Here is a 57,671-nt window from a genome sequence, read left to right on the forward strand (position 1 = left end):
AAACTGTATTAGTTCCTGAAAAAATCTGTCCTCCAAACTTCCCATCGATTAAAAAATTCAATGAAAATCCTTTATAATTAAACGTATTAGTAAAACCAAAAGTCCATGGCGGAATTCCTTCTCCTAGAATTTCACGCTCCCCAATCCTAGCCAAAGGCACTCCTTCATCCGATATATCATAAACTATAGCTCCAGAATCATCTCTTACATAAGAAACTCCATATATTACACCAAATGGCTGATCTACTATTTGCTTAATTTCAACATTTCGTGTTCTCGGTTCCCCTAGGCTGATATCTCCATTAACATCATTAGTAGCAACTACTTTACTTTCATTAAAGGCTCCATTAATTGTTGTTTTCCAACTAAAGTTCTCTGTTCTTATTGGCGTCCCCGATAGCAAAAATTCTACTCCTTTATTTTGTAAAACTCCTATATTTTCTACAGCAGTTTTATAGCCAGAAAAAACAGAAGCTGTCACAGGAACTATATCATTAGTTGTCTCATTGCTATAATATGCTAAATCAAGAGAAAGACGATTATTAAAGAATCTTGAATCCAATCCTATTTCCAACTCACTTTTACTAAAAGCAACTAATCCAGCATTTGGAACTTGATCTCCATTAACTCTTCCTAATGGCTGACCTAAGTGGCCTTGACCAAAAATCTCATACGTTAAAGCCAATTGATATGGATCTTGAGCACCTCCAGCTACCTCAGAATATCCTCCTCTTAGCTTTAAAAAATTAACCGCACCCCCCATGTTAAATGCATCAGATAGAATCACACTTGCATTTACGGAAGGATAAAAATCATCGTTTGGAGTTGTCTTCCCTGGAAACGATAATGTTGAAAACCAATCATTACGTCCTGTAAACGTAACATAGATAAAGTTTCTATATGATAATTCTAATGATCCATATAGCGACCCTATTTTTCGCTCTTCATAAGTTCTATCGTTTGACTGATTAGCGGTGTTTCCAACATCTTCCAAATCTTGAACAATAAAATTCTCTCCACGTTGTCTTAAAAATTCTTCTTTAATACTATTACTATTAGCTCCAAATAAAGCTGAAACCGCAAAATCTTCAGAAATATCACCTTCTAATCCTAAAATAATATCTGCATCAACCTGTGTATATCTTGTTTCATCCTCATTTATAGCTCCTAAAGGGCGATAGGCTGTCCCATAAGGTTCCACTTGTGTTTTTCTGATAGTGTAGTGATCTGTACCTACTCTACCCATTAAATAAATCCAATCCTTAATATCATATTTTAATGAAGTCGAAGCTATAATTCTATTCCTTGTATCTTCATTTCTAAAATTATACGCCGCAAAATATGGATTCTGAGAAAAAACATTATTAGAGAATACCCGTTCTGTACCATCTGGATTAGTTCCAGGATCCATATCTGTCACATCCCAATTGGGAGGCAAATTTGCCACTGTAAAATTTGCATTTCCTGGTGCATCAGATAATCTTGGTCTATTATTAGCCTTCTCTATGCTGTACTTTGCATTAACTTGAGTAGATAGTTTATCTGCCAATACTGCTCCTGCATTTAACGAAAATGATTTTCTATTAATGCTAGAATTTGGCATTATATCTTGAGTATCGAAGTCAGAAGCAGATAAACGATAATTCATGTTTTCATTAGAACTTGATAATGAAACAGTATTAACAATAGTAGTTCCAGTTCTATAAAACTTAGATTTATTATCACCCACATAAGAATAAGGTCTTGCTACTCCATCCCATTGAATTACATTAGACCCATCTAATTTTGCTCCCCATGAGGACAAACCTATGTCTTGTGCTTCCTCTAGATTAGAAGGTGCTTCTCCAAATCTACCTTGTCCATATTCCGTTTGAAAGTCTTGAATTGAGCTATTTACATCAAAAAAGTTAATTGAACTGCTAAACTCTACTCCAAAGCCTTTTTGTTTCTTTCCTGACTTTGTAGTGATTAAAATAACACCACCAGCCGCTCTAGAACCATATAAAGCAGAAGCTGCTCCACCTTTTAAAACACTAATAGACTCTACATCATCTGGATTAATACTTGAAATTCCGTCTCCACCATCTGTACCACCAAATAAACCTGCTTCTCCATTATTCTGATTACTAATAGGTATACCATCTACTACATATAAAGGTTGATTATATCCAGTAAGTGTACTTGGTCCACGAATAACAACTCTACTAGATCCACCAGCACCTGTTGCATTCTGAGTAATATTAACACCAGCAATCTTTCCCTGTAAAGAATTAATAGCGTTAGTTTGCTTCACAGTAGACATTTCATCCCCATCTACCTCTGTTAAAGAATACCCTAAAGCTTTGGTTTCTTTTTTAATCCCCAAAGCAGTAACTACCACCTCATCCAATTGTTGGGCATCTTCTACCATACTCACATTTACCTCTGATCTACCAGAAATATTAACCTCTATAGGCTTAAAACCTATATAAGTAAAAATCAAAACCCCATTTTCAGGAATTCCGCTCATAGTGAAATTTCCATCAAAATCGGTAGAAACTCCATTACTGGTTCCTTTTAAAACCACACTCACACCCGGAAGTGGCGCCCCGTTTGATTCATCAGTTACGACACCCGAAACTGTTTTTTCTTGTGCAGAAACTACACTCGAAATAAGCAGCAGCACAAACACAATTTTTGAGATTAATTTTTTAAACATACTTTTCAACGTTTTTAATTAGTTTTTGTTGATTAAAATCTATATCATATATTTTCGTCAAAACAAAACTAGATTCCTTACATAAAGAACTCGTGATATTGAAAAAAACATAATTAAACGCAATATATCAAAGAATATAATATTACAAAAACGTTTTAGTTATAAAAAAATTAAATTAAAATTCTAAAATATAATAATTGCGCAATAGAACAAATACGAAATTAGAATGCTCATAAACTATATTGTAAGTACAAAAATCTATTTAACAACACTACAAATAGAATAAAATCAACACGTTGCATTTGTAAAAAAAAGAAAAGACAAAGAGTAAGGATAGTACCCTACAACCTAACTTGACAAACAAAAAAAGTCTCTTGAAAAGTTCTCAAGAGACTTAATTATTGAAATAATATTTTAATACAACCTACTTAGAAGCTTTTATAGCTTCAAGCTGCTCATCTGTTAAAGCATTTCCATCAAAAAAGGAAATTCCTTTTGCTCCATTATCTTTGGCTAGCTTAATTGCTTTAGTTACATCATCAGCAGACATTGGTGGAACAAAAATCCCTGTATGTAATTCTGTATTCTTCCCTTGAAGATCCTTCACTCCTTCTCCTGTAGCGAAACCAATCCAATCTATTTCTTCGTTATAAAAATTGTTATAAATCATAGGTAAAACCATATCTATATTCCATTTATCCCAACGTTGGCGAACCATATGATCTGCCATTTCTGGATAAGGAAAAACTGCAGCGGTTAATTTTTTATCGTATTTATGAGCTATCTCATATGCATCATCTACTACCGCTTTTACTTTATTTAAGCGGAATTGCTTCCATTCCATATCAATCGCTGGATTTTCAAAGTTCCTTGGATTTTTATGATGTATTTTTTCAAATTCTGCTACGCAAACATCGCAATAACAGAAATCAAATTCTGGTAACTCTTCTTCTTGTTTCAAGTCATATTTAGGTAAAAGTCCGATTGGTAAAAAGATATCGGAATATCTTATATAATCCAAATGTACACTTGCTACTCCCTCAACTTTTGCCAAACCTTCTACCAAATCTAAAACATGGCCACGAGAAGCCTCTCTTGTTGGACATAACCACTGATAATAACCAACGTATGGGCGTGTATCAAAACATGACTTCCCTTCACGACTCACCGCATACCAATCTGGATGCTGCAAAGCCACAGAATCTCCTGGTCTATTCATTGCCATTATCCACGCATGAACTTCTAAACCTTCTTTTTTTGCTATTGGTGTTAATCGCTCTAAAAGCTTAGGATCGGTATTTGTATTTATTAAAACAGCATCAATTCCACTAGCTTTATATTTAGCAAATTCCCTTTGATAAGAAGTATCAGCTCGTTGTTCACTTGCTGTTGTCCACGTCCAATATTTAAAGTCGCTTTGTTCTTTTACAACTGCTACTTCTTCTGGTTTAGCCTCATCATTAGCGGCTTTCTTCTCACTGCAGGATGCTAACACGAATAGCATTGCCAACATAGATAGTTTTAATAATCGCATAGTATATTAAGTTTAGTTTATTGCTCTTTTATTATAAAATCTCCATCCTCTTTTAATATTAATTGCTTTCCAGTAAAAGGACTCACTACAGAAAGATTCCATCCAAAATTATGGACCTCCAAAGTTGGTTTTATTTTTTCTCCATCAATTTTTATAGAATTTGAAATCAATTGATCAATCTCCTTTATCCAACTTCCATGCTCACGATGATATGATTTTTGCTTCCTATACAGGCTATAAAGTTCCCATTTAATCTTTTCATCAGCTGGAATTACAAACTCACTCTTTTTAGAGGTAGCCCTTCTTTCAGTTGAAAAATATACATATCCCCACCATTCTGGCTCGTGCATATTTATAACCCATTGTGGCGACCATACCCAATTATATTCAGGTAGAAAATTTCCACTTTCATCTTTTTTTCGCTGATATGTATCCCCTACCAATTCATAATCCCAATTAACCCTAGAAAAGTTAATTCGCCAATAGTCATCCGCCGGAACTTTATTATTACCAGCTTCTTTTAACGCATTCCAAGGCATTGCAATCTCAACACTCCAACCTTTGTCTTCATCGGAAGCATCGTTTATAGTTCCTTTTATCGCTACCGCTGTTTTAATCCCTTTTATATCCCAACTATCTACTACTTTTCCATGTTCTCTATATGGTTTTGTTAGATATAAATCCCATACAGTATTAAGCGCATTCATCTCAAACTCCATATAGTTATGAGTATCCCCGTCAGGATCAATAAAGATTTCAAAATCATTATTATAAAAAATAATTGTATCCCGCTGCTTTAATGTCGCCCATACATGAGGCTCTTCCATTTCTGCATAAAAATATAAATAGTCATCATCCCACAGCATTTTTACTTTAGTCTTGTATTTTGGGGTTTTCTCTCCTTGAATATCTATAAAGTCTGCTGTCCATTTTGTCTTTTTCCAAGACGACTCCTTCGCTTTACCATCAATTTTTATAGTTTCTGATATTTTTGGAGCTACATAAGCATTTGGGGGTATTATTTTATCTTGAGCTGTAAGATTAGCCGACATAAGAAAAACACTTATACCAAACAATAAACCTTGGATTCCTATCTTCATATTTTAAATTCTTTGAAACTAAAAAGGACACTTACGTGCCCTTTCTTATTATTCTAAATTTTCAACTTTAATATCACAATATAAAAACATTTAGACAAACAACATCAATTTATTGCCATACGCCTATAATCAAACGATATTAAGCAGCTCCTAATTTGTCTTTGTAGTATCTTTTTTCTTCCCAAACAAACCATTAATAATACTATTCGCAGTATTTTTAATTTTATCTGTAGTAACAGAGTCCTTAGTTGATGTTGTGTTTGTAGCTGTAGAATCTTTAGTTTTACTACCTCCTAAAAAGCTATTCAGAGCATCTTTTACCTTATCGCTCCCTTGATTAATAAGCTTATCTTTTTGCATAGTCACCAACTTCTTGGTAAGCTCAGTCGCTGTAGAGCTTAAGTTTGTCGAAATGGAAGGACTACTGTAAGTTCCGCCAATGGTAGCAGATACAGGCACTGTTATATTTTCAGCCTCAGGATCATTTAGCTTAGCTAATAAACTTGTAACATCTTTCCCTAAATATTTAGCAGGAACCTCAAAACTTGCATTATAATCAATCGATTTATCAAAACCATGACTTCCAGCCACCTGAATATCTATGTCTTTATATTTTAAGTTGAATGGTTTTACATTTACTCGACCATCTTCAAATGTCAAACTTGTTTTAATATCTTTTGTTTCCCCTTCTTCAAGTTTCAAGAAATTTAATTGACTACTAAGAGCGCTTAAAACTTTTCCTTTTTCAGGATCAAAACCGTTTATAATAGCTTCCGCCAAGGCATTACCAGAAAGAGAATTTAAATTCGGAGTAAAATCATTATTAAGATTTCCTTTTAAAGACAAATTAGAATTAAGATTTCCTTGCAAAGCATTTGCAATTGGAGTTATTGCTTGCAACATATCTAATCCCTGAAAAGACTCTGTGATATCAAAACTCTTAATTCCTAAGTCCATGTCAAAAGTTGGTGTTGCATTTTTAGTAGACACCGATCCATTTAAAGCTATCTTTCCGCCAAAAATTGAAGAATTAAGATCTTTTAATGTTACCGTTTCATCCCTAACTATTAATGTTCCTGAAACATCTTTAAGCGTCAAATTATCATAAATTACAGTATTCGCTTTAGCAGCAATTGTAGCATCTAAAAATGATGGTATTTTTATCTGTTCCTCTCCTGTTGCTACTGTATTTTCAGGCTTTGTTGTTTCCGATTTTTCTTCTGACGTAGCTTCACCTTGAGGTTTCTCAGAAGATGTATCCTCTGTTTCTTCTACCATAAAATCATTTACAGCAAATGTGTTTGAGTTTAATGTAAAATTACCTTTTAACGTCTCCTTATTAAACATATATCCCAATAAGTTTTCTATGGAACCCTTTGCTGAAAGATCTGTTTTTCCTGTTTTAGCTTCAAATGCGTTTAAAGAGACATTTGATGTGTTGAAAGTAATTGCTGCATTTGAAATTTGTAATGGATTTTTCATTTCCTCTGAAACAAATTCAAAATCTTTCAATCCTAAAGAACCACTGTTTTTGGTATTCTCATATCTTTCATTTTCGATAGATTGCATGTCAAAAGCTGTTGAAAGATCTGCATCTAAAATTCCTTTTAAATCTAAATCAGAAGGAAAAGGATATGCATTAGAAAGATTAGAAAGATTAATTCTCCCTTTAAGATTAGCATTTACTTGAGGGTTTGCTGTAAGGTTTTTTATGTGCGCTTGTGCACTAAATACATCTTGTGCTATCTTAAAACTTAATTTATTTATATCTATCAAAGTATTCTCCACCAATCCCGTTTTATTAGTAATCTTTGTATCGATACTAATATTATTTACTGATTGTGGTAAGTCTGGATATTTAAAAGAAGCATTATTTGAAGATATTGCTATATCGAAAGTTGGGATATGAGTTTCATCCACAATTCCAGCCAACATACCTTCTACAACAAAATCTCCAGTAGTTTCTACGTTTTCAATATCTTTAGAGTACTCACTTGGAATTAAAGCTAAGAAGTTTTTAAAATCTGATGATGGTGTTTTAAAAGTGATATCCATTTCTTGATTATCATCATTTAATTTTACAAAACCATCAAACACCAATTCTAACTGATTGATAATTGCTTTATTTTCTAAAAATGTATATTTATTCTCTTCTAAATCCACTCCTAACTTGGCATCCCATTTTATAGAGTTTCTACTGAAGTAATTAACGCTATCCATTTCAAAAGATATAAGTGCGCTAGTTTCTGTATCTAATTCTGATTTTACTGCTGAAAGGTCTCCTTTCCCTGAGTGATTTAATTCTTCTAACTCAAAATACATTTTCCCTTTCTCATCATAATATTTTACTCTAGAATTAGTTATTTCATAACTCTGAATAGACAACGAAACATTACTGCTTGATGATGAAGATGCTGTTTCTGTAGATGCTTCAGGAGCAGCAGGAGCGCTATTTGATGTTTCGTTCTTCTTCGCTATATCATAATTCACATTTCCATCCTTATCAATAAAAACATTTACCACAGCTCCGTCAATACTGAATGAGTTTACCGAATATGGTTCTCCTTCTTTATTAAATATTTGCATAAAAGGAACACTTATATTAGCCTTTTTAGCAAATACCAAGGTATCTCCAGCAAAAGGAGCCTTATTTATAATACTCATGTCTTCCACTGTTACGGATGCATCTGGGAAGTTTTTTATAAGGCTTATGTCCGCATCTGCAAAATTAAATTCTGCATTGATATTTTTATTGACTGTATTTTTTACAATTTTTAGTATTTTTCCTTCAAATATAAAAGGAGCGGCAATAAGAAACACAACCAACAACCCTACTATTATACCTACTATCTTGAGAACTTTCTTCATTTTAATCTTATTTTCTACTAGCTAATTTTATTATTCAATATTATAACAAAAATGTAGTAAACTTTACACACTTTCGCTTATTTTAATAAAAATTTAATGTTTGTATATGTATATACGAAGAATCTACACTGAAAAGATTATCATAAAAGAGATTATAAAACAGGTTTAAATTCCCATATCTATTTCTTCTCCCACCTTTAATTTAAATCGTTTTCTAAAAAAGAATACAAATAAATAGAGCAATGGTGTGTCTAGAACCGCAACAAACACTTTAAAAAGGAAACCGCTTATTACCAATCCATAAAACAAATCCCATGGTAAAACTTTAAAAACACACAATAAAAAAACTACTGTAAAAGTGTCTATAAACTGAGACGTAAAAGTTGAAAAATTGTTTCGTAACCAAAGGTACTTTCCATTAGTTAGTTTTTTCCAAAAGTGGTAAATAGTAATATCGATATACTGTGCAAAAAGATATGCTATCATCGAGGCAAAAACAGCCACTGGCGACAATGCAAAAACATGTGTAAAGGTATCATCTTGTATTGGAGAAGTTGGTAATGCAGGAACGCGTTCGGCAATTAAAATAATAGCCATCGAAAAGAAAGAGGCAAATATCCCAGCAGTAACCACTTGATTTGCCTTTTTCTGACCATATATTTCTGAAATCAGATCGGTTATTAAAAATGTAATAGGATACGGTAAAATTCCAACCGAAATCTCGAATAATGAAGCTCCAAAAACTTTAGTTTCTCCAAAAGGATACCAATAAAAGAATTTCTGAAAAATAAGATTCGACACTACCAGCGAAGTTATAAACAACGCTCCTAAATACAGATATATTTTAAATGCTAACTTCCTATCTTTATCAGTCATTCACTATTTTATATTCATTTCAAAAGGCATTCTAGCTTGAACTCCTTTCTGATTTGTTAGGGATTTCATTTGTTGCATGATGTTATAAATCTCCTCCCCTAGTTCTTCTTTTAAAAGCTCTTCTTTGCTTTTCACAAAACCAAGACCAGAGAACCCTTGTAATAATTCTTCAATACTTGTTTCGTAAACAGGAAGGTTTTTAATCGTGTAATCTTCAACTCCATTAGAAGATGCTGCATAAGCAATTGCTTCTTCTAAACCTCCAATCTCATCTACCAAACCACGCTCTTTGGCTTGAGTTCCAGTCCAAACTCTACCCTGAGCAACGCTATCTACATCCGCAATACTCATATCTCTTCCATCCGCAACACGTTGTAAGAAAGTTTTATAAAAATCTTCAATTCCTTCTTTAGCATACTTTTTAAAACTCTCATTATCAGATTCAAAAACACTATAAGTAGTAGAATTCTTATTGGTATTTACCTGCTCTGCATTAATTCCCCATTTATCTGCTAACTCACTAACATTTGGGATTGTAGCAAAAACACCTATAGATCCTGTAATCGTAGAAGGTTCTGCGAAAATTTTATCTCCAGCAACTGCCATATAATACCCTCCAGAAGCAGCTAAATTCCCCATAGACACAATTACAGGCTTCACTTTTTTAGTGATTTCCATTTCTCTCCAGATAATATCTGAAGTTAAAGCCATCCCTCCAGGAGAATTAATACGCATCACGATAGCCTTTACATTATCATCTTCTCTTGCATCTTTTAGAGATTTAAACATCGTTTCTTGACCGATATAATTATCGTTCCCTTTACCATAACCGATCTCCCCTTGCGCATAGATAACTGCAATCTTATTTTTACCAACTGTTTTTACCTTTTTTGAAGTATATTCAGCATAATCAAGAATATTAATTGCGTTGATCTTATCATCTTCTGTTAAGTCCATTTTACTTTTTAGCAAACCATTATATTCATCAATATAACTTAACCCATCTACGAATTTATTTTCCAGTGCTAATTTTGGTGTACGGGTAGCCAATTCATCTGCGAAGGTATTTAACTGAAGCGTGTCTATATTTCTACTTTCAGAAATATCTTGTAAATAAGTACTCCAAACAGACTCCAAAAGTTCTGTGATTTGTTCTCTATTGGCCTCACTCATCTTGTTATTAAGATAAGGCTCTACAGCGCTCTTATACTTTCCATGACGAATAACTTCCATTTTTATTCCTGAATTCTCTTGAAGATCTTTTAAATATAATACTTCTGAAGAAAGTCCTCTAAAATCTAAATTCCCAGTAGGATTCAAAAAAACAGAGTCTGCTACAGAAGCCAAATAGTAATCTTTTTGAAGGTAAATATCACCATAAGCATATACAAACTTCCCAGATTCTTTAAACTTCTCAATCGCCTCTCTTATGGTTCTTGTGTTTGCAGAACCTGTAGTGATAAAAGAATTGTGAATACTAATTCCTTTAATCTTATCATCTGTAGCTGCTTTATTTATGGCAAGCAGCACATTATTAAGTCCGTTATATTCTTCAAACTTATACTCGATATCTGTAAATTCATATTTCCCTCCATAATCTTTTAGAGGCTCCTTGAAATTAATTTCTAAAACAGAGTTGTTTTTTACTGTTACTTGTTCTTCACTCCCTCCAGCAACTGCAGCGATAACAATAAAAAACATAAAAATTATTCCGATAGCAATAAGCGTCCCTAAAATGGCCGCCATTAAATTTCTCAAAAATTTCATATAAATAAACTTAGGTATAAGTCTTCCAAAGATACTTGCAACTCAACAAAAAACAAATTAATAAGGCGAAAATGAATGTTTTTTAAAAACAAGCTACAACTATATATCTAATCAAATTAAAAATCCATTCTTAAAAGGAGTTTACATTCTAACACAAGAGATTAAATCTAAAACCTCCTACATAAGAAAACACGCTCTTATAATTATAAAACGATTAAATAGAATTCAACATTTTTTTAGCACCATCATAGCATTTCTTTTTGTTATTTTGCGGTTTCTTATGATTCACTACAAACGCACATACCTCTCCATTGGAAGTAACTTAGGAGATAAATATAAAAATCTCAATAAAACCGTCGAACTCATTAAAGAGAGTATTGGCAATTTAATTTCTTGCTCTCCAATCTACCAAACACCAGCTTGGGGTTTTGAGAGTGATGATTTTTATAATATTTGCATTGGAATAGATACGGAGTTACAACCTCTAGAATTACTCGATTGTATCTTACAAATTGAAGAAAAAATGGGAAGAGTTCGTTCTCAAACTGAAGGTTATGCTGCTCGGACCATAGACATCGACATTATATTTTATGAGGATGCTATGATAAGTGAGCCAGAACTTATAATTCCGCATCCTAACTTACATCTTCGGAAATTTGTACTCCAACCGCTTGCTGATATCGCTCCTGGTAAAATACATCCAAAATTGAACAAAAGTATTACAGAACTACTAGAGGCATGTGAAGATAATAGTGAGCTAGAAAAAATTAGCTTAGAGATTTCTTTAGAAAAAAAAGACTTCACGAAATTTAATTTTATTGCTATTGAAGGAAATATTGGCGCAGGAAAAACAACCCTAGCTAATAAAATAGCAGAAGATTTTAATGGAAAATTAATCTTGGAAAGGTTTGCCGACAATCCTTTTCTTCCTAAATTTTATGAGGATAAAAATAGATATGCATTTCCTTTAGAAATGTCATTTTTAGCTGATCGTTATCAACAATTTACAGACGACACTTCACGCCCTGATTTGTTCAAGAACTTTATGGTAAGCGATTATGATATTTTTAAATCGCTAATTTTTGCTAAAGTCACATTACAGGAAGATGAATTTAAACTTTACAGAAAAATTTTCAACTCCATGTATAAAGAGGTTGTAAAGCCTGATATATACATCTATCTACATCAGAATACAAAAAGACTGCTGCAGAACATTAAAAAACGTGGTCGAAGTTACGAACAGAGTATTCCTACTGAATACTTGGAGGAAATTAATAACGGATATTTGGATTTCATAAAAACACATCCAGAAATAAACCCTTTGATTATTGATATTTCTGAATTAGATTTCCTACAAAACAAAAATGATTACCAGTTTATCATCGATAAAATACACGATTTTTAAGACGAGAAGCTTTGTTCCTTAAAAAAATGTTAAGCTTATTTTTGTTTTTCTCGTTAAAGTTTACTTAATTCGTAGAGAATTTAAAAAAAGAAACTAGCTAACTTTACTTAAATATATTTACCAGGGATTCGTTACTTCGAATCCCTTTTTTATAGTTTTAATTTAGCGAACAGATCCCAAACCACAACTCCAGCACTTACTGAAATATTTAAAGAATGTTTTGTTCCAAATTGAGGGATTTCTACCACATTCGAAACCATAGAAACTACTTTTTGCTGAACACCTTTAACTTCATTTCCAAAGATAACAGCATATCGTTTCTCTTTTTCAATATTAAAATCGTTTAACATAGTAGCATTCTCAGCTTGTTCAATTGCTACAGTCACAACACCCTCCTCGTGTAATTTAGCAATTAGCTCTTCTGTATTTTCTACATACTCCCAAGCAACACTATCTGTAGCCCCTAAAGCTGTTTTATTAATATCTTTATGCGGTGGCTTTGCAGTAATTCCACACAAATATATTTTTTCAATCAAAAAAGCATCTGCTGTTCTAAAAACAGATCCGATATTATTTAAACTACGGATATTATCTAAAATAATTATAAGGGGTGTTTTTGTAGCTTCTTTAAATTCTTCTACATTTAAACGCTCCAATTCATTATTTTTTAACTTTCTCATCTGAATACTTTTTTGCAAAAGTAGGGAATCTTATTAGACAAAAAAACGAAACCTCCTAGCCCCGATAGAGCTGATACCGTGTATAGGCGAAAGCGGGCAACAGCTTTTACTAAAAACAACTAATAAAGTGCTCCATAATATTATCTATCAACAAAAGTTGTTTATAATAGATACCTTTAAAAATGGTTTAAAAAAATAAAAAATAATACTTTCGCTATGAAACCTAATTTATAAGATTTGGCAGCAACAAAGAAAAAAAAGACTACCCCTTTAATGACGCAGTATAATACCATTAAAGGCAAATACCCGGATGCACTTTTGCTATTTAGGGTGGGAGATTTTTATGAAACTTTTGGAGAAGATGCTGTGGAAACTGCTAAAATATTAGGCATTGTTTTAACTCACCGAAATAATGGTGGCGATAGAACAGAATTAGCTGGGTTTCCACATCACTCGCTAAACACTTACCTTCCAAAATTGGTGAAATCGGGTTTACGGGTTGCAATATGCGATCAATTGGAAGATCCAAAACAGACAAAAAGCATTGTAAAAAGAGGAGTTACAGAGTTAATTACTCCTGGCGTTGCCTTAAATGATGATATTCTTACAGCAAAATCTAATAATTTCTTAGGAGCAATCCATTTTGGAAAGAAAACACTGGGTATCTCTTTTCTTGATGTTTCGACAGGCGAATTTTTAACCGCTGAAGGTAATGAAGAGTATATTGCTAAACTTTTTCAAAACTTTTCTCCTAGTGAAATATTAATTTCAAAAAAACACAAAGCAGATTTCTTAACTAGTTTCGGAAAAGGATTCCATACTTTTTTCATGGAAGATTGGATCTTTCAAGAAGATTACACACAAGAAACGCTTAATAATCACTTCCAGACAAAATCTTTAAAAGGTTTTGGAGTTGCTCATTTACAACATGGAATTGTAGCAGCTGGAGCTGCTTTACACTATCTTTCGGAAACCCAACACAAAAAACTACAACACATAACTTCTATAGCGCGAATTGCTGAAGAAGAATATGTATGGATGGATCGCTTTACCATTCGCAATTTAGAATTATACCAAGCTCCATCAGCAAGTGCTGTAACCCTTCTTGATATTATCGATAAAACGATTTCTCCAATGGGTGGACGTTTGCTTAAGAGATGGCTTGCCTTGCCGCTTAAGAATATCGATAAGATCAACCAACGCCATGAGATTGTACAGTTTCTTTCTGATAATGACAATACAACGGCTAGTTTTAGAGATCAGATAAAACAAATTAGCGACCTAGAGCGACTTATTTCTAAGGTTGCTACAGGAAAGATTAATCCGAGAGAAGTTGTTTTACTAAAAAATTCTTTGGAGGCAATTATTCCTATCAAAGAAATAGCTACAAAAAGTGACAATGACGCCTTAAAAAGCATTGGAGATCGTTTAAACTTATGTGATGTTCTTAGGGATAAAATAACGCAAACAATTCATGAAGAAGCTCCTGTAAACATAAATAAAGGGCAAACTATAGCCACTGGATTCTCTTCGGAATTAGATGAGCTTCGGGATCTTGCATTTTCTGGTAAAGATTATCTAAATAACATGCTAGAGCGAGAAATGAAAGCCACAGGAATCTCGTCATTGAAAATTGCTAGTAATAACGTATTTGGATATTATATAGAAGTTAGAAACACGCATAAAGATAAGGTGCCAGAAAATTGGATTCGTAAGCAAACTTTGGTTAATGCAGAGCGTTATATTACTGAGGAATTAAAAGAATACGAATCTAAAATATTAGGAGCAGAAGAGAAAATTGCAATTTTAGAGCAACAGCTTTTTTCACAATTAATATCTTGGATGCATTCTTATATCCAATCTGTACAAACTAATGCGGCTCTAATTGCACAATTAGACTGTCTCTGTAGTTTTGTTCAATTAGCAAAAGACAATAATTACAACAGACCAGAAATAAACGATTCTTACGATCTTGAAATAGAAAATGGAAGACACCCCGTTATAGAAAAACAACTTCCTTTGGGAGAAGCTTATATTGCCAACAATGTGATTCTTAATAGAGATGAGCAGCAAATTATAATGATTACAGGACCAAATATGAGTGGTAAATCGGCTATTTTGAGACAAACAGCTCTTATAGTTTTACTAGCACAAATGGGAAGTTTTGTTCCAGCAGAAAAAGCTCGTATTGGTATTGTCGATAAAATTTTTACCCGTGTAGGTGCCAGTGATAATATCTCTTTAGGCGAATCTACATTTATGGTTGAAATGAATGAAACCGCTTCTATTCTTAATAATGTTTCTGAAAGAAGTTTAATTTTACTTGATGAAATTGGTAGAGGTACAAGTACATATGATGGTATTTCTATTGCATGGGCTATTGCAGAGTATATCCACGAACATCCAGGGAAAGCAAAGACACTGTTTGCCACTCATTACCATGAGCTGAATGAAATGACAGAAACTTTCTCTAGAATAAAAAACTTTAATGTTTCTGTAAAAGAATTAAAAGACAATGTCCTTTTCTTAAGAAAACTTGTTTCTGGAGGAAGTGAACATAGCTTTGGAATACACGTAGCAAAAATGGCTGGAATGCCACAGCAAGTAATCCATAGAGCAAACAAAATATTAAAGAAGCTTGAGAAATCTCACAGCAGTGAAGAACTTACAGACAACCTAAAAGCATCTCAAAATGAAATGCAGCTAAGCATTTTTAATTTAGATGACCCACTTTTAGAAAATATAAAAGAAGAGATTCTACATACTGATATAGATACATTGACTCCTGTAGAGGCTTTAATGAAATTAAATGAGATAAAAAGAATGCTTGTTAAGAAGTAGATAATCTGATAGTTATAAATAATTTTAAAATTTATTCAATTCTTTTTCAAAAAAAGCTTTGGTTTTTGAAGAATTGTTTTAAATTTGCATCCGCAATCAGAGATATACTGAGCGCCACAAAGACCAAGTGTTCTTTTATTTATTTAAAACCAATGCGAAAATAGCTCAGTTGGTAGAGCGCAACCTTGCCAAGGTTGAGGTCGCGGGTTCGAATCCCGTTTTTCGCTCAATAAAATGAGCGAACAACAAAAGAAGTTATCAGAACAAATTCTGATTTTCAGAATCGCTTTCGTTCTTTAAAAATATTTCGCTCGAGTGGTGGAATTGGTAGACACGCTGGACTTAAAATCCAGTGGGCAGTAATGTCCGTGCGGGTTCAAGTCCCGCCTCGAGTACTTAAACCCTAGTAAATCTCACGATTTTCTAGGGTTTTTTGCTTTTATAAACATTGGTTTACTGCCCCACCGCAAACCAAAAAGCAACATCAAGAATCTCAGGCGTAAGCCATAAGACAGATATCATAAGCTATTTTAGAAACTACACCTAAAAATAGCTCTCACAGGCAAGGAACTCGCAATAAGTTATAGCCATTAACTCGCATTACCATATTCCTTCTGTACGCTATCCTGTAGATTAACATACAGCAAAGGACTTTTAAACTCTGATCGTTGTAATATTTCAGATTGCTTTTCAACACTCAATCGTGTTTGACTCAATGCCTCCATATCAAAATGCAAAGCATACTTTCTGCGTGCATCATAAATAAGCCATTTTTTATTCAGATATCTACGCTTAAAATAATTCCCTATAAGCGGAATCATATTAAAATTAGAATTTAAAACCGCGACATCCATATCATCATCAGTTGTCTTAAACTCCAAATAAGTTTGAATATGATGCATTTCTCTAGTAACCATACGAGCCACCTGAGACACACGAAGCGCACTTACATTTGAAAGATCTGTATAATTAAAAGACTCCGTTGCATACACATGCATGATATATTGCAACAACACATCTTCCGTACCTTTAATTTCGCTCAGAAAAGCCTTATACATCTCCTTAGCTCCATGTTTTGTTATCTTCACCTCCAAAGAACTCCAAACACGCCTAGCGTGCTCCTCATTAGCCTCTATTCGCTTTCCTTCCGCAAACATATCTGGAACATAATGTTTAGGCTTCACTATAGAAACATTTTTAAGTCCTTTATCAAAAACATGATATACTGCAGATAGAAATCCTGAAAAACTCTCATCGTAAATTAAAATAGTGTTCATAGTAGTCTTGTTTTTATTGAAAAGCCTTTCAACCATTATTTTCTTAATTTTAGGAAATATTCCAATATTTAATAGTCCTAGCTTCATATTTTAATTAAATTAGCAACTGTTATCATTAATAACAATCCAAATATATGGAAAATTTCCAATAAAAAGGAATTATTCCAAAATATTTTATATATTTACATTGCTAAAAAGCACAATATGAAGTCGGAACTCCCTATAGAAGTAATTAGATTTAAAGAGGTAAGAGAAAAGCTAAACCATACACAGCAAAGCTTTGCAGAGGTTTTGAATGTAAAAAAGTCTACTGCAGATATAGAGCGAGGAAAATCTAAAATTACAGGGAGCGTCGTTGTTGCACTTATGGAAAATTTCCAAATCAATCCACTTTGGCTCTATGGAAAAAGTAATCAGAGAACTTTAGACACCTCCATCAACACTTCTCCTAAAGTCATTACTATTACACCAGAAAACAACGAAGGCATTGTATTAGTCAATGTAAAAGCGGCAGCTGGGTACCCTAACAACATTCAAGATCTAGATTGGTACGAAGAGCTTCCTGCGTTCACCATTCCACTTCCAGAATACAGAAATACGACCTATCGTGGCTTTCAAGTAGAGGGAGACAGTATGCTACCAAGCCTACACCCAAAAGAGTGGGTTTTAGGAAAGGCCGTGGAAAGTATTTCTATGCTTAAAAATCACTCTATTTGCGTAGTCGTTATGCAAGATAGCGTACTTGTAAAAAAGGTGCAAAAGCATGAAAATAACAACGAATCCCTATCGCTTATATCCTTAAATCCGGATTACCCACCCATTACTATTAACACCTTTCAGATACAAGAATTATGGGAGGTAAGTAGCAAAATCAGCTCTGAAATTGACGATAATTCTGGTTCACTTGCATTAACGCAAATTCAACAATCTTTAATAGACTTAAAGAATGAAATTAACTCATTAAAGAAATAGCAAACTTCATGGACTAATAGCAACAACTATAATATTTCTGCTAATAATATTTCATAGAAGCAAGTAAGCTTATCACTTCAATAAATCGCTGTTGCCCGCTATCGCCCATACACGGTATTTGGCTCTATCGGGGCTAGTTATATTCTTTCTGGGTTATAAGCTATCAGCAGTAAAAAAATAAATTATTGTTCTATACTTTCAGCAGAAAAAGAAGTAAGCTCATTGTCCTCAAAAGTAACATGCAACTCAATAGGATTACAGCATACCTCACAGTCTTCTACATAAGTCTGACTCACAGAAGGGTCTAATAGCATCGATATTTCTTCCCAACAATATGGGCATTGAAAATAGTGTTCAAACATATTATTTAGTTCGAAAATCAACCAAAAACTTACAGTTTAAAACTCAAAATTTAAAATCTGACCACTTACCTGCAACACTTCAAGCTCTGCAAGCTTAGCAGTATATTTCGCTCTATTTTTTGCTAAAACAGCATTCAATAAATTTATCTGTGCTTGTCGAAATTCTAAAGATGTGGCCGTTCCGAATTTATAACGTTCCTCAGTTCGATTAAAATTATTTAAACTCGTTGCTACATTCTTTTTCTGAGTTTCCAGAATAAATAATGAATTCTGATACGTTTCCCAGGCATTTCTAATATCTCTCTCTACCGTTAAATCAACTTGCTTACGCTGTAACTCCTGATTCTCATATTGGATTTTAGCATTTCTAAGTTGCGTAATACTTTGTCCGCCATCAAACAAGTCCCAACTTAAATTCACTCCTCCAGAAAGTCCCGTAGTTGTACTCGTAATAGTAAAAGCCAACGGATTATCATTAGAGCTTTCGTTCCAACCATAAGAACCTGTTAAACCAATTGTAGGCAAGAAATTACCCTTGGCCATCTTTACAGAATAATCATTTATTAGCAGTCCTTTCTCGGTTTGTAGCAAAACCACATTGTTTTGCTTCGCTTGGTTAAGAATATCTTCCATTACTAAATTCGGGATAAATTCTACCAAAGTATCAACAACAAAATGATTTGAAAGATCTCTATTCATTATCAAATTAAGATCGCGCTTTGTGTTCTTTAATACCTGCTCTTGTTGTAATAAATTTATACTATCGGTATTTACATCCACTTCAGCATTTAAAACATCTAAACCAGTATTCTGACCATATTCAAATTGATATTTAGCACGCTGCAATCGATCTTTAGAAATAGCCAATGCTTGTTTTAAATTAGAAGTGTTCTCTGTTAAACGAGCAACTTCATAATACACACTAAAAAGCTGAAGAATAGTTGTCTCTATAGTCTCTCTTGCCTGAAGCTCTGTTAAACCAGATTGCTCTTTTAAAGCTTTATAATTATACAACCTTCCAAGGCCATCAAACAAAGTATAATTAACATTAATAGAAGCGTTATACCTTCTTGTCTCCACATCTTCTGCCGAACGAACTTCTCCATTTGCAAGCTCTCCTTCAGTATCCTCTTTATTAATGCTTGCTCCACCATTTCCTGTAAGAGTAGGTAAATAACCAGAGTTTAAAATTCCAGCGTTATTAGCGGCAATCTCACTCTCATTATTCGCCATTTTTATCCCTAAATTATTATTCAGCGTATAAGAAATAGCATCCTCTTTAGTTAGCATATCTTGTGCAAACAAATTATTTCCAAGAAGAAAAAATCCTATAATTATTATAAGTTTCATACTATTCATGATCTTCTGCATTTTGTTCTTTTACTGCTCTTTCTACTTCTCTAGGTTTTACTTTTTTTCCACTCTTTAACCAAACAGTAGCCACTTTTGTCCTATTACTCATCGATAATAAAATAGGAAGCATTAACAACGTTAAAAGTGTTGCAATAGCAATTCCAAAAGATATCGCTATTGCCATTGGCTTTAGAAACTGAGCTTGTCTACTTTTTTCAAATAATAAAGGAGCTAAACCAGCAATTGTAGTGATGGACGTTAAGAAAATAGCTCGAAATCTAGACTTACCCGCCATTAATACAGACTGAGAGTAACTTTTACCTTCTTTAAGAAAACTATTAAACTTCCCTATTAACACCAATCCATCGTTTACCATAATCCCTATCAAGGCAATAATTCCTAACATAGAAAGTACATTTATTGGGAAACCAAGTAAGTAATGTCCCCAAGCAACTCCTATTAAACTAAAAGGAATCATAAGTAATAATAATAATGGCTGACTGTAACTTCTGAAGGTAAATGCTATAACGGCATATATTAGGAAGATAATTACAGGAAATACTTTCCAAGCGGAATTCGATAACTTCTCCGCCTCTCTATTTTGCCCTTCGTAAGAAGCAGTAACCGTAGAATAATGAGATTGTAATTCAGGCATAATATTGTCCTGAATGTCTGCTAAAATATCAGTAGCACTTTCATCTGGATCGCTTAAATCTGCTTCCACCCGAATTTCTCTAATCCCATTTAAATGCGCAATGGATTCATCTCCCCTTGCGATGTTATAATTTGCAATCTCTCTAAACGGAACTCGCTCACCGGAAGGAGTAATAATTCTCATTTCATCCAAATCATTGATAGAAGCTCTATTTGTTCTATCATAACGAACCCAAACTCGAATTTCATCTTGGCCACGCTGAAAACGTTGTGCTTGAAACCCAAAGAAACCACTTCTTACCTGCGTCATTACAGTACGAAGATCTAAGCCCAAAGCATAGGCACTTTCTTTCAGTTTAATTCTAATTTCTTTAATTCCTTCAGGATCTGTATCAATAACATCTTTTAGCAAAGGATGGGCCTTTAGCCGTTCTTTTAAAAATGTCTTAGCTTCTTTTAATTCCTCTCTATTATTACCTAAGAGCGAAACAGAAACTGGTTTACCTCCAAAGTTACCTCCAGAACCAAAAGTTAAACGCTCCACTCCATACACTTCTCCAACGGTATCTCGTAAACTATTAGTGATTAGAAAAGACTCAAAATCACGTTCTTCTCCAGCCAGTAAATTAATACTAAGAGAAGCTTTATTGGTTCCAGGACCTACTCTTTTAATTACATTCTGAACTACTTGCTTATCTCCTTCTTGAATTTCTGAGTATTTCTCATTTACTTTCCATACATTTTCTTCTACTAAACTTATAATAGAATCTGTAACACGTGCATTTGTTCCTTCTGGCATTAATAAATCTACAGAAACACGATCACTGGCTATACTAGGAAATAAAGTTGTACCTATAATACCTCCTCCAATAGCTCCTATTGTTACTATAAAAAACATAGCAAAAATTCCGAAAGCTAATATTTGATATCTCAAACAAAACTTTAGTGCTGGCCCATATACATTATCACGCAAATAGTCCATCATCCTATCTCCATACTTATTAATCTCTCTCATTTTTGAGAAAAATTGTTTTATGGCAGATTTATCTTTTCTAGCCTCTTCCGCTTTATCTACTTTTATCAATGCCTTTGAATGCGCAATATGGGCAGGTAAAATAATAAGAGCTTCAAAAAGAGAAACTATCAATGTTATAATAACCACTGTAGATACTTCTCCAAAAAATTCTCCAATACGGCTATCTAAGAACAAAAATGTAGAGAATGCTAAAACGGTAGTTAAAATAGCAGATATAATAGGCGGCAACACTTCCATCGTTCCATCAACAGCTGCCTTTATTGGCGAAGCTCCTCTCTCGTAATGTTGATAGATATTTTCTGCTATTACAATCCCATCATCTACAAGAATTCCGATTACAATAATCATCCCAAAAAGAGATAATACATTTATAGTAACATCGAACATTCCTCCAAAAATAAATAACCCAAGGAAGGAAATCGGAAGACCGAAAGCTACCCAAAATGCCAATCTAGAGTTTAAGAAAATAGACAAGAAAACAAGAACCAATAATATTCCTTGCCATGCATTTGTAGCCAACAACTCTGTACGTTGTTTTAACCTTATTGAAGAATCGGAAACAACATCTAATTTTACATTATTATATTTATCATTAAACTCTTCAATATAATCATTCACCTTATCTGCAGCAGAAATCAAATCTTCACTATTGGTATTACTAATCGTAATATTTACTGCTAAGTTCCCATTAAAATAGGAAGCATTTGGCGTTTCTTCAAAACGGTCTCTTATTTCTGCTACATCTCTTAATCTTACCGTTGTTCCCCCAGGTAAAGCCTTTACTACAATATTATTAAGTTCATCTCCATAATAAGAACGGTTATTTGCTCTTATTAAATACTCCTCATTATCTGTCTTTATATTCCCTCCTGTTACTAATAAATTAGTTTGTGAAATTGCAGAAGCCACTTCAGAAAAAGTAAGGTTATAAGCTAAAAGATCTAACTCTCTAACTGCTATTTCTATTTCTTCTTCTGGAAATCCATTTATTTCAATTTGAGAAACTCCATCAAAGCGACGCATATCATTCTCTACATCACGAGAAATTTTCTTTAATGTAGGTAAAGAGACATTATCTCCACTAACAGTAAAACTTATTGTTTCTCTAACGCTTCTCTGCTTACCTACAATTAAGGGCTCCATTCCTGCAGGAAATGTAGGAACTTGATCTACCGCATTCTTAACTTCTAGCAGCATAAAATCAATATCGTAGCCTTTAAGAATTTCAACTGTTATAGATCCTCCATTTTCTCGAGAAGTAGAGGTCACTCTATCTATTCCTTCAATCCCTTTTAGATTGTCTTCAATTTTTATTACAATTCCTTCTTCTATTTCCTGTGGTGCTGCTCCTGGATAAGCAACACTAATATTTATGATTTTAGAATCTATGAGAGGAAAAAAAGAAGACTTTAAGGTAAGTGCTCCGAATATTCCGAAAATTACAAATGCTAGAATAAAAACATTTACTGCAACATCGTATTTTATAAAATAGGCTAGTAATTTTCTCATTCTGCTGCTTCTTGTTTTGTGGTACCATTAATATTAGAAGCATCAGAAATTTTAACTACCATCCCAGGGTATGCACCTGGAATAGATCTAGTAATTATTTTTTCTCCATCAGGCACATCTTTCAAAACAACTTCTCTATCAGAATAAAAAATTGGATTCACCTTTAAAAGACTTAAAACTGTATCTTTAACCGCATAGATATGTGATTCATCTACCATAAGAGATCTATCTATTTTTATAGCACTTGGCTCATCCATTGCTACTAAACTAGCCTCCATATACATTCCTTCTTTTAATGTAGCTCCTTCTGCCTCTATAAATACTTTAACTGTTTGCGTAGCCTGATCTATTTTTCCATTAATTCTACTAACCTTTCCTTTCCAAGACTCTGTATGCTCTAAATTGGAAAGCGTCACCTCTTCTCCTACTCTTAAAAACTGACTATAAGATTTATTAACCGCAACTTCCATTTCATAAACATTAGGATCAATAAATTCACCTAATTTCTGCCCGTTTCTAATCAAAGTTCCTTCGTTTACTAAAGCTTCTGTAAGAACCCCTGTAAATGGCGCTACAATTGTATACTTCTGTAGGCGTTGTTCTAAATTCCTAATATTATAATATGATGAATTAATTCCTCTTCCGATAATAAAATTAGTCTCCTGAACAGACGAAGACTCTGGGAGTGTCGGAATAGGTTTGTCCATATTAAAACTAGAAAGATATTCCTGCCATTTAGGATAAGCATCTGGATAATCTAATCTTAAATCTGGCATTATAGAAGTAATCAGATTTATAAAACTACTTTTTTGAGACTGCACAGAAGCATAAAATTCCCCGTCATTAATTCTTAATAACACGCTTCCTTTCCTGTACTCTTGACCTTCCTTAAACAGCTTGCTACTTCTCTCAAAAACTCCTTGTACTTCAGAATATATCTCTATTCTATGTTTTGCTAAAAGGTTTCCGTTATTTGTTACAACGATTGGTATCTCCTTATTCTTAACTGTTTCTACGAATACAGTTTTTACTACTCTTTTTACATTTCCTTCAGATTTTTCTTTTGAATCGATAAGGTAATTCGCAATAAAAATTGCAAAAACGATTAAGAGTACCCCAAGGATACCTAATATAATTTTTCTCATTGTAATGGATTAGTTCAGTAACTCACAAAACTATTTATAAGAAAGCGAGCATAAGGTTAAATGTTTCTTAAAAAACTAAAAAAAATCTTAAACCCAAAAAAAAGAGTGTTGGTACGATACCAACACTCTGTAAATCAATCAAACTAACTAAAATATGGAATCATTGCTTACGTTCCATTATCATATACGCAAATTCAATGTTGTTGATTAATGCGTTACGAATATATTAAAGTTAGTATAATATTCTTTTAAATGCATATATTTTCGATGAAATGCATAATTATTTAATATTTTGCAACTCTTCAGTAAGAGAATACCACTCTTCTGTTTGCCTTTCCAACTCCTCTTTTTTCTTATTATAGTTCTTAAAAAAGTCTGGTTTTGCGATCAACTCATCGTGGTTAGTTGCTAACTCTTTATCTATAATTGCTATTTCTTGTTCTAAACTAGCAACGGTACTTTCCGCCTTACTAATTCGGTTTTTTAAAGATTTAAGCTTTTTTTGGTCTTCAAAAGATAGCTTTTTAACAGGTTCTGATTTCTGCTTAGTCTTAACGACTTCCGTTTTCTTTTCTACAGCTCTAAAGTCCTCTGCTTTTCTTTCCTCAAGATAAAAATTAATATCTCCCAAGAATTGTTTTATCTTTTGATCTCTAAACTCATAAACACTATCTGTAAGTCCTTGTAGAAAATCTCGATCATGAGAAACTAATAACAAAGTCCCTTCAAAGTTCTTTAAAGCCTCTTTTAAAACATTCTTAGATTTTATATCCAAGTGGTTGGTAGGCTCATCCATTACTAAAACATTAAAAGGATGCAATAGCATTTTACACAATGCCAATCTATTTCTTTCTCCTCCAGAAAGAACCTTTACCTTTTTATCAACTTCATCTCCTCTAAACAAGAAAGAACCCAACATATCTCTAACCTTAGATCTATTACTATCTCTAGCATCATCCAGCATGGTATCTAAAACTGTCTTTTCTCCATCTAAATATTCCGCTTGGTTCTGAGCAAAGTATCCAATCTGCACATTGTGTCCTAGTTTTAGCTCTCCACTGTTTTCTATCTCTCCAACAATAATTTTAGCAAGCGTAGTTTTTCCTTGTCCATTTTGACCAACAAAAGCAGTTTTTACGTTACGCTCAATAAGCATATCGACATCGTTAAGTACAACTTTATCTCCATACTGCTTACCTACTTTATTAGCCTCTACAACAACCCTTCCTGGCTGAACAGAAACAGGGAAACGAATATTCATTACCGCATTATCCTCTTCATCTACCTCTATACGATCTACTTTATCTAATTTCTTAATCAACGATTGCGCCATAGAAGCTTTAGAAGCCTTAGCTCTAAATTTCTCAATTAATTTCTCAGTCTGCTGAATTTGTTTCTCTTGATTTTTCTGAGCATTTAATTGCAACTCTCTCATTTCTGATCTCAATTCTAAATATTCAGAATATGGTTTGTTATAATCGTATGCTCTCCCTAGTGATATTTCGATGGTTCTATTTGTAACATTATCTAAAAACATTTTATCATGCGATACAATTACAACAACTCCAGCATATGTTTTTAAAAACTGCTCTAACCAAATTATAGATTCAATATCTAAGTGGTTGGTAGGCTCATCCAGTAATAGCACATCGTTATCTTGAAGCAATAATTTTGCTAATTCGATACGCATACGCCAACCTCCAGAAAAAGTATCTGTAAGCTTATTAAAATCTTCTCTTTTAAAACCTAAACCTAATAGAACACGTTCTGTTTTTCCTTGATAATTATATCCACCAATAATCTCATAATGATGCGTAAGATCACTAAGATCTATCATTAATTGGTTATAACCTTCACTTTCATAATCAGTTCTCTCCGCTAGTTGAGTGTTAATCTCATCTAACTGTAGTTCCATGGCTTTAATTTCTTCAAAAGCTTGGTACGCTTCTTCAAGAACCGTATTCCCTAAAACAAAATCGATATCCTGTTTTAAAAAACCTATGCGTACTTCTTTATCCGTAGAGATTACACCACTATCTGGCTCCATCTCTTTAGAAAGTAACTTTAACATAGTAGATTTACCGGCTCCATTTTTTCCAATAAGACCTATACGGTCTCCTGGGCTTAATCGAAAAGCGATTTCTTCAAATAAATATTCTCCTCCAAAAGAGACAGACAAATTATGGACGTTCAGCATTTTATTGTTTTTGTTACATTCTACTATAATAGATATAGTATATTTGCATAAATTTTTTGCAAATGTTAAAAAAAGGAAGCAAACTATACAGCATTTTAACAGGAAGTTGTCCTAAATGTCACGAAGAAAGCATGTACGCTAGTAAAAACATGTACGATCCTCGTGAAACGATACATATGAACGAGCATTGTTCTAGCTGTGGATCAAAATATAAAATCGAACCTTCTTTCTTTTACGGAGCTATGTATGTTAGTTACGCAGTAGGAACTGCCTTTGCTGTAGCTGCTTTTATTATTTCTTATCTTTTCATCGGATCAGATCTTAAAACTTCATTTATTGCAATTATTGGAACTCTAATTCTTTTCATGCCTGTAATCATGAGATTATCGAGAAATATTTGGATTAATTTCTTCTTCAAATACGATTCGAAAGCTGTAGAGAACCATCAGAAATCAAAAGACATCAACATTTAAGCATCCGTTTTGCCTACATATTTTGTTGGGTATTTCTTTTTATAACGAACGATATCTATTTCTTTTTCCAAAGGAATATTATTTTCTATAGCTTCAAAAAGTCGTTCTGATACATACGGTGCAATCATAACACCTCGACTTCCCAATCCGTTTAAAATATATAACGGAGTATGTTTTGGATGGTTACCAATTAAAGGTCTACGATCTACCACTGTTGGCCTAACGCCTGCTATATGATCCACTACCTTATAATCACACTTTAAAAAGTTTTGTAGCTTCTCTTCCAATTCATTCCTAGAAGCTTCTGTAGGCGTATTAGTTTTATCTTTCCATTTATTAGTTGCTCCTATCTTAAATCTTTTTCCTCCTAATGGAATAATAAAAACACCCGATTTTAAAATAAAGTCCAATTCTAACTCATCACACTCTATTTCTAATAGCTCTCCTTTAGTTCCTACAAGTGGCAAATAATTAAAATAAGGATTGCGATTAAGTCCAAAACCTTCACAAAAAACGATATGCTTAGCTTCAATCCCTTTATAATTCACACTGGCTTCATTAATTTCAAGCGCATCATAATCAAAATGCTCTTTTTTTAAGCGCCCTTTATCATCTAAATATTTGGTATAACTTACTTGCAATAAATCGGTATGCACCCTTCCTGTATGTAAAACCTCTCCAAAACCCAATGGAGCATCAACAGATGGATTATCATTTTTTATAAGTTTTGTAGATAAAAAAGGTCGCAGTCCCGGCTTATCGGAAGCCTCAAACCACATATTTTGCTCTTCAATAGAAACAAATCTTCTATATACCGGAATCTTATGATCTACTTTTACAGAAAGCTTATTTTCTAAAGCCTTATAAAATGGCGTTAGCATCTTTAATTGCTCTTCAGAACGCCAAACACTTGTAAAACGCTTTAAAGTAACAGGATTATACATTCCACCAGCTACATTTGATGATTGCTGTGAATCATCGTCAAAAACAATAAAATCCTTATTGTTTTTTTCTAACTGCTCACAAAATGCAATTCCTCCAAGTCCAATTCCTACAACTATATAATCTATCATATCGCAAAAGTACTATTTATGAACGAAACTATGTAAAAAGAAAAACCACGCTTTCGCGTGGTTTCTGTGTTATTATGTATAGAATTGGAATTAATACACTCTTAATAACTCCACATATCTTGTTCTTTATCTCTGATCTTCTCTTCCAAACGTTGAGATTCTAAGAGCTGGAACATTGCATTATCTGGAATATAATCGTTTATAGATCTATCTCCCTGAACATTCTCTTCTTTATAAATAACAGCATTAAAACGTCTGCTATTTAACAACTGATCAAAAGAAATGGGTCTTGAAGAGTTCTGATTATTAAATGCTTTCGCATCATGAAGAATTTCTCTTGCGCTTGGAAACCAAACCCAAAACAATTCTACCAAATCTGAACTTTCACTATCAATAAAGTTTACATCTGGAGCAACAGGCGCCAAACCAAGTAAACGATATTTAAGCTCTCCTTGGCGTTTATCAAAATACCAAAGCCCTTTTATACGCCATTCTTGAATATCTGCTGCAGTAAGCTCTCTTCTATTTACATATTCTAAAGAAACTTGCTCTCCTGCATTTAACTGCTCATACCCAAGATCTGTAGTATCTACTTTTTGCAAAGTAGCTTCTAAATCTCCGAACTTACGTTTCTCCGTAAAATACGAATCAACATAAATATCTTTTAGATTTCCACTTTTGATGTTTTTAATAATAACATCATATAAAGATCTACGGTCACTTCCTATATCGATTGTATCGATAGGATAGTAAAATGGGAAGTTTATACGCTCGTCTAAGTCGATACGTTCCCAAACAGTTTTAGACCAAAGGATATCCCTATCATCGACATAACCATATGGCAATGGCTCATCGTTATCGGCCTCTATCTGATCCGCTGTTTTTTCACCAACTTCCTCTGGAGTCTTCGCATTAAGCAAATTTGCCTGTGCAAAGGTTGTTCCAGATACAAGAACAGCTGCTATAGTTAATACAATACCTTTCCAATTCATAACAATAATGATTTATTAATTCGTAAGCTCAACTACAACAGGAGAAACTTTTTTAAGCTTATAAGACCTGTTATTAGTTATGTAAGCTTCAATATCAAAAATTTGAACTGCCTCTCCTCTTCCTGCTCTTTTTAATGCAGATTTAGCACGGCTATCCAATTTATTCCCTCTTACAGATACTGTTGGTTGTCCAGGAACTTTAAATTTAAATCCGCTAATTGCTAAATTTAAATCAAAGTCAAAATCTTCTAACATCGCTCCAACAGTAGCTATTTCAAGATTATTTCTTGGCATTTTAACTTCACCATATTCACCTCTAATTGTTCCTGAAGGACGTGGAATATCTTTAATTCTGAATTCTGATGTTGAAGAAACTCCTTGTCCGTCTGGCAGTGTACCACTAGCCTTAATAGACACTGTTCTTCCTGTACCAGGAACCATAGCATATTTACTTCCTGAAACTTTTTTAAGTCCAGAAGCAGATGCGCTAACTTTATTATCTGGAATACCAGGAATAGAAATCGTAATCGGATTTGAAACTCCACGGTAAACAACATTCATTTTATCTGCTGAAATTACAGCTGCATTAGGCTTTGTAATTGTAGCAAACTTTTGAGATACAGGAACTTCAATTGGCTCTCCATCTTGCTTAAAGATTAAATTACCTTTTAACTCATGATCTCCAGCACTTCCTGCGCTTACTTTAAGCTTAACACGACCGTTCTCAATAACAAAATCGTCACCTTCTTTAAGATCTCTACCATCCAGTTTAAGGTTAACTTCGTTTGGTTTTGTAGAACCATCTTTTCTACCTAAAACAATAGCTCCATCAAAAGTCTCTCCTTGATAGTAAGCAGATTTTGGTTGCTCTAACAAAGTTGTATAGTTAGTCATAGATAAACTAGACGCCATTTGTTCTTGCAACATCGCTTTTAAGATATCATCTTGAGTAGACTTAATATCAGATTGTAATAAAGTAAGTTTTGTTAAAGATGCTACTAAAGGAAATCCTTCATAATGATAATTCAACCAATCGATTTTCTTACCATCTCTATTTTCAGACTTTCCATTTTCATCACCAGTATTAAAGCGCTCTATTATAGTAGCCTTTAAACGATCCTTTTTATCAGCCTTCATCAAAGTATCAGGAATTTCCGTGATAGTTTTAATAGTTGTTTCTCTGAAATTATTAATATAATTAATGAATCTCTGTCCTTCTGCTGAATAACGATCTCCTTGAAAGAAAGCCTGATCTAAATAATCTGACTTATCCATCACTTCGTAATCCTTAAGATCCTCCTGAGGAATTTTTGCAACCATTTGAGATTTCAAACTATCCAAATAGTTATTAAACTGCCCTGATGTTTCTTTAATTTCTTGTACATCTTCAAAAAGTTCAGCGTACTCTAAAGGCGAATCTTGTGATTTTTGTTGTAAATCGTTGAATGCAGCTAAATTACGTTCTGTAGCTTTATTATTAAAGTTTGTAAGCTTTTCGTTTAATAAACCGAAAGCAGACAATACCTCTTTACTCATATTCAACGCCAGCATTGCGATGAAAACCAAATACATTAGGTTAATCATCTTCTGACGTGGTGATAAACTTCCTCCTGCCATTTTAAATAAGTTTTAAATTAATAATTATTAGTTCAATAAAACCTATTAATTAGCAGGTCTATTCATAGCAGAAAGCATTCCACCATAAACACCATTTAATGAAGATAAATTTGTCGTTAAAGACTGCATTTGATCCTTAAGTTTTTCAGCATTAGCAGCAACTTCTTCTTGAATAGTAGCTTGCTTATTAGCACTTTCTAATTGTACTTTATAAAGGCTGTTTAAAGATTCCATTTGTGCAGCAGCTAAAGAAAGCTCCTCACTATATTTTTTAGTTGAAGTTAATGCTTCTGCAGTTGGAGAAATATTTTTTGCAGCTCCTTCAAAGTTTCTGATACTATCTCCAAGACTTGACATTAATGAAGAGTCAATTTTTGCTTCTTTAAGCATTTCATCTAATTTCTTAGATAGTTGCCCTTCCGCTTCTTTAACTTCAACTGCGTCTTTTTTTCTATTAACAGCAGCTCCTCCAGATAATTCAGGATAAACTATTGTCCAGTCTAAATCGTCATCAACAGGTTCAAAAGCAGATATTGCAAAAATTAATGCCTCTGTAATAAGACCAACAGCAAGTAAATGCCCTCCGTTTACGGGACCTAATTCCCAGTGTAAAATTTTAAATAACGCACCGAGTATTACAACCGCTGCTCCAAGCCCGTAGGCCATGTTAAAAAGTTTCTTTGATGATTTTGATTGTGCCATAGTGATAAATTTTTTAGTTAAGTAATTTTAATAAGTAGTAATTTGGTTTAAAGCTTAATTTTGGGTAGTTTCTGTACCCATGTAATCTTGAACTGTTCTGAAGCCGATATAACTTCTTGCAGAATCTTGATACTCATAATCTCTAGTACTTACCTGTAAAAAGTAAGCCACGTCTTTCCAAGAACCACCTCTTATAACCTTACGTTTGTTTTCGCCATCATAAGTGTTTGGGTTCATTGTAGAAACGTACTCGTACGAATTGGGGTCGTATGATGAATTTGTCCATTCAGAAACATTACCTGCCATATTATAAAGGTTATAGTCATTAGGATCGTATGACTTTGCCTCTACAGTATAAAGCGCTTGATCTGCAGCGTAATCCCCTCTTAAAGGCTTAAAGTTTGCCATAAAGCAACCTCTATCATTTAAAATATAAGGACCACCCCAAGGATATGTTCCAGACTCGATTCCTCCTCTGGCAGCATATTCCCACTCCGCTTCAGTAGGTAATCTAAACTGATTTACAAATTGTTGATTTTTTTGCTTCTGAAAATCATTTTTGTACTTTGTTCTCCAAGCACAAAAAGCTTTCGCTTGTTTCCAAGACACACCAACTACAGGATAATCGCTATAAGCTTCACTCCAAAAGTAGTCGTTATGCATTGGCTCGTTATAAGAATAACTAAAGTCTTTTATCCATACCGTAGTATCTGGATATACTAAAACCTCTTCATGTTTGATAAAGTCTTTACGACTTCCACCTGATTTTGCTCTAGCTGCCGCTTGGATATCCATCCAATCGTACTGAAACTTTAATTTAGTTACATCAATCGTACGTTGACCATTATATGATTCCTCAATTGGAATATACATGGTATCCATAACTTCTGTGTAGTATTCATCTGGGTATTCAGATACATCCCAAATAAGGTCCATATCTTTATTCAGTTTTCTTCCTTCGAAACCTGTTTCTCCCATTCCAGCATAATTAAAAAGCATGTACTTTTCATACTCGGTAAGGTCGGTAGTATCCGCGTCTTTAAACGCAAACTCTCCAATCCCTCCACTTCCTGGAATTTCACCTAATTCATCGGCAAGGATAGCTAATTTCGTGCGAACAATTGAATCTTTCACCCATTCTACAAACTGGCGGTATTCGCTGTTTGTAATCTCAGTTTCGTCCATATAAAATGAACGCACTGTTACGGTCTTAGTTGGGGCATTGAGAACATCGGCCATGTCTTCTTCAGACCTTCCCATTATGAAAGCTCCTCCGGGCACAAGTGACATTCCGTAGGGCTTTTCGGGATGCCATTTTTCGCCGCTCACGCCAACTAATTCTCCTCTGTCATTAGAACCACAGCTGGTTAATAATAATGTAACAGATGCTAATAGAAATAGCTTTTTCATATACATAATTGAGGTTAAATTACATTCTTAGATTTAAGATGGTAAACCTATTTAATAAAATTCAAAAAAACAATAAACTCTTAATTTTTGTTGTCAAACGACTATAAAGTACAGTCAATTTTAAATATCGTGTTATTTCTATACTCGTTAAATCAACATTTTCTTATACGCTTTCCACCATCTTTCTGGCACTACGCCATTGCTAGCTTCAAGATATTCATTATGTGTGCAAGGTAATAACGTGTGTCTTTTGAATTTATTATTCAAATTTTCTATTTGAGGTACTTCAATCCACCATCTTCCTGAGATATTACTCTCAAAAAAACAGATATCCATATCCTCCAATGGCACGATATACTTATTGTAGTTAATATTTGTTATATACGGGTAGTCTTTTTTTCTATAGTTAAAACCTTCTATAAAATACCATAAAATTTGTGCAGATAATTGTGCACTTTGCAATGTTTCACCTGTATTAAACAGTCCAAAAGCGGTCACTTTATCACTAATTCCTGCATATCTTGCTATTGCACAAATCTCTCTTCCATCAAATCCATTAGGAGAAGTGTTTGCAGCATAACCAAGTTCCGCTGCTTTTACAGAGGTCAAATCTAGACTTACTAAATCGGTATCTCTAAAAACAGGTTCTACAACAGTTACATCATTTATAATCTCCCCTAATCTATAAGCATCAAAAAAGAGCTTCTCCATTAAATCTATCTCCTCCTGAGCATTAAAATAAGTCTGATAGCCTACAATTGAGAAATTAAAAAGATTATTTGGCTGCTCCATAATAACCTTACTCATATACGCATTAGATGCAATTAACTCATCAGAACTACTAAAATCAAATTTGCTATCTATAGAAGTTAAATTCACCATTTGCTCCAACTGATCGTAGGCACGATACATAGCATATGTTAGATCTTGACTTCCACCAATAACTAAAGGAATGATATTTTTTTTAAGAAGATCTGCGGTAACTTCAGAAAGGGCATAATAAGTATCTTTTAATGTATTTCCATGCTCAATATCACCTAGATCTACAATTCCGCTATGCCAATTCCCAGAAAAAAGTTTATAAAGCTCCAATCTTATGGCCTGAATATCTATCGCCCCATTATAATCGGTGATTTCACTACGAATCTCATTAACCCCAATAATTGCAATCTGGGCATTTTCTAAACCTGGAACATCCCCCTTTTCTGTATGGATACGTATTGATCTCCCTAAAGAATGCTTAGGGAGTAATTCATTATGCGCCAATACTAAACTTTTAACAGGCGCTAAAAAATCAACATTCATGCTTACTTCTTAGTTTTAGCTTTAGTTGTTGCTTTCTTTTTAGCAGGTGCTTTCTTCTTAGCTGTTTTTTTCTTAGGAGTCTTTTTCTCAATAAGATCTTTAACCTCTTCTAAGGTTAATTTAGTAGCATCTATATCTTTAGAAAGCTCAATCTTTGTTTTTCCTTTGATAATATTTGAGCGTCCCCATCTAGCTTTTTCTACACGAATTCCCTCTTCTTCCCAATTATGAATAACTTTTTCTCTCTCTTTTCTTAATTTATCTTCAATAAGCTCTTCTATATCTGCTTGCGATAAATTATCGAAATCATATTTTTTATTCACATTGATAAACATTCCGTCCCATTTAATAAATGGTCCAAAACGTCCAACTCCTTTTGTTACATCAATATCTTTATAAGAAGCTATAGGTGCATCTGCTTTTTTCTTCTGAAGAATTAGCTCCGTTGCACGATCCATATCTACCTCAAAAACATCTTCTCCTTTATCTAAAGAAACAAAACTCTTACCAAAACGAACATAAGGACCAAAACGACCTACATTAACCTCAACATCTTCCCCCTCATAAGTTCCTATATGACGCGGTAGTTTAAATAAATCTAAAGCTTGATCGAACGTTATTGTATCGATAGACTGATCTGGAAGTAAACTAGCAAACTTTGGTTTCTCTTCCTCTTCCGCCGTTCCTATTTGTGCCATCGGACCGAAACGCCCTAAACGAACACTCAACTGCCTTCCGCTATCTGGATCTTTTCCTAAAACACGCTCTCCACTTTCTCTATCTGCATTCTCTTCTACATCTTTTACCTTCGGATGAAAATCTTTATAGAAAGACGAAATCATCTTTGTCCAATCTTCTTCTCCTGAGGCAATATCATCGAAACTCTGCTCTACTTTAGCAGTAAAGTTGTAATCTAGAATTCCTGAGAAATGATTCACTAGGAAATCATTTACAATCATTCCGATATCCGTAGGAACTAATTTTCCTTTATCAGAACCTACATTCTCTGTAAGCTTCTCTTCTTTAATATTATTATTTTCTAAAACAAACTGAACATAAGCACGCTCCACTCCTTCAATTGTTCCTCGTTCTACATAACCTCTATTTTGAATGGTAGAAATTGTAGGCGCATAAGTAGACGGACGTCCAATACCCAACTCTTCTAACTTCTTAACCAAAGAAGCCTCTGTATATCTGTATGGAGGTCTTGTAAAACGTTCCGTAGCAGAAATATAATTATCATAAACAGTCTCTCCAACTTTTAGAGCTGGCAACATTCCTGCTTGCTCTTCGTCTTCATCATCTGTTCCTTCTAAATATACTTTTAAAAATCCTTCAAATTTCAATACCTCTCCATTTGCAGTAAACAACTCATCATGCTTGTCTGCTTCTATCTTTACATTTGTACGTTCTAACTGAGCATCACTCATTTGAGAAGCCAATGTTCTTTTCCAGATCAATTCATACAATCGCGCTTGATCACGTTCTATTTGAACACGGTGACGTGTCATATCTGTTGGGCGAATTGCTTCGTGAGCCTCTTGAGCTCCTTTTGATTTCCCAGTATATTTTCTTGGCTTGCTAAATTCCTTACCATAAGACTTTATAATCTCATCTTTAGCAGCTTCTACAGCTTCAGAAGATAAGTTTACACTATCTGTTCTCATATAAGTAATAAGTCCAGCTTCATACAAACGCTGCGCCATATTCATCGTTTTCCCTACAGAAAAGTACAGCTTTCTAGCTGCTTCCTGCTGTAAAGTGGATGTTGTAAATGGAGCTGCTGGTGTTTTCTTAGCTGGCTTTGTATCTAAATCAGAAATCTTAAAATTGGCTGATACATTTTTATCAAGAAAAGTTTTTGCTGCTGATTTCGATTTAAAGCTTTTATTTATTTTAGCCTTAAAGCTCTTACCTTCTTCATTCTTAAATTCGGCAACAATTTTAAATGAAGCTTCTGGAGTAAATTCTTTAATCTCTCTTTCTCGCTCCACAATAAGACGTACAGAAACCGATTGAACTCTCCCTGCAGAAAGCCCTGTTCTAATCTTTTTCCATAAAACTGGAGAAAGCTCATAACCTACCAATCTATCTAATACCCTTCTTGCCTGCTGCGCATTCACCAAATTATAATCAATGCTTCGCGGGTTATCTATCGCTTTTTGTACAGCACTTTTGGTAATGGAGTTAAAAACAATACGTTTTGTTTTACCTGCTTCCAGTTTAAGTTCTTCTGCCAAGTGCCAAGCAATCGCCTCTCCTTCTCGGTCTTCATCACTCGCTAACCAAACTGTTTCTGCTGATTTTACAAGATCTTTTAATTTCTTAACAACCGTTTTTTTATCAGAAGAAACAATGTATTTAGGTTTAAAATCCTTTTCTACATCTACTCCTAATTCTTTTGAAGGAAGGTCTGCTATATGCCCAAAACTAGAAGCTACCTTAAAATCTTTTCCTAAAAATTTCTCGATAGTTTTCGCTTTCGCAGGAGACTCAACAATAACCAAATTCTTTGCCATAAGCCAATTTTTATGTGTACAAAAGTATACAGATTTTTTAATTTCCAATACATCACACCTTTTAAAGACACTAATTAATCCTTAAAATGAAGATAATATTGAAGATTTTACACAGAATTATCACATAATTTACTTCAGCTTAAAACTGCGAAGTTCCTATCTGAGAAATCTCACTTTCGTCATCAAAACCTACAACTTTTTTATAAATGAAATATGCTGGTAAATAAACAAACGACATTGTAAATAAAATTCCAATTCCACAAAGTAACATACCAACCATTTCTGCAAGAATACCTGCTACGAGTATCAAACCGAAGCTTAATAACCACTTGCTGTTTCCTAATTTAAAACTAAGCCTTAAAATTTCTTTAGCAGTCAATTCAGAATTAAAAGCAAATATTAAAGGAATAAAAGCCAATGGAACGGACACATATAATAAAGGAAAAAAACATAGAAGCGCCGCTAATATTGTTATCACAATACTGAAGAATGATAATTTAAAAAGTTTTCCTAAATATTCTTTCTTAAAAAAGAACAAAAGACCATTATTTTCTGATTCGATGTCAGAATCTTTACTTTTCACGACCTTATAAAACCCAGCCATCAAACCTAAACTTATTGTTTGAATTATCATCATTACTGGCAAAAACATCAATACAAAAAGAAACATTATTACAGGAGATACTTCTGACGATGTTTCTGGATCATATGCTCCTGCAACAAAACCACCAACAAATGGAACGTAAAGTAAAAGTACCGCGGGAATTATTAGTATAAAGGAGAAAAGCAATAAAAGCACTCCTTGCCCCCATGTTTTTTTAAATAACTCTATAGATTCCCCAAAAATATTCCCGAAGTCAAGAGGTTTATTTTGTTCTATTTTTGACAAGATGTTGTTGTAGTCCATTAGATTTTTTTACATGATTGTTTTAATTATCCCCAAAACTAATATTTATTTTCCTACGAGAAATTAAATATTTCGGAAAATAGTCTCTAAAAATCACTTTTAACCTAATTTTAATCTAGCTGAACTACAAACCCATCAATCAAATAAAATAAACATTTAATATTATAAGAGCAGGCAATATGCACTCCCTCTTTGGTATTTCATCAAAGTTAATATTATTTAAAAATAAATTTCTTCTACTGATAAATCACCGCAAAGGGAGAAGCATTTGAGGGGAACCTTAAAGTCTGTTTTCCCATCGTTATCACTGAAGCTACTTTTACAACCTCATAATCGTCATCATCATAACATAACACGATACAAAACAATAACAGAATTAAGGATGGTGTTACAGCTTCCATTGCTTTGGTATTATGGCTATCACTTACAGGATTCGATTATATTGAAAAAGTTGCGTTAAATTTGCGCTGACAATTTGTCACTATGCCATATTTAATCTTATCTTTGCAGTCAAATTGATTTTTAAGGACCCGATGGAGAAGATTATTGACGAAAATAAACAAGGAAATACTTTAGTTTTAGACCCTAACAAAAGTAACTCCCGAAAGCTCTATATAGAAAGCTATGGTTGCCAGATGAATTTTTCTGATAGCGAAATTGTAGCCTCTATTTTAGCTAAAGAAGGTTTTAATACTACACAAGAACTTGAAGATGCAGATTTAGTTTTGGTAAACACTTGTTCTATTAGAGACAAAGCCGAGCAAACTGTAAGAAAGCGTCTTGAAAAATACAATGCCGTAAAACGCATCAATCCTAAAATGAAAGTAGGCGTTCTTGGCTGTATGGCTGAACGTTTAAAAGATAAATTTTTAGAAGAAGAGATTGTAGACATGGTTGTTGGGCCAGATGCCTATAAAGATCTTCCTAATCTTCTTGAAGAAATAAACGAAGGTAGAGATGCCATGAACGTTATTCTTTCTAAAGATGAAACGTATGGAGATATCTCTCCCGTACGTCTTAATACAAATGGTGTAAGTGCGTATGTTTCTATTACACGTGGATGTGATAATATGTGTACTTTTTGCGTAGTTCCATTTACCCGCGGAAGAGAACGTAGCCGGGAGCCTGAATCTATTTTAAACGAAATAGAGAACCTTTGGAATCGTGGGTATAAAGAGATTACACTTTTAGGACAAAATGTAGACAGCTATTTATGGTATGGCGGCGGACTAAAGAAAGATTTTGAGAAAGCTAGTGAAATGCAAAAGGCTACCGCTGTTACTTTTTCAGACTTACTAGACCTTGCTGCGCTGAGATTCCCAAAAATGAGAATTCGTTTTTCTACTTCCAATCCACAAGACATGACGTTGGATGTAATAAGAACGATGGCAAAACATAAGAACATTTGTAAACATGTGCATTTACCTGTACAAAGCGGAAGTAACAGAATCCTAAAAGCGATGAATCGTCTTCACACACGTGAAGAATATTTTGAGCTTATTGATAACATTCGTGAAATCCTACCAGAATGTTCTATATCTCAAGACATGATTATTGGTTTCCCAACAGAAACTGAAGAAGACCATAAAGACACCTTGGACTTAATGGAGTATGTAAAATACGACTTCGGTTATATGTTTACTTATTCTGAACGCCCTGGAACGCTTGCAGAAAGAAAACTAGAAGATGATGTTCCTGAAGAGGTGAAGAAAGAAAGACTTACAGAGATTATTAATCTTCAGCAAAAAAGTAGCGCTTTTAGAACAAAAGCACATCTAAATAAAATTGAAGAAGTACTTATAGAAGGGAGCTCCAAGAAATCTGATGCCCACTGGATGGGACGTAACACTCAGAACACAGTAGTGGTTTTCCCTAAAGAAAATTATAAAATAGGAGAATTTGTAAATGTTAAGATCAACGATTGTACTACTGCTACTCTAATAGGAGAAGCTGTAGGATATTCTGATAATAACTAACATTACCTACCTAAATAAACAAAATATAAATGGAAAGTGTTCAAGCTATAAAACAACGTTTTGGTATTATTGGTAACGACCTAAAGCTTAATCGCGCCATAGAAAAAGCTATTCAAGTGGCTCCTACCGATATTTCTGTATTAATTACAGGAGAAAGTGGTGTAGGGAAAGAAGCACTTCCTAAAATAATCCATTCGCTATCTCATAGAAAGCATGGTAAATATATTGCTGTTAACTGCGGTGCTATTCCTGAAGGGACTATAGATTCTGAATTGTTTGGGCATGAGAAAGGGGCTTTTACAGGAGCTTCACAAACTAGAAGCGGTTATTTTGAAGAGGCAAATGGCGGAACTATTTTTTTAGATGAAGTTGGAGAATTACCACTTACCACACAAGTACGATTATTAAGAGTTTTAGAAAATGGAGAATTTTTAAAGGTAGGATCTTCAAAAGTACAGAAAACGGATGTTCGTATTGTTGCCGCAACAAACGTGAATATGTTTGAAGCGATTGAAAAAGAAAAATTCCGTGAAGATCTTTATTATCGTTTAAGCACTGTAGAAATACACCTTCCTCCATTACGAGAACGTAAAGACGACATCCATTTATTATTTAGAAAATTCGCATCCGATTTTGCTCAGAAATATAAAATGCCAACTATTCGTTTAGAAGATCCCGCAATACAACTTTTAAATAAATACCGTTGGTCTGGAAATGTACGTCAGCTAAGAAATATAGCAGAGCAAGTTTCCGTTCTAGAGAAAAACAGAACTATAGATTACGATACGCTAAAGGGATATTTACCAGATGCCGGAAGTAATCTCCCGGCCGTTATTAAGAGTCAGAAGTCAGAAAGCGACTTTAGTAGTGAACGAGAAATCCTTTATAAAATCCTTTTTGATATGAAGGGAGATTTAAATGATTTGAAAAAACTCACTATGGAGTTAATGAAAGACGGCGGAAATGGAGAGAAAGTTCAGAAAGAAAATAAAACGCTCATTAATAAAATCTACGGAAGCGAAGAAGATGATATAGATTTTGAACACGCTGATGAAGAAGATGCTATGGAAATTCTTCAAATAGAACACCAAAAGAATTTACCTCACGCTCCAACAATAGAAGATAAATATCATTTTGCTGAAGAAATCGAAGAAGAAGAAACACTTTCGCTTCAAGATAAAGAGCTAGAGCTTATAAAAAAATCGCTGGAGCGTAATAAAGGAAAAAGAAAAGCCGCAGCAACAGAACTCGGAATATCAGAAAGAACATTATATAGAAAGATAAAACAATACGATTTGTAATATATTTTTTGTTCTTTTGAACCTTACACAATTTTAATAATGAAGAAATTTTTTATACTATTCATAGCAGTCATAACCATGCAAGGCTGCGGACCTTATTCTTTTACTGGAGTTAACACAACTGCGGAAAGTTTCCAAGTGAATTTTTTCCAAAATCAAGCTCCAATTGTAGAGTCTGGATTGGACTTTACATTTACCAACGCCTTACAGGATTTAATATTAAATCAAACCAACTTACAATTAGTAAGTAGAAATGGAGACCTTTTATATGAAGGAGAAATTGTAGAATACCGAGTATCTCCAATGTCGGCTACTGCAGACCAAACAGCTGCTCAAAACCGATTAACAATCGCTGTAAATGTTCGTTTTTATAACAATGACGATCCTGAAGATGATTTCGAAAAGAGATTCTCTTTTTTCTATGATTACCCAGCAGCAACGCAACTTGTAACTGTTAAGCAAGCAGCACATGACGAAATATTTGAGCGTATCACACAAGATATTTTTAATGAAACTCTGGCAAACTGGTAATAAATGAACGTTTCTGATTTTTCTTATTTATTACAGAAACCTGAAAAAATAACTCAGGAGCATGTCGATTCTCTAAAAAAGATTGTCGATGAGTATCCTTATTTTCAAGCGGCAAAAGCTATCTATCTAAAAGCTTTAAAAAACCAAGAGAGCTTTAAATATAATGAAACGCTTAAGCAGACTGCTGCTTACACTACAGATCGTTCTATCTTATTCGAGTATATAACTTCTGATGAGTTTAACCAACACGAGGTAGCAGAAAAAATAATGCAGCAAACTGCTAACGAGACATTATTTGCTATTCCTGTGGAAGCAGAAGAAATTATAATTCGAGATCAAAAAACCTCTTTTGATTTTAATGATGTAAATGCAAATGCAGTTATGGATCCTGAGCTTTTCTCTCCAAAAGAAGAGCAAGACCCTAAAGAAATAGAAGAAAAAGAAATTCCTGAAACTGAACCTTCAGAAAAGAATACTAAAGAAGAGAATTCTTTAGAAATTGGCAAGCCGTTAGCCTTCAGCAGAAAAGAGACACATTCTTTTATGGAGTGGATGCAACTTTCATCTACGTTAGAACCCATCAAAAGAAACGAAGAAAAAGAAATTCCTGAAGCTAAACCTTCAGAAGAAAGAAAAGAAAAAAAATCTTCTATTGAAGGAAAACTTAAACTAATTGATCGATTTTTAGAGAAAAATCCTAAGATTCCACCTGTAACAGACGCCGTTAACAAAGCCAATCTCGCAAAGGAAAATACCCCTGAAAAAAGTGAACTTATGACCGAAACTTTGGCTAGGGTTTACTTGGAACAAAAGAAGTATAAAAAGGCAATTCAAGCATATAAAATTTTAAGTTTGAAATATCCAGAAAAAAGTGGTTTCTTTGCAGACCAAATTAACGCAATAAAGAAATTAAAAGACATTAATTGATATACAAATGAGTACGTTTTCAATATTTTTGGTACTAATTATAATAGTAGCCTTTTTATTAGTTTTAGTGATTATGGTACAAAACCCTAAAGGAGGCGGATTATCTTCTTCGTTTGGTGGTGGCGGAAGTCAAATCGTAGGAGGAGTTAAAAAAACAGGAGATTTTCTTGATAAAAGTACCTGGATTCTAGCAACTGTTTTAGTCGCTTTAATTTTACTTTCTAACATCACATTGATGTCTAACGACTCTTCTGGGTCTAAATTACTAGAGAACAGAGAAGTTAATTCTACACCAAATACAACTATGCCTGCAGCAGAAACTCCTGCTACAGACAGTACAGAACAAGAATAATACTTCCATACAATATTTATAAAAAATGCCAGCTTGTCATTAAGCTGGCATTTTTTATTTAATAAACTTTCCCACTACACAAGCTATTCCAGCTCCTACATTTCCCTTAGTCACAAAAAGAAGACACACAATATGAATTCTCTGACGAAAATGGTAGCCTTTTACTCTTAAAACTTATTTATAGCGTAAAATTGTCAGTTTAATTTCAATGGCACAATTTCTGCCTACTTAAAGGAAGAAAATTTTAAATTAATTAATCAAATATTAAAGATATGTCGAAGTTAAACATTAAACCACTTGCAGATAGAGTTCTTATCGAACCACTTGCCGCGGAAACTAAAACTGCTTCAGGGATTATCATTCCAGATAACGCTAAAGAGAAGCCTCAAAAAGGTACTGTTGTAGCTGTTGGTCCTGGAACTAAAGATGAAAAAGTAACTGTTAAGATTGGTGATTCTGTATTATATGGTAAATATGCTGGTACAGAATTAAAATTAGAAGGTAACGATTACCTTATGATGCGCGAAAGCGATATTTTGGCAATTGTTTAATTACAACCACAACACTTTAAAATTAAATTCTAACAACAAGTTTAACTTGTTCTAAAAAATAAAAAATGGCAAAAGATATAAAATTTGACATTCAAGCTCGTGACGGATTAAAACGTGGAGTTGATGCTTTAGCAAATGCAGTAAAAGTTACTTTAGGTCCTAAAGGGCGTAATGTAATTATCAATAAATCTTTCGGAGCACCACAAGTAACTAAAGATGGTGTTTCTGTAGCAAAAGAAATCGAATTAGAAGATGCGCTAGAGAATATGGGAGCGCAAATGGTAAAAGAAGTCGCTTCTAAAACCAACGATTTAGCTGGAGACGGTACCACTACTGCTACCGTTCTTGCACAAGCAATTGTTAAAGAAGGACTTAAAAACGTTACTGCTGGAGCAAACCCAATGGACCTTAAAAGAGGTATCGATAAAGCTGTAGAAGCAATCGTTGCAGATCTTAAAAAACAAGCACAAGCAGTTGGAGATTCTTCTGACATGATCAAGCAAGTTGCTGCTATTTCTGCTAACAATGACGATACAATTGGAGATTTAATTGCACAAGCATTTAGCAAAGTTGGTAAAGAAGGTGTTATTACTGTTGAAGAAGCTAAAGGAACAGATACTTATGTAGATGTTGTTGAAGGAATGCAGTTTGATAGAGGATACCTTTCTCCTTACTTCGTTACTGATACAGATAGAATGATTGCTGATTTAGACAATCCTTACATCCTTTTATTTGACAAAAAGATTTCTAACCTTCAAGAGATTCTTCCAATTTTAGAGCCAGTTGCTCAATCAGGAAGACCTCTTTTAATTATTGCTGAAGATGTAGACGGACAAGCGCTTGCTACTTTAGTAGTAAACAAATTAAGAGGAGGACTTAAAATTGCTGCTGTTAAAGCTCCAGGATTTGGAGATAGACGTAAAGCAATGTTAGAAGACATCGCTATCTTAACTGGTGGTACTGTTATTTCTGAAGAAAGAGGATTCTCATTAGAAAATGCTTCTTTAGATATGCTTGGTTCTGCGGAAACAGTAACTATAGACAAAGACAACACTACAGTTGTTAATGGAGCTGGAGATGCAGATACTATCAAAGCTAGAGTTAACCAGATTAAAGCACAGATAGACGTTACTACATCTGATTACGATAAAGAAAAACTTCAAGAGCGTTTAGCTAAATTAGCTGGAGGTGTTGCTGTACTATATGTTGGTGCTGCTTCTGAAGTTGAAATGAAAGAAAAGAAAGATCGTGTTGACGATGCTTTACACGCAACAAGAGCTGCTGTAGAAGAAGGTATTGTTGCCGGTGGTGGTGTTGCTTTACTTAGAGCGAAAGCAGTATTAAGCAATGTAAAAGCTGACAATGATGATGAAGAAACTGGAATCCAGATTGTAACACGTGCTGTAGAAGCACCGCTTAGAACAATTGTTGAAAATGCAGGAAACGAAGGTTCTGTAGTTGTTGCTAAAGTTTACGAAGGAAAAGGAGACTTTGGATACAATGCTAAAACAGGAGAATATGTACAGATGTTAAAAGCTGGTATTATCGATCCTACTAAAGTAACTAGAATTGCATTAGAAAATGCAGCTTCTGTTTCTGGTATGATTTTAACTACTGAATGCTCTTTAACAGATATTAAAGAAGATGCTCCTGCTATGCCTCCAATGGGAGGTGGTGGTATGCCAGGGATGATGTAATAATCACCTTAGCGTCTACAAAAGAAGGACACTTAAATACTATAAAAACCGCGTTGAAAATTTCAACGCGGTTTTTTTATGCAGTATTCTTATCTTTATAAAAACTGTTATTTATGTCCAACAAAGGATTAATTATAGAAGAACGAGCGCGAGATATCGGCGACTTTTTAGTGGGTAGACTATTACCCTTCAGAAAAAAGAGAATGGTTGGCCCCTTTATTTTTATAGACCATATGGGTCCAGCAACTATCAATGCAGATAATTATGTAAATATCGGGCAGCATCCACACATAGGACTTTCTACGCTTACTTATTTATTTGAAGGCGAAATAAGACATCGTGATAGCATCGGAAGCGACCAAATAATATCGCCTGGTGCTGTAAATTGGATGACAGCTGGAAAAGGAGCTACACATACCGAACATACGCCAGACCACTTAAAAAACACCCAAGATTCTAAAATGCATGGTTTTCAAATTTGGGTTGCCCTCCCAAAAGAATTAGAAAAAATGCATCCAGAATTTCATCATATAGAGAAAAAGGACTTGCCAAAGTGGGAAAAAGATGGAGCTAAATTTACCCTCATCGCTGGGGAAGGATTTGGTGAAAAATCACCTGTCCCAGTTCATTCCCCACTTTTTATGATTGAAATAAAAACTAGCAATAGCACCGACCTACAGATTATAGATCAATTAAAAGGAGAAATAGGAATTTGCGTTGTAAAAGGAAGCATCAACGCTTGCGATGAAAAAATAGAAGCTGGTAACATGATTGTTTCTAAAACAGAAGACACATGTAAAATAACTGTTTCAAAAGAAACACATCTGCTCTTGTTTGGTGGAGAAGCATTCCCTGAAGAAAGATATATTTTTTGGAATTTTGTGGCTTCAGAAAGAGAAACAATTGAAAAAGCAAAACAACGCTGGGCAAATAAAGAATTCCCAAAAGTTAATAATGATGATAGCTACATAGAAATGCCAACATAAAGACAAATAAAAAAAGCCTGTAAGAATTTTATATTGCTTACAGGCTCTTAATATCATTGCTTTTTAAACAAAGGTATTCAGATTACTCATCTCCAATTTTTTCGATAGTTTCGTCTATCTCTTCATTAACTTCAGTATCTACTTCCTCTCCAACACGTTCTAAAACTCCTTTATCTTCTTCCTCTGCTGCAGGAGCTTCTTTAACAATTACTTCTTTTTCTTTCGTAGTCTCTTTACAAGAAACAAAAGCACCAGCTATAACCAATAGCATAGATGCACTTAAAATTATCTTTTTCATTGGTTTATTTTTTTTAGTTATAACTACAATGTAAGAATTAATATCTAAAGTAAAAATTTTCTTGTTAAAAAAAGTAATGGTTACTGAATTTAGATTGCATTTTTTAAGCCTTCAAGTTTTATATGAATTGAACTTTACCATACTTTTGTAAAAAATATTACGAGATGACATTTGATGCTTTAAAACCTGAAGTTAACAACATAATTACCAATAAAGATTTATCTGTTAATGCTAGACTAACAAAAGTCTGTGAGCTTTTGCAAGAAAACATAGCGTACTACGATTGGGTAGGATTCTATTTTAAAAATGGTGACAAAGAAGAACTGAAATTAGATGCTTATGCAGGTGAACCTACAGACCACACAATAATTCCTTTTGGCAAAGGTATTTGCGGACAAGTTGCGGTATCGAATGCAAATTTTGTTGTACCAGACGTAAAGGCACAAGACAATTACATAGCATGCAGTATTTTTGTGAAAGCAGAAATTGTAATTCCTCTATTTGTAAACGGAGAAAACATTGGTCAGATTGATATTGATTCTCATACAGCAGATCCTTTTTCTAAGGAAGATGAAGAGTTTTTAGAGTTTGTAAATGAAAAAGTAGCTAGTATACTCTAATTTTATCCATATCTCCGCTATCAGAAATAAATGAGTTAGTTCATAACTATTAATTTAATAACCAAATAAGGGATTCTCGTTTGGATATTTCATTAAAAGAATATTTTTCTTATTTACAAGGCAACTTTTTAATGCAAATAAATTACTTTTGCAAACCTAAATAACACAATAATAATGAGCAATCTAAAGCAAGCTAAATCGGCATTAATTTCTGTTTTTAGCAAAGACGGATTAGAACCCATCGTAAAAAAATTAGACGAATTAGGTGTAACCATCTATTCTACTGGAGGAACTGAAAGTTTCATTAAAGATCTTGGTATCAACGTAATCCCTGTAGAAGATGTAACTAGCTACCCTTCTATATTAGGAGGACGTGTAAAAACATTACACCCTAAAGTTTTTGGAGGAATTCTAAACAGACAAGATCATGAAGGTGATGTTGCTGAGTTAGAAAAGTTCGAAATCCCACAACTAGACATTGTTATTGTAGATTTATATCCTTTCGAAAAAACTGTTGCTAGCGGAGCTAGTGAACAAGATATTATTGAAAAGATAGACATAGGTGGAATTTCTTTAATTAGAGCTGCTGCGAAAAACTTCAAAGATGTAATTTGTGTTTCTTCCATGGAAGATTATACAGAGTTTTTGGAGGTTATCTCAACTCAAAATGGAGAAACTTCTCTTGCCAACAGAAAACGTTTTGCCGCTAAAGCTTTTAACGTTTCTTCTCATTATGATAGCGCTATTTTTAATTACTTCAATCAAACAGAAGAATTAGAGGCTTTCAAAGTAAGTGAGTCTAAAGGAAAGACTTTACGCTACGGAGAAAACCCTCATCAGAAAGGGTATTTCTACGGAAACTTAGATGAGATGTTCGATAAACTTCACGGAAAAGAACTTTCATATAATAATTTACTAGATGTAGATGCAGCGGTAAATTTAATTGGTGAGTTTAAAAATGACGATCCTACTTTTGCAATTCTTAAACATAATAATGCTTGTGGAGTTGCAACTAGAAAAACTATAAAAGAAGCTTATGTTGATGCATTAGCAGGAGATCCTGTTTCTGCATTTGGTGGTGTTTTAATTTCAAATAAAGAAATTGATACCGATACAGCTAATGAAATTCATTCTTTATTCTGTGAAGTAGTAATTGCTCCTTCTTATTCTGATGAAGCATTAGAGATTCTTAAAGGAAAGAAAAATAGAATTATTTTAGTTCAGAAAGATATTGAACTTCCTAAAACAACAGTTCGCTCGAGTTTAAATGGAGTTTTAGTTCAAGAAAAAGACCTTAAAACAGATGTTATTGAAGATCTTTCTTATGAAACTAACAATAAACCTACAGAAAATGAGTTAGAAGACTTAATGTTCGCATCTAAGATATGTAAACATACAAAGTCTAATACTATTGTTTTCGCAAAGAACAAACAACTTTGCGCTAGCGGTACAGGGCAAACAAGTAGAGTGGATGCTTTAAGACAGGCGATTGAAAAGGCACAGTCTTTTAATTTCGACCTAAAAGGAGCAGCAATGGCGAGCGATGCCTTTTTCCCGTTCCCAGACTGTGTTGAGATTGCAGATAAAGCTGGAATTACAGCAGTAATTCAACCAGGAGGTTCGATAAAAGACAAGTTAAGTATCGATTATTGTAATGAAAATAATGTAGCGATGGTATTCACTGGAACACGCCATTTTAAACATTAATTTATTACATTTGAAAGATTATAATTTATTTATTCCCTCTTGGGTTACATTAAGAGGGAATAAATAATAACAAACAATAAGTTCTCAAGTGTAAACTTCGAGATTTTTACCCACACAATGTGGGAATAACCAGATTAATATTAGAATAATTCATGGGATTTTTTGACTTCTTAACCGAAGAGATTGCTATAGATTTAGGAACAGCGAACACGCTGATAATTCATAATGACAAGGTTGTTGTGGATAGCCCTTCTATTGTAGCCAGAGATAGAGTTACTGGCAAAATAATTGCAGTTGGTAAGGAAGCCAGCATGATGCAAGGTAAAACCCATGAAAACATTAAAACAATTAGGCCTTTAAAAGATGGGGTTATAGCCGATTTTGATGCTTCCGAAAAAATGATCAATATGTTCATTAAAGGAATTCCTGCATTAAAAAAACGTTTTTTTCAGCCTACATTAAGAATGGTTATCTGTATTCCTTCTGGGATCACAGAAGTAGAAATGCGAGCGGTAAAAGAATCTGCGGAACGTGTTAATGGTAAAGAAGTTTACTTAATTCACGAACCTATGGCTGCTGCAATTGGTATCGGTTTAGATATTATGCAACCAAAAGGGAACATGATTGTAGATATAGGTGGTGGAACTACCGAAATTGCAGTCATTGCTCTTGGAGGGATTGTTTGTGATAAGTCCGTTAAAATTGCGGGAGATGTTTTTACGAACGACATAATATATTATATGCGTACGCAGCACAACTTATATGTTGGAGAAACTACTGCTGAAAATATAAAAATTGCTATTGGAGCTGCTACGGAAGATCTTGAGATTCCACCAGAGGAGATGAGTGTTCAAGGACGTGATTTATTAACTGGAAAGCCGAAGCAAGTTCAGATCTCATACCGTGAGATAGCAAAGGCTTTAGATAAATCAATTTTAAGAATTGAAGATGCTGTAATGGAAACATTATCGCAGACTCCGCCAGAATTGGCAGCAGATATTTACAATACTGGAATCTATTTAGCAGGAGGTGGATCTATGCTTCGTGGACTTGATAAACGTATTTCACAAAAAACAGATCTTCCTGTTTATATTGCTGAAGACCCATTAAGAGCCGTAGTAAGAGGAACTGGAATTGCGTTGAAAAACTTAGAAAAGTATAAACCAATCTTGATAAAATAGAATTAGTGAATGCAACAAATAGTCAATTTTTTAATAAGGAATAAAACCTTTATTACCTTTTTATTGCTTTTTTGCTTTTCGCTTTTTCTTACTTTTCAATCACATACTTATCAAAAAGCTAAGTTTATAAATTCAGCGAATTGGGTATCTGGAAAGGTGTACAATGGCTCCAATAATATATCAGATTATTTCCATCTTAAAAAATATAACGAACAACTAGTAGAGGAGAATTTGCGCCTACGCAAAACACTTCTTAACATTCCAGAAGCAGCTATAGACACTACTCAGAGTAAGGACTCTCTTCTTACTGATTATAACTTATACAGCGCTTCAATTATAAAAAACAGCTTTACTAAAAAAAGAAATTACCTCCTTATAAACAAAGGAAGCAGTGATAGTATTAAGCAAGATATGGGTGTTATTACATCGAGAGGTATTGTTGGGATTATAGAAAACACTTCTAATAAGTTTGCAAACGTACAATCGGTGTTAAATTCACTTTCAGAAATAAACGCATCTATTAAAAGCACCAATAATTTTGGTTCCCTAAAATGGAACGGAAACAATCATAATACGGTACAATTAGTAGATATATTAAGATCTGCTGAAATAAAAAAAGGAGATACCATAATTACTGGAGGGATGTCTAGCATTTTTCCAAAAGGAATTCCAGTAGGAACTATAAAAAACTTATCATTAGATGCTTCAAAAAACTACTACTTAATTGATGTAGAGCTTTTTAATGACATGACAACTTTAGATCATGTCTATATCATTGAGAATTTAAATAAGGAAGAGATATTAACCCTAGAAAATAGCATCGATGAATAAGACAGCTTTAGTGTTAATACTCCGCTTTATTATATTGGTACTCCTACAAGTTACCATCTTTAATAATATCAATTTCTTAGGATATATTAATCCATATATTTATATCCTTTTTTTAATTCTTTTTCCTTTTGATAAAGACAATAGGATTTTATTTATTTTTTGTTCATTTTTAATAGGACTCACAATAGATATGTTTAGTGATAGTGGCGGTGTTCATGCAGCTGCATGTGTCACTACAGCTTATTTTATACCATTAATGATGCGCTCTATTTTCGGTGTTAGCTATGATTATCACAACATTAAAATTGAAAAGACTTATTTCGGACAAAGAATTAATTACCTCATTATCTTAATTTTAACACATCACTTCATTCTATTCAGCCTAGAGATTTTTAGTTTTGCACATATTTTGTTAATTCTAAAAAAAACACTGTTTTCCGCAATATTCACGCTAATTTTGTGTTTAATTTTTATCTCACTGTTTAGTAAGAAGAGTACATGAAAAAATTACTTTTATCATCAATAATTGTTATCATCGCTATCGTTTACATAGGGAGGCTATCTTATTTGCAATTATTAGACAATAGTAATAAAAACCCACTAAACGATGCTGCAATTAAAGCCGTTTACGATTATCCAGAACGTGGGCATATTTATGACAGGAATGGAAAACTAATGGTTGCCAACCAACCATCATACGATGTGATGGTTATTCCTAAAGATGTAAAAAAATTAGACACTTTGGAGTTTTGTAATCTTTTGAATATCTCTAAGGAAGATTTTGAAAAGAAATACCATAAAGCAAAAGTTTATTCTCCAAGATTACCATCGGTATTTGTCTCACAACTATCTAAAAAAGAGTATGCCATTCTTCAAGAGAAAATGCGTAAGTATGAAGGGTTTTATATTCAAAAGAGATCATTAAGACATTACATGACAAATGTAGGAGCTAATCTACTGGGTTATATTAGTGAAGTAAACGAAAGAGATCTTAAAAAATATAAATATTATCAGTCTGGAGAGTTAATTGGTCGTCAAGGAGTAGAAAAAGAATATGAAGAAACGCTACGTGGTCAAAAAGGGGTTAAATTCATTCAAAAAGACAGATTTAATCGTGTTATTGGGCCTTATAAAGATGGAATATTTGATACGCTTCCGGTACCGGGTAAAGATATTCACCTAACGATTGATAATGACCTTCAAAAATATGGAGAAGAGTTAATGATTCATAAAAGAGGTGGTATTGTAGCTATAGACCCTAAAACTGGAGAAATACTTTCTTTAGTGTCTGCTCCCACCTACGACCCTGAGCTTTTAGTTGGAAGAAAAAGATCAAAGAATTACACAAGACTTTATTATGACTCTATTGCAAAACCACTTTACGACAGAGGACTAAATGCTATGTATCCTCCTGGGTCGCCTTTTAAAACTATAAATGCCCTAATCGGACTTCAAGAGGGAGTTATAGATCCAAGTACTACGTTTACTTGTTACCACGGTTATCGCTACGGGAGAAATTCTTTTATGGGATGCCATTGCGTCTCCGGAACCAGAAATGACTTGAAAAGAGGGATTCAAGAGTCTTGTAATGCCTATTTTGCAAATACCTACAGACGTATAATAGAAAAATACCCAACTTCTGCTGAAGGAATGAATACTTGGGAGAAGCATGTGGAAAGTTTCGGTTTAGGTGATTATCTAGGCTATGATTTACCTACGGGAAAATCTGGTAAAATTCCAGATGCAGATTACTACAATAAAGTCTATGGTGAAAGACGCTGGTTTGCTACCAACACACTCTCTAATGCAATTGGACAAGGGGAAGTATTAACAACGCCGATACAATTAGCAAATCTAACTGCTACCATTGCTAATAGAGGTTATTATTACACGCCTCATATTATTAAAAAAATCGAAAATGACTCTGTTCCACATAAATTTGTAGAGAAACATCAAACCACTATTGATGCAAAAAACTTCGAACCTGTAGTAAGTGGAATGGCGTCTGTATATACAAACGGAACTGCAAAATGGCTTCAGATTCCTGAGATTAACATTGCAGGAAAAACTGGAACAGCAGAGAATTTCGCCAAAATAGAAGGAAAAAGAGTTCAGCTTACTGACCACTCTATCTTTGTAGCATTTGCTCCTGTAGAAGACCCAAAAATTGCTATTGCTGTATTTGTTGAAAACGGATACTGGGGAAGTAGATGGGCTGGTAAGATTGCTAGTTTGATGATTGAAAAATATATCAAAGGAGAAATCACTAGAACAGATATGGAAGATTATTTATTAGAGGGTAGTCTAGAAGATGAATATGCAAAACCTATCAGCGGAAAATCATTTACAATCAATGATGGAAAAGTATTTATTAAATGGCCTGAAACTGAAAAACCAGTACCTTAAATGAACGATTTCTTAAAAAAAGTAGATTGGATTAGTATTCTTCTTTACGCTATTTTAGTTTTTATCGGTTGGCTTAATATATACTCTGCATCTTATGACGGTGGACTAGAAGGTATCATAAACACAGACACTTTCTACGGAAAGCAAATGATATATATTATTGTAAGTTGTATACTCATCATTCTAATTCTTTCGATAGAAGCCAAATTCTATGAACGTTTTTCTAGTCTAATATACCTTATATCACTGCTATCTCTAGCTGGTTTATATGTGTTTGGGAAAAATGTAAATGGAGCAACATCATGGTATTCTATTGGAGGGATGACATTACAACCATCTGAGTTTGCTAAAGCTGCAACTGCGCTTGCATTAGCAAAATTTTTAAGCGACATTCAAACAGATATTCAGAACCCTAAAGACCTTTTAAAAGCCTTTATAATCATATTTCTCCCTGCATTGCTCATAATTCCTCAGCCAGACCCAGGGAGTGCTTTAGTATATGTGGCGTTCTTTTTTGTTTTGTACAGAGAGGGGCTGCATCCTATGTATCTCTTTGTTGGCTTTTTTACAGTTTTATTATTTGTATTCACTTTACTTTTTGGAACTATATGGGTTGGTTTAGGCTGTACTTTACTCTTAGGTTTAATATATTATTTCTTTAAAACGAAGAAGAAAAAAATATCAGGTATCCAGCTACTCATTGTTTTAATCATTTCTATGGTATTCTCCTATTCTGTAGACTTTATTTACAATAATGTATTTGAACAACGCCATAGAGACCGTTTTAGTTTATGGTTGCGATTAGAAGACGACCCAGTGAAACTGGAACAGATAAGAAGAACAATAGGCTACAACACGCATCAATCTGAATCTGCAATTGGTTCTGGTGGACTCATGGGGAAAGGTTTTTTAGAGGGCACAAGAACAAAGGGGAATTTTGTTCCTGAACAACATACAGATTATATTTTTAGTACCGTTGGAGAAGAATGGGGGTTTGTAGGAACATCGTTAGTAGTTATTCTATTCTCTTTATTGATTTTAAGACTCCTATTTCTAGCTGAAAGACAAAAGTCTACTTTTAGTAGGGTTTATGGCTATTCTGTAGCCGCAATCATTTTTTTACACTTTGCAATTAATATTGGGATGGTAATAGGTTTACTTCCTACAGTAGGTATACCACTCCCCTTTTTTAGCTATGGTGGCTCTGGTTTATTAGGATTTACAGTGCTATTATTTATCTTCTTAAAACTCGATGCTAATAGAATTAACGAGTGGATGTAATAACAAAAAGATACAGTGAAAATCAAAAAAGCGATTAAGTAAATAAATACTTAATCGCTTTTTGTTGGCAGTCGGTATATTAATAAGGGTTTACCCCTTTACCTGTACTACTTTATTCTTCTTTATATTATTTATTTTTAAATCCTCTAAGACATTTAAAGCCTCTTCGATATAAACATCTTTAGATAAATTTTTATGCCAACGCTCTCTCTTTTCCTTAAGAATACTGTCTTTAACCATTAACTCATCTTCATAAGGCAATGATTTAAAAGAAAGATCTGTTTGGTAATCAGTGATTTTTCTGAAACGTTTTAACACCTCTTCATCTTTTTCAATCTCTGCTTTATATTCATCGATATTTAAAGGATAGACTTTCTCTTCTTGCTGTGCTTTTACCCACTGAGCATTTTCATCTATAAGCTTCAATTGGCTGTTGTTTGCCATACGAGCTTTACTCTTCTCTATTGTTTCTTCATAATCAATATATCCAGCCCAATCTTTATAAGAAACAGCCTCTATTTTATCCCATGGAAGTGGATTCTCTTGATCTTTCTCACCAATATTGCTGTAGCTATATCTGTCTGGAACTACTACATCACTTTTCACTCCTTCAAGCTGCGTAGACCCTCCATTAATTCGATAAAACTTCTGGGTTGTCATTTTTAGAGCTCCAACATCTCCATATTCTGTATTACCTCTTAAAAATTGATTTAAATCGATTACATTCTGAACAGTTCCTTTTCCATAAGTTTGCTTACTTCCTAAGATAATTGCTCTCTTATAATCCTGCATAGCAGCAGCAAGTATTTCAGAAGCAGAAGCAGAAAGCTCATTAACAAGTATCACCAAAGGACCATCCCATTGCACGCTATCATCTGTATCAGAAAGCACTTCTTTTTTCTGACCAGTAGACTTCACTTGTACAATTGGACCTTCTTTTATAAATAGTCCAGCCATATCTACCACAGTTTTTAAAGAACCTCCTCCGTTATCTCTAAGATCAAGAACAATTCCTTCTACTCCAGCAGTTTTAAGCTCTTCTATTTCTTTAGCAACATCTGATGCTGCATTTCTATTTTTATAATCTTCAAAATCTATATAAAACTTAGGTAAGTTTATAATTCCAAAAGTTCTCTCTCCTTTTTTAACGGTAGAAGATTTAGCATAAGATTCTTCTAACTCTACGATATCACGCTCAATAGCAATTTCATCTACAGTTCCATCTAAACGCTTCATTGTTAATAAAACTTTAGATCCTTTTGGTCCTTTTATTAACTTGACAGCATCTTCTAAACGCATTCCTACAACACTCACAGGAGTTTCTCCTTCTTGGCCAACTTTCATAATTTCGTCACCAACTTCCATGTTATTAGCTCTCCAAGCTGGTCCTCCAGAAATAATTTCCACTATTTTTATATGGTCATTTTTCTTTTGCAATCTAGCTCCAATCCCTTCAAACTTACCAGACATACTAACATCAAATCTTTCTTTATCATCTGGTGCAAAATAAAAAGTATGAGGATCAAACTCTTCAACAATAGAATTGATATACACTACAAACCAATCTTTACGTTGTAAATCTCCCATGAACTCAAAATATTCTGTCAATGTTTTTTGAGTAGCTTCACGGGTTTCTTTTTCTAAAGCAATAGGATCTTTCGGAAGTTCTTCATCTTCATCTGCACTGCTACTTTCTGGATTAACAGGTGTTCCTTTTTCATCTACAACAACTCCATTAACACCATGTTGTGTCATTTCATTCTTAACGTCTTCTTCATTTTCTACAACTTCAGTAGCACTTACATAGCGCTCTATAGTAGAAAATTTAAGCTGAGTTCTCCAACGTTGCCACAACTCATCCTTAGTCTTTGCATAGGATAAATTTTCATAATCCACATCAATTACTTCATCTTCGTTATAATCATATGGAGTTTCTAAAACATCTTTATACATTACAGAAGCTTCGTCCATACGCTGCATAAGTCTATCATATGTAAGGTTAAAGAAAGTAATATCAGATGTTTTTATTTGGTCATCTATCGCAGATCTATATTTACTAAACTCATCGATATCACTTTGCAAGAAATAGCGCTTTAACGGATCTAAAGCCTCTATATAATTATCATACACGTGTTCAGAAAAATCATCATCTATATCTTTAGGATTAAAATGACCATTTTCTAGCACATAGGATATCAAGTCTAGAAGAAGTTTATCTTTATCTGGATTGTCAAATGTTTTATTCGTAAAACTACAAGATGCAGCAGATATTAATAACGCTGCTAGCAAATACACAAAATTCCTTTTCATTTACATTTTTTTTATAGAGATCTACATCTCTCAAACATTAAATATTTTCATTTATAAAACGAAGTATTTTTAAAATCGATAAACACGAAAATACTAACGTAATTTAATAAAATATACTAACAGAATTCATTTTTATACGTTTTCTCTTAGATTTTATTTTTCCATTTTCTCAGTTAAGATTAACTAAATTAAGGAAAAAATCGTGCCACAACATTACAAATCAACTAATATTTTGTTAAACCCTAATTATTCAGCAATTCTTTAAGAAATCCCTAGATTTACTAGTAATATAACAAGACAATAAAGTAGGCTCTCCATTGGAAATAAACTTCTATGCATGTATAATTACTTTAAGTATTAAAATGATTATTTTAGCAACACAAATGAAATATGAACATGAAAAAAAGACCCTTAATACTGGTAACAAACGACGATGGAATTACTGCTCCTGGAATTAGAGCATTAATAGATGTAATGAATGAAATCGGTGATGTCATTGTAGTTGCTCCAGACAGCCCTCAAAGTGGAATGGGACATGCCATTACTGTTAATTCTACTCTTTATTGTAGCCCAATTACAATTAAAGAAGAGGATGTACAATTAGAATATAGTTGCAGCGGAACTCCTGTAGACTGTGTAAAGTTGGCTGTAAATGAAATTTTAAATAAACGTCCTGATATTTGCGTAAGCGGAATTAATCATGGTTCTAATTCTTCCATCAACGTAATTTACTCTGGAACGATGAGTGCTGCTGTAGAAGCTGGTGTAGAAGGAATCCCTGCAATAGGTTTTTCTTTATGCGATTATTCTTGGGAAGCAGATTTTGAATCAGTTAAAAAATACGTAAAGGCAATTACCATGAATGCTTTAAAAAATGGAATGCCAAAAAATGTAGTTCTAAACGTTAATTTCCCGAAATTAAAAGAAAAAGACATCAAAGGAATTAAGGTTTGTAGACAAGCAAATGCAAGATGGGTTGAAGAGTTTGACAAACGTACCAATCCGATGGGAAGAGAATATTATTGGCTTTCTGGTAAGTTTGTAAATCAAGATAAGGGTGAAGACACAGATGAATGGGCTCTTGCAAACGGATATGTTTCTTTGGTTCCTGTACAGTTTGATTTAACAGCTCATCATGCTATTCAAGATTTAAATACATGGAATTTAAATGACTAAAAAGGAAATATTAATAGGATTCGCTGTTGGAGTTATAGCTAATATTATAGGAACCTTGTTATATGTTTTACTTTTTTCTGACTTTAGTATTGAAGAAAGTTTTATTATAGCTAGAGAGCAAGGTCAATTTGGTAGTTTATTAGCTTTAGGAGCATTATTAAATCTAGTTGCTTTCTTTGGTTTCATTAAACTGAAGAGAGATCTCCGAGCCAAAGGGGTTTTAATAGCAACTTTCTTGACTGCTTTTATTATCTTGTTATTGAAAATA

At 33.7% G+C, this 57,671-nt stretch carries 43 protein-coding genes, 2 tRNA genes and 1 pseudogene (2 of these 46 cut by a window edge); 22 read left to right on the top strand and 24 right to left on the bottom strand.

The genetic code is table 11. The features are described 5' to 3' along the window. The 6 genes from ACN0TY_RS00235 to sppA form a co-directional block, all read right to left on the bottom strand. A protein-coding gene (locus ACN0TY_RS00235; protein WP_417442918.1) for a SusC/RagA family TonB-linked outer membrane protein crosses the window boundary here: on the bottom strand, nucleotides 1–2,698 show its 5' portion. 413 nt of this gene lie to the left of the window's left edge; only the first 2,698 of its 3,111 coding nucleotides appear in the window; it begins with the start codon at nucleotides 2,696–2,698; its stop codon lies off the left edge, out of view. 424 nt (nucleotides 2,699–3,122) lie between these two features. Then, entirely contained in the window at nucleotides 3,123–4,232 is a 1,110-nt protein-coding gene (locus tag ACN0TY_RS00240; protein WP_417442919.1) for a hypothetical protein, read from the bottom strand. 17 nt (nucleotides 4,233–4,249) lie between these two features. Further along, the gene (locus ACN0TY_RS00245; RefSeq protein WP_417442920.1) at nucleotides 4,250–5,332 is read right to left on the bottom strand and encodes a carbohydrate-binding family 9-like protein; all 1,083 of its coding nucleotides are present in this window, start codon (nucleotides 5,330–5,332) and stop codon (nucleotides 4,250–4,252) included. Between the two features lie 150 nt (nucleotides 5,333–5,482). Beyond that, nucleotides 5,483–8,200 (bottom strand): AsmA-like C-terminal region-containing protein, encoded by a 2,718-nt coding sequence (locus ACN0TY_RS00250; RefSeq protein WP_417442921.1) that lies wholly within the window; start codon nucleotides 8,198–8,200, stop codon nucleotides 5,483–5,485. A 165-nt stretch (nucleotides 8,201–8,365) separates the two neighbouring features. Beyond that, nucleotides 8,366–9,076, bottom strand: coding sequence for a queuosine precursor transporter (locus ACN0TY_RS00255; protein ID WP_236959367.1), 711 nt, complete (start codon nucleotides 9,074–9,076; stop codon nucleotides 8,366–8,368). 3 nt (nucleotides 9,077–9,079) lie between these two features. Next, nucleotides 9,080–10,843, bottom strand: a complete 1,764-nt coding sequence (sppA, locus tag ACN0TY_RS00260; RefSeq protein WP_417442922.1) for a signal peptide peptidase SppA — start codon at nucleotides 10,841–10,843, stop codon at nucleotides 9,080–9,082. 280 nt (nucleotides 10,844–11,123) lie between these two features. Between sppA and folK the strand changes: the two genes are divergently transcribed. Next, nucleotides 11,124–12,248: a 2-amino-4-hydroxy-6-hydroxymethyldihydropteridine diphosphokinase gene (folK, locus tag ACN0TY_RS00265; protein WP_236959369.1), complete on the top strand. Its 1,125-nt coding sequence runs from the start codon at nucleotides 11,124–11,126 to the stop codon at nucleotides 12,246–12,248. Between the two features lie 149 nt (nucleotides 12,249–12,397). On the opposite strand, the gene ACN0TY_RS00270 is transcribed toward folK, so the two are convergent. Next, the gene (locus ACN0TY_RS00270; protein WP_417442923.1) at nucleotides 12,398–12,928 is read right to left on the bottom strand and encodes a TrmH family RNA methyltransferase; all 531 of its coding nucleotides are present in this window, start codon (nucleotides 12,926–12,928) and stop codon (nucleotides 12,398–12,400) included. Between the two features lie 273 nt (nucleotides 12,929–13,201). On the opposite strand from ACN0TY_RS00270, the gene mutS reads away from it, so the two are divergent. The 3 genes from mutS (at nucleotide 13,202) to ACN0TY_RS00285 (ending at nucleotide 16,164) form a co-directional block, all read left to right on the top strand. Continuing rightward, entirely contained in the window at nucleotides 13,202–15,769 is a 2,568-nt protein-coding gene (mutS, locus tag ACN0TY_RS00275; protein ID WP_417442924.1) for a DNA mismatch repair protein MutS, read from the top strand. A gap of 154 nt (nucleotides 15,770–15,923) precedes the next feature. After that, nucleotides 15,924–15,996, top strand: a tRNA-Gly gene (locus ACN0TY_RS00280). 82 nt (nucleotides 15,997–16,078) lie between these two features. Beyond that, nucleotides 16,079–16,164 (top strand) — tRNA-Leu (locus tag ACN0TY_RS00285). A 195-nt stretch (nucleotides 16,165–16,359) separates the two neighbouring features. Here the strand turns inward: ACN0TY_RS00285 and ACN0TY_RS00290 are convergent. Continuing rightward, a complete protein-coding gene (locus ACN0TY_RS00290) occupies nucleotides 16,360–17,046 on the bottom strand; it encodes a TIGR03915 family putative DNA repair protein (protein ID WP_417442925.1) in 687 nt (228 codons plus the stop codon). A gap of 204 nt (nucleotides 17,047–17,250) precedes the next feature. Here ACN0TY_RS00290 and ACN0TY_RS00295 point away from each other — a divergent pair, with 204 nt between their 5' ends. Further along, nucleotides 17,251–18,018, top strand: coding sequence for a LexA family transcriptional regulator (locus ACN0TY_RS00295; protein ID WP_417442926.1), 768 nt, complete (start codon nucleotides 17,251–17,253; stop codon nucleotides 18,016–18,018). Between the two features lie 182 nt (nucleotides 18,019–18,200). Here ACN0TY_RS00295 and ACN0TY_RS00300 read toward each other — a convergent pair whose 3' ends face one another. From ACN0TY_RS00300 to ACN0TY_RS00325, 6 genes and pseudogenes are all read right to left on the bottom strand, one after another. Beyond that, entirely contained in the window at nucleotides 18,201–18,380 is a 180-nt protein-coding gene (locus ACN0TY_RS00300; RefSeq protein ID WP_417442927.1) for a CPXCG motif-containing cysteine-rich protein, read from the bottom strand. 36 nt (nucleotides 18,381–18,416) lie between these two features. Then, complete coding sequence (locus ACN0TY_RS00305; RefSeq protein WP_417442928.1) at nucleotides 18,417–19,730, bottom strand: TolC family protein; 1,314 nt, start codon at nucleotides 19,728–19,730, stop codon at nucleotides 18,417–18,419. 1 nt (nucleotide 19,731) lies between these two features. After that, a complete protein-coding gene (locus tag ACN0TY_RS00310) occupies nucleotides 19,732–22,908 on the bottom strand; it encodes an efflux RND transporter permease subunit (RefSeq protein WP_417443689.1) in 3,177 nt (1,058 codons plus the stop codon). Beyond that, nucleotides 22,889–22,960, bottom strand: a pseudogene (locus ACN0TY_RS00315) (hypothetical protein); the annotation flags it as partial. The gene ACN0TY_RS00310 and the pseudogene ACN0TY_RS00315, both read right to left, overlap by 20 nt. Beyond that, entirely contained in the window at nucleotides 22,929–24,077 is a 1,149-nt protein-coding gene (locus ACN0TY_RS00320) for an efflux RND transporter periplasmic adaptor subunit (RefSeq protein ID WP_236959377.1), read from the bottom strand. The pseudogene ACN0TY_RS00315 and the gene ACN0TY_RS00320, both read right to left, overlap by 32 nt. A 280-nt stretch (nucleotides 24,078–24,357) precedes the next feature. Continuing rightward, the gene (locus ACN0TY_RS00325) at nucleotides 24,358–26,274 is read right to left on the bottom strand and encodes an ABC-F family ATP-binding cassette domain-containing protein (protein WP_417442929.1); all 1,917 of its coding nucleotides are present in this window, start codon (nucleotides 26,272–26,274) and stop codon (nucleotides 24,358–24,360) included. Between the two features lie 62 nt (nucleotides 26,275–26,336). Between ACN0TY_RS00325 and ACN0TY_RS00330 the strand changes: the two genes are divergently transcribed. Continuing rightward, nucleotides 26,337–26,747 (top strand): DUF983 domain-containing protein, encoded by a 411-nt coding sequence (locus ACN0TY_RS00330; protein ID WP_417442930.1) that lies wholly within the window; start codon nucleotides 26,337–26,339, stop codon nucleotides 26,745–26,747. On the opposite strand, the gene ACN0TY_RS00335 is transcribed toward ACN0TY_RS00330, so the two are convergent. From ACN0TY_RS00335 to ACN0TY_RS00370, 8 genes are all read right to left on the bottom strand, one after another. Then, a complete protein-coding gene (locus ACN0TY_RS00335) occupies nucleotides 26,744–27,820 on the bottom strand; it encodes an NAD(P)/FAD-dependent oxidoreductase (RefSeq protein WP_417442931.1) in 1,077 nt (358 codons plus the stop codon). The genes ACN0TY_RS00330 and ACN0TY_RS00335 overlap by 4 nt on opposite strands. 101 nt (nucleotides 27,821–27,921) lie before the next feature. After that, nucleotides 27,922–28,812, bottom strand: coding sequence for a gliding motility protein GldN (gldN, locus tag ACN0TY_RS00340; protein ID WP_236959381.1), 891 nt, complete (start codon nucleotides 28,810–28,812; stop codon nucleotides 27,922–27,924). Between the two features lie 15 nt (nucleotides 28,813–28,827). Further along, a complete protein-coding gene (gldM, locus tag ACN0TY_RS00345; RefSeq protein ID WP_417442932.1) occupies nucleotides 28,828–30,429 on the bottom strand; it encodes a gliding motility protein GldM in 1,602 nt (533 codons plus the stop codon). 45 nt (nucleotides 30,430–30,474) lie between these two features. After that, nucleotides 30,475–31,131, bottom strand: a complete 657-nt coding sequence (gene gldL, locus ACN0TY_RS00350) for a gliding motility protein GldL (RefSeq protein ID WP_417442933.1) — start codon at nucleotides 31,129–31,131, stop codon at nucleotides 30,475–30,477. Nucleotides 31,132–31,185: 54 nt separating this feature from the next. Then, nucleotides 31,186–32,541 carry a gliding motility lipoprotein GldK gene (gene gldK, locus ACN0TY_RS00355; RefSeq protein WP_236959384.1) on the bottom strand — a complete coding sequence of 452 codons (1,356 nt, stop codon included), beginning with the start codon at nucleotides 32,539–32,541 and terminating at the stop codon, nucleotides 31,186–31,188. A gap of 147 nt (nucleotides 32,542–32,688) precedes the next feature. After that, nucleotides 32,689–33,846 carry a formimidoylglutamase gene (locus ACN0TY_RS00360; RefSeq protein WP_417442934.1) on the bottom strand — a complete coding sequence of 386 codons (1,158 nt, stop codon included), beginning with the start codon at nucleotides 33,844–33,846 and terminating at the stop codon, nucleotides 32,689–32,691. A gap of 2 nt (nucleotides 33,847–33,848) precedes the next feature. Continuing rightward, complete coding sequence (topA, locus tag ACN0TY_RS00365) at nucleotides 33,849–36,365, bottom strand: type I DNA topoisomerase (protein WP_417442935.1); 2,517 nt, start codon at nucleotides 36,363–36,365, stop codon at nucleotides 33,849–33,851. Between the two features lie 139 nt (nucleotides 36,366–36,504). Further along, nucleotides 36,505–37,272 carry a hypothetical protein gene (locus tag ACN0TY_RS00370; RefSeq protein WP_417442936.1) on the bottom strand — a complete coding sequence of 256 codons (768 nt, stop codon included), beginning with the start codon at nucleotides 37,270–37,272 and terminating at the stop codon, nucleotides 36,505–36,507. A gap of 533 nt (nucleotides 37,273–37,805) precedes the next feature. Here ACN0TY_RS00370 and miaB point away from each other — a divergent pair. The 8 genes from miaB to ACN0TY_RS00410 all read left to right on the top strand — a co-directional run bounded on the left by miaB (nucleotide 37,806) and on the right by ACN0TY_RS00410 (nucleotide 45,593). Continuing rightward, a complete protein-coding gene (gene miaB, locus ACN0TY_RS00375; protein WP_417442937.1) occupies nucleotides 37,806–39,248 on the top strand; it encodes a tRNA (N6-isopentenyl adenosine(37)-C2)-methylthiotransferase MiaB in 1,443 nt (480 codons plus the stop codon). 29 nt (nucleotides 39,249–39,277) lie between these two features. Beyond that, nucleotides 39,278–40,549: a sigma-54 interaction domain-containing protein gene (locus tag ACN0TY_RS00380; protein WP_417442938.1), complete on the top strand. Its 1,272-nt coding sequence runs from the start codon at nucleotides 39,278–39,280 to the stop codon at nucleotides 40,547–40,549. Nucleotides 40,550–40,588: 39 nt separating this feature from the next. Further along, nucleotides 40,589–41,080 carry an LptE family protein gene (locus ACN0TY_RS00385; protein ID WP_236959390.1) on the top strand — a complete coding sequence of 164 codons (492 nt, stop codon included), beginning with the start codon at nucleotides 40,589–40,591 and terminating at the stop codon, nucleotides 41,078–41,080. 3 nt (nucleotides 41,081–41,083) lie between these two features. Next, nucleotides 41,084–42,007: a hypothetical protein gene (locus ACN0TY_RS00390; protein WP_417442939.1), complete on the top strand. Its 924-nt coding sequence runs from the start codon at nucleotides 41,084–41,086 to the stop codon at nucleotides 42,005–42,007. Nucleotides 42,008–42,014: 7 nt separating this feature from the next. Beyond that, nucleotides 42,015–42,359 carry a preprotein translocase subunit SecG gene (secG, locus tag ACN0TY_RS00395; protein ID WP_236959392.1) on the top strand — a complete coding sequence of 115 codons (345 nt, stop codon included), beginning with the start codon at nucleotides 42,015–42,017 and terminating at the stop codon, nucleotides 42,357–42,359. Between the two features lie 272 nt (nucleotides 42,360–42,631). Beyond that, nucleotides 42,632–42,910 carry a co-chaperone GroES gene (locus ACN0TY_RS00400; protein WP_236959393.1) on the top strand — a complete coding sequence of 93 codons (279 nt, stop codon included), beginning with the start codon at nucleotides 42,632–42,634 and terminating at the stop codon, nucleotides 42,908–42,910. A gap of 65 nt (nucleotides 42,911–42,975) precedes the next feature. After that, nucleotides 42,976–44,607 carry a chaperonin GroEL gene (groL, locus tag ACN0TY_RS00405; protein WP_417442940.1) on the top strand — a complete coding sequence of 544 codons (1,632 nt, stop codon included), beginning with the start codon at nucleotides 42,976–42,978 and terminating at the stop codon, nucleotides 44,605–44,607. Nucleotides 44,608–44,720: 113 nt separating this feature from the next. Further along, the gene (locus ACN0TY_RS00410; RefSeq protein ID WP_417442941.1) at nucleotides 44,721–45,593 is read left to right on the top strand and encodes a pirin family protein; all 873 of its coding nucleotides are present in this window, start codon (nucleotides 44,721–44,723) and stop codon (nucleotides 45,591–45,593) included. Nucleotides 45,594–45,675: 82 nt separating this feature from the next. Here the strand turns inward: ACN0TY_RS00410 and ACN0TY_RS00415 are convergent, their stop codons facing one another. After that, on the bottom strand, nucleotides 45,676–45,891 hold the full coding sequence (locus ACN0TY_RS00415; RefSeq protein ID WP_236959396.1) for a hypothetical protein: 216 nt from the start codon (nucleotides 45,889–45,891) through the stop codon (nucleotides 45,676–45,678). Between the two features lie 164 nt (nucleotides 45,892–46,055). On the opposite strand from ACN0TY_RS00415, the gene ACN0TY_RS00420 reads away from it, so the two are divergent. The 6 genes from ACN0TY_RS00420 (at nucleotide 46,056) to rodA (ending at nucleotide 53,917) form a co-directional block, all read left to right on the top strand. Further along, nucleotides 46,056–46,511, top strand: coding sequence for a GAF domain-containing protein (locus tag ACN0TY_RS00420; protein WP_236959397.1), 456 nt, complete (start codon nucleotides 46,056–46,058; stop codon nucleotides 46,509–46,511). A 174-nt stretch (nucleotides 46,512–46,685) separates the two neighbouring features. Beyond that, nucleotides 46,686–48,218: a bifunctional phosphoribosylaminoimidazolecarboxamide formyltransferase/IMP cyclohydrolase gene (purH, locus tag ACN0TY_RS00425; RefSeq protein WP_417442942.1), complete on the top strand. Its 1,533-nt coding sequence runs from the start codon at nucleotides 46,686–46,688 to the stop codon at nucleotides 48,216–48,218. A 152-nt stretch (nucleotides 48,219–48,370) separates the two neighbouring features. Further along, nucleotides 48,371–49,399: a rod shape-determining protein gene (locus ACN0TY_RS00430; RefSeq protein WP_236959399.1), complete on the top strand. Its 1,029-nt coding sequence runs from the start codon at nucleotides 48,371–48,373 to the stop codon at nucleotides 49,397–49,399. 9 nt (nucleotides 49,400–49,408) lie between these two features. After that, nucleotides 49,409–50,230 (top strand): rod shape-determining protein MreC, encoded by an 822-nt coding sequence (gene mreC, locus ACN0TY_RS00435; protein WP_417442943.1) that lies wholly within the window; start codon nucleotides 49,409–49,411, stop codon nucleotides 50,228–50,230. Nucleotides 50,231–50,728: 498 nt separating this feature from the next. Then, nucleotides 50,729–52,636: a penicillin-binding protein 2 gene (mrdA, locus tag ACN0TY_RS00440; RefSeq protein WP_236959402.1), complete on the top strand. Its 1,908-nt coding sequence runs from the start codon at nucleotides 50,729–50,731 to the stop codon at nucleotides 52,634–52,636. After that, nucleotides 52,637–53,917, top strand: a complete 1,281-nt coding sequence (gene rodA / locus ACN0TY_RS00445; protein WP_417442944.1) for a rod shape-determining protein RodA — start codon at nucleotides 52,637–52,639, stop codon at nucleotides 53,915–53,917. Nucleotides 53,918–54,007: 90 nt separating this feature from the next. Here the strand turns inward: rodA and ACN0TY_RS00450 are convergent, their stop codons facing one another. Next, complete coding sequence (locus ACN0TY_RS00450; RefSeq protein WP_417442945.1) at nucleotides 54,008–56,227, bottom strand: carboxy terminal-processing peptidase; 2,220 nt, start codon at nucleotides 56,225–56,227, stop codon at nucleotides 54,008–54,010. 396 nt (nucleotides 56,228–56,623) lie between these two features. Between ACN0TY_RS00450 and surE the strand changes: the two genes are divergently transcribed. Beyond that, nucleotides 56,624–57,403 (top strand): 5'/3'-nucleotidase SurE, encoded by a 780-nt coding sequence (gene surE, locus ACN0TY_RS00455; protein ID WP_236959405.1) that lies wholly within the window; start codon nucleotides 56,624–56,626, stop codon nucleotides 57,401–57,403. Beyond that, a protein-coding gene (locus ACN0TY_RS00460; RefSeq protein ID WP_236959406.1) for a hypothetical protein crosses the window boundary here: on the top strand, nucleotides 57,396–57,671 show its 5' portion. The gene runs 6 nt beyond the window's last position; only the first 276 of its 282 coding nucleotides appear in the window; its start codon is at nucleotides 57,396–57,398; its stop codon lies off the right edge, out of view. Before surE ends, ACN0TY_RS00460 begins: the two co-directional genes overlap by 8 nt.

This window comes from Joostella sp., from assembly GCF_048266025.1.
GTDB lineage: Bacteria > Bacteroidota > Bacteroidia > Flavobacteriales > Flavobacteriaceae > Galbibacter > Galbibacter atrarenae.

What these genes read in the sequence shown, in the direction of transcription:
- ACN0TY_RS00240 (WP_417442919.1), bottom strand. Translation starts at nt 4,232, where the DNA reads ATGCGATTATTAAAACTATCTATGTTGGCAATGCTATTCGTGTTAGCA.
- ACN0TY_RS00245 (WP_417442920.1), bottom strand. Translation starts at nt 5,332, where the DNA reads ATGAAGATAGGAATCCAAGGTTTATTGTTTGGTATAAGTGTTTTTCTT.
- ACN0TY_RS00250 (WP_417442921.1), bottom strand. Translation starts at nt 8,200, where the DNA reads ATGAAGAAAGTTCTCAAGATAGTAGGTATAATAGTAGGGTTGTTGGTT.
- ACN0TY_RS00255 (WP_236959367.1), bottom strand. Translation starts at nt 9,076, where the DNA reads ATGACTGATAAAGATAGGAAGTTAGCATTTAAAATATATCTGTATTTA.
- sppA (WP_417442922.1), bottom strand. Translation starts at nt 10,843, where the DNA reads ATGAAATTTTTGAGAAATTTAATGGCGGCCATTTTAGGGACGCTTATT.
- folK (WP_236959369.1), top strand. Translation starts at nt 11,124, where the DNA reads ATGATTCACTACAAACGCACATACCTCTCCATTGGAAGTAACTTAGGA.
- ACN0TY_RS00270 (WP_417442923.1), bottom strand. Translation starts at nt 12,928, where the DNA reads ATGAGAAAGTTAAAAAATAATGAATTGGAGCGTTTAAATGTAGAAGAA.
- mutS (WP_417442924.1), top strand. Translation starts at nt 13,202, where the DNA reads ATGACGCAGTATAATACCATTAAAGGCAAATACCCGGATGCACTTTTG.
- ACN0TY_RS00290 (WP_417442925.1), bottom strand. Translation starts at nt 17,046, where the DNA reads ATGAACACTATTTTAATTTACGATGAGAGTTTTTCAGGATTTCTATCT.
- ACN0TY_RS00295 (WP_417442926.1), top strand. Translation starts at nt 17,251, where the DNA reads ATGAAGTCGGAACTCCCTATAGAAGTAATTAGATTTAAAGAGGTAAGA.
- ACN0TY_RS00300 (WP_417442927.1), bottom strand. Translation starts at nt 18,380, where the DNA reads ATGTTTGAACACTATTTTCAATGCCCATATTGTTGGGAAGAAATATCG.
- ACN0TY_RS00305 (WP_417442928.1), bottom strand. Translation starts at nt 19,730, where the DNA reads ATGAAACTTATAATAATTATAGGATTTTTTCTTCTTGGAAATAATTTG.
- ACN0TY_RS00320 (WP_236959377.1), bottom strand. Translation starts at nt 24,077, where the DNA reads ATGAGAAAAATTATATTAGGTATCCTTGGGGTACTCTTAATCGTTTTT.
- ACN0TY_RS00325 (WP_417442929.1), bottom strand. Translation starts at nt 26,274, where the DNA reads ATGCTGAACGTCCATAATTTGTCTGTCTCTTTTGGAGGAGAATATTTA.
- ACN0TY_RS00330 (WP_417442930.1), top strand. Translation starts at nt 26,337, where the DNA reads ATGTTAAAAAAAGGAAGCAAACTATACAGCATTTTAACAGGAAGTTGT.
- ACN0TY_RS00335 (WP_417442931.1), bottom strand. Translation starts at nt 27,820, where the DNA reads ATGATAGATTATATAGTTGTAGGAATTGGACTTGGAGGAATTGCATTT.
- gldN (WP_236959381.1), bottom strand. Translation starts at nt 28,812, where the DNA reads ATGAATTGGAAAGGTATTGTATTAACTATAGCAGCTGTTCTTGTATCT.
- gldM (WP_417442932.1), bottom strand. Translation starts at nt 30,429, where the DNA reads ATGGCAGGAGGAAGTTTATCACCACGTCAGAAGATGATTAACCTAATG.
- gldL (WP_417442933.1), bottom strand. Translation starts at nt 31,131, where the DNA reads ATGGCACAATCAAAATCATCAAAGAAACTTTTTAACATGGCCTACGGG.
- gldK (WP_236959384.1), bottom strand. Translation starts at nt 32,541, where the DNA reads ATGAAAAAGCTATTTCTATTAGCATCTGTTACATTATTATTAACCAGC.
- ACN0TY_RS00360 (WP_417442934.1), bottom strand. Translation starts at nt 33,846, where the DNA reads ATGAATGTTGATTTTTTAGCGCCTGTTAAAAGTTTAGTATTGGCGCAT.
- topA (WP_417442935.1), bottom strand. Translation starts at nt 36,365, where the DNA reads ATGGCAAAGAATTTGGTTATTGTTGAGTCTCCTGCGAAAGCGAAAACT.
- ACN0TY_RS00370 (WP_417442936.1), bottom strand. Translation starts at nt 37,272, where the DNA reads ATGGACTACAACAACATCTTGTCAAAAATAGAACAAAATAAACCTCTT.
- miaB (WP_417442937.1), top strand. Translation starts at nt 37,806, where the DNA reads ATGGAGAAGATTATTGACGAAAATAAACAAGGAAATACTTTAGTTTTA.
- ACN0TY_RS00380 (WP_417442938.1), top strand. Translation starts at nt 39,278, where the DNA reads ATGGAAAGTGTTCAAGCTATAAAACAACGTTTTGGTATTATTGGTAAC.
- ACN0TY_RS00385 (WP_236959390.1), top strand. Translation starts at nt 40,589, where the DNA reads ATGAAGAAATTTTTTATACTATTCATAGCAGTCATAACCATGCAAGGC.
- ACN0TY_RS00390 (WP_417442939.1), top strand. Translation starts at nt 41,084, where the DNA reads ATGAACGTTTCTGATTTTTCTTATTTATTACAGAAACCTGAAAAAATA.
- secG (WP_236959392.1), top strand. Translation starts at nt 42,015, where the DNA reads ATGAGTACGTTTTCAATATTTTTGGTACTAATTATAATAGTAGCCTTT.
- ACN0TY_RS00400 (WP_236959393.1), top strand. Translation starts at nt 42,632, where the DNA reads ATGTCGAAGTTAAACATTAAACCACTTGCAGATAGAGTTCTTATCGAA.
- groL (WP_417442940.1), top strand. Translation starts at nt 42,976, where the DNA reads ATGGCAAAAGATATAAAATTTGACATTCAAGCTCGTGACGGATTAAAA.
- ACN0TY_RS00410 (WP_417442941.1), top strand. Translation starts at nt 44,721, where the DNA reads ATGTCCAACAAAGGATTAATTATAGAAGAACGAGCGCGAGATATCGGC.
- ACN0TY_RS00415 (WP_236959396.1), bottom strand. Translation starts at nt 45,891, where the DNA reads ATGAAAAAGATAATTTTAAGTGCATCTATGCTATTGGTTATAGCTGGT.
- ACN0TY_RS00420 (WP_236959397.1), top strand. Translation starts at nt 46,056, where the DNA reads ATGACATTTGATGCTTTAAAACCTGAAGTTAACAACATAATTACCAAT.
- purH (WP_417442942.1), top strand. Translation starts at nt 46,686, where the DNA reads ATGAGCAATCTAAAGCAAGCTAAATCGGCATTAATTTCTGTTTTTAGC.
- ACN0TY_RS00430 (WP_236959399.1), top strand. Translation starts at nt 48,371, where the DNA reads ATGGGATTTTTTGACTTCTTAACCGAAGAGATTGCTATAGATTTAGGA.
- mreC (WP_417442943.1), top strand. Translation starts at nt 49,409, where the DNA reads ATGCAACAAATAGTCAATTTTTTAATAAGGAATAAAACCTTTATTACC.
- mrdA (WP_236959402.1), top strand. Translation starts at nt 50,729, where the DNA reads ATGAAAAAATTACTTTTATCATCAATAATTGTTATCATCGCTATCGTT.
- rodA (WP_417442944.1), top strand. Translation starts at nt 52,637, where the DNA reads ATGAACGATTTCTTAAAAAAAGTAGATTGGATTAGTATTCTTCTTTAC.
- ACN0TY_RS00450 (WP_417442945.1), bottom strand. Translation starts at nt 56,227, where the DNA reads ATGAAAAGGAATTTTGTGTATTTGCTAGCAGCGTTATTAATATCTGCT.
- surE (WP_236959405.1), top strand. Translation starts at nt 56,624, where the DNA reads ATGAAAAAAAGACCCTTAATACTGGTAACAAACGACGATGGAATTACT.